The 55,450-nt window shown below is 67.4% G+C and carries 54 protein-coding genes and 1 tRNA gene (2 of these 55 cut by a window edge); 25 read left to right on the plus strand and 30 right to left on the minus strand.

The annotated features are described in order from the left end of the window. The 3 genes from ACN8ZM_RS04800 to ACN8ZM_RS04810 form a co-directional block, all read left to right on the plus strand. Window positions 1-509, plus strand: partial view of an SIR2 family NAD-dependent protein deacylase gene (locus ACN8ZM_RS04800; RefSeq protein ID WP_420210685.1) — the 3' portion only. 364 nt of this gene lie to the left of the window's left edge; only the last 509 of its 873 coding nucleotides appear in the window; its start codon lies off the left edge, out of view; it ends in the stop codon at window positions 507-509. Between the two features lie 179 nt (window positions 510-688). After that, the gene (crcB, locus tag ACN8ZM_RS04805; protein ID WP_011351225.1) at window positions 689-1,075 is read left to right on the plus strand and encodes a fluoride efflux transporter CrcB; all 387 of its coding nucleotides are present in this window, start codon (window positions 689-691) and stop codon (window positions 1,073-1,075) included. 23 nt (window positions 1,076-1,098) lie between these two features. Further along, a complete protein-coding gene (locus ACN8ZM_RS04810; RefSeq protein ID WP_043183075.1) occupies window positions 1,099-1,449 on the plus strand; it encodes a DUF190 domain-containing protein in 351 nt (116 codons plus the stop codon). A gap of 12 nt (window positions 1,450-1,461) precedes the next feature. On the opposite strand, the gene ACN8ZM_RS04815 is transcribed toward ACN8ZM_RS04810, so the two are convergent. Both ACN8ZM_RS04815 and ACN8ZM_RS04820 read right to left on the minus strand, forming a co-directional pair. Further along, on the minus strand, window positions 1,462-2,025 hold the full coding sequence (locus tag ACN8ZM_RS04815; protein WP_039371016.1) for a YggT family protein: 564 nt from the start codon (window positions 2,023-2,025) through the stop codon (window positions 1,462-1,464). 83 nt (window positions 2,026-2,108) lie between these two features. After that, on the minus strand, window positions 2,109-3,038 hold the full coding sequence (locus tag ACN8ZM_RS04820; protein ID WP_205823261.1) for a Rossmann-like and DUF2520 domain-containing protein: 930 nt from the start codon (window positions 3,036-3,038) through the stop codon (window positions 2,109-2,111). A 515-nt stretch (window positions 3,039-3,553) separates the two neighbouring features. Between ACN8ZM_RS04820 and ACN8ZM_RS04825 the strand changes: the two genes are divergently transcribed. Next, a complete protein-coding gene (locus ACN8ZM_RS04825) occupies window positions 3,554-3,859 on the plus strand; it encodes a hypothetical protein (RefSeq protein WP_043181688.1) in 306 nt (101 codons plus the stop codon). A gap of 125 nt (window positions 3,860-3,984) precedes the next feature. Here ACN8ZM_RS04825 and ACN8ZM_RS04830 read toward each other — a convergent pair whose 3' ends face one another. Together ACN8ZM_RS04830 and ACN8ZM_RS04835 are read right to left on the minus strand one after the other, a co-directional pair. Next, complete coding sequence (locus tag ACN8ZM_RS04830; protein ID WP_089450667.1) at window positions 3,985-4,653, minus strand: LysE family translocator; 669 nt, start codon at window positions 4,651-4,653, stop codon at window positions 3,985-3,987. 62 nt (window positions 4,654-4,715) lie between these two features. After that, the gene (locus tag ACN8ZM_RS04835) at window positions 4,716-6,272 is read right to left on the minus strand and encodes a UbiD family decarboxylase (protein WP_043181692.1); all 1,557 of its coding nucleotides are present in this window, start codon (window positions 6,270-6,272) and stop codon (window positions 4,716-4,718) included. Here ACN8ZM_RS04835 and ACN8ZM_RS04840 point away from each other — a divergent pair. Continuing rightward, complete coding sequence (locus ACN8ZM_RS04840; RefSeq protein ID WP_205823262.1) at window positions 6,244-6,438, plus strand: hypothetical protein; 195 nt, start codon at window positions 6,244-6,246, stop codon at window positions 6,436-6,438. The genes ACN8ZM_RS04835 and ACN8ZM_RS04840 overlap by 29 nt on opposite strands. Before the next feature lie 430 nt (window positions 6,439-6,868). Beyond that, on the plus strand, window positions 6,869-7,984 hold the full coding sequence (locus tag ACN8ZM_RS04845) for a transglycosylase SLT domain-containing protein (protein ID WP_420210686.1): 1,116 nt from the start codon (window positions 6,869-6,871) through the stop codon (window positions 7,982-7,984). 113 nt (window positions 7,985-8,097) lie between these two features. Here the strand turns inward: ACN8ZM_RS04845 and ACN8ZM_RS04850 are convergent, their stop codons facing one another. The 12 genes from ACN8ZM_RS04850 to ACN8ZM_RS04905 all read right to left on the minus strand — a co-directional run bounded on the left by ACN8ZM_RS04850 (window position 8,098) and on the right by ACN8ZM_RS04905 (window position 20,817). Then, the gene (locus ACN8ZM_RS04850) at window positions 8,098-9,294 is read right to left on the minus strand and encodes a pyridoxal phosphate-dependent aminotransferase (RefSeq protein WP_420210687.1); all 1,197 of its coding nucleotides are present in this window, start codon (window positions 9,292-9,294) and stop codon (window positions 8,098-8,100) included. A gap of 73 nt (window positions 9,295-9,367) precedes the next feature. Continuing rightward, window positions 9,368-9,805, minus strand: coding sequence for a transcription antitermination factor NusB (nusB, locus tag ACN8ZM_RS04855; protein ID WP_043181698.1), 438 nt, complete (start codon window positions 9,803-9,805; stop codon window positions 9,368-9,370). After that, window positions 9,802-10,317, minus strand: coding sequence for a 6,7-dimethyl-8-ribityllumazine synthase (gene ribH, locus ACN8ZM_RS04860; protein WP_089450082.1), 516 nt, complete (start codon window positions 10,315-10,317; stop codon window positions 9,802-9,804). Before ribH ends, nusB begins: the two co-directional genes overlap by 4 nt. A gap of 53 nt (window positions 10,318-10,370) precedes the next feature. Next, window positions 10,371-11,513, minus strand: a complete 1,143-nt coding sequence (gene ribBA / locus ACN8ZM_RS04865) for a bifunctional 3,4-dihydroxy-2-butanone-4-phosphate synthase/GTP cyclohydrolase II (RefSeq protein ID WP_043181701.1) — start codon at window positions 11,511-11,513, stop codon at window positions 10,371-10,373. Window positions 11,514-11,704: 191 nt separating this feature from the next. Next, window positions 11,705-12,223 carry a DUF1993 domain-containing protein gene (locus ACN8ZM_RS04870; RefSeq protein ID WP_043181703.1) on the minus strand — a complete coding sequence of 173 codons (519 nt, stop codon included), beginning with the start codon at window positions 12,221-12,223 and terminating at the stop codon, window positions 11,705-11,707. Between the two features lie 168 nt (window positions 12,224-12,391). Further along, window positions 12,392-14,287: a S9 family peptidase gene (locus ACN8ZM_RS04875; protein WP_420210688.1), complete on the minus strand. Its 1,896-nt coding sequence runs from the start codon at window positions 14,285-14,287 to the stop codon at window positions 12,392-12,394. Window positions 14,288-14,390: 103 nt separating this feature from the next. Next, window positions 14,391-15,530, minus strand: a complete 1,140-nt coding sequence (locus tag ACN8ZM_RS04880) for a hypothetical protein (RefSeq protein ID WP_420210689.1) — start codon at window positions 15,528-15,530, stop codon at window positions 14,391-14,393. Window positions 15,531-15,539: 9 nt separating this feature from the next. Further along, complete coding sequence (locus tag ACN8ZM_RS04885; protein ID WP_420210690.1) at window positions 15,540-16,646, minus strand: hypothetical protein; 1,107 nt, start codon at window positions 16,644-16,646, stop codon at window positions 15,540-15,542. Window positions 16,647-17,108: 462 nt separating this feature from the next. Beyond that, a complete protein-coding gene (locus ACN8ZM_RS04890; protein ID WP_420210691.1) occupies window positions 17,109-17,744 on the minus strand; it encodes a riboflavin synthase in 636 nt (211 codons plus the stop codon). A 14-nt stretch (window positions 17,745-17,758) separates the two neighbouring features. Then, window positions 17,759-18,880: a bifunctional diaminohydroxyphosphoribosylaminopyrimidine deaminase/5-amino-6-(5-phosphoribosylamino)uracil reductase RibD gene (gene ribD / locus ACN8ZM_RS04895; protein WP_043181709.1), complete on the minus strand. Its 1,122-nt coding sequence runs from the start codon at window positions 18,878-18,880 to the stop codon at window positions 17,759-17,761. Window positions 18,881-18,895: 15 nt separating this feature from the next. Beyond that, the gene (gene hemL / locus ACN8ZM_RS04900) at window positions 18,896-20,179 is read right to left on the minus strand and encodes a glutamate-1-semialdehyde 2,1-aminomutase (RefSeq protein ID WP_420210692.1); all 1,284 of its coding nucleotides are present in this window, start codon (window positions 20,177-20,179) and stop codon (window positions 18,896-18,898) included. 173 nt (window positions 20,180-20,352) lie between these two features. Beyond that, the gene (locus ACN8ZM_RS04905) at window positions 20,353-20,817 is read right to left on the minus strand and encodes a hypothetical protein (protein WP_089430736.1); all 465 of its coding nucleotides are present in this window, start codon (window positions 20,815-20,817) and stop codon (window positions 20,353-20,355) included. A gap of 248 nt (window positions 20,818-21,065) precedes the next feature. On the opposite strand from ACN8ZM_RS04905, the gene ACN8ZM_RS04910 reads away from it, so the two are divergent. After that, on the plus strand, window positions 21,066-22,283 hold the full coding sequence (locus tag ACN8ZM_RS04910) for a Bcr/CflA family multidrug efflux MFS transporter (protein ID WP_043181712.1): 1,218 nt from the start codon (window positions 21,066-21,068) through the stop codon (window positions 22,281-22,283). Window positions 22,284-22,379: 96 nt separating this feature from the next. Here ACN8ZM_RS04910 and ACN8ZM_RS04915 read toward each other — a convergent pair whose 3' ends face one another. The 3 genes from ACN8ZM_RS04915 to zwf form a co-directional block, all read right to left on the minus strand. Further along, window positions 22,380-24,308, minus strand: a complete 1,929-nt coding sequence (locus ACN8ZM_RS04915) for a bifunctional transcriptional regulator/glucokinase (RefSeq protein ID WP_043181714.1) — start codon at window positions 24,306-24,308, stop codon at window positions 22,380-22,382. Next, window positions 24,286-24,966, minus strand: coding sequence for a 6-phosphogluconolactonase (pgl, locus tag ACN8ZM_RS04920; protein WP_089450089.1), 681 nt, complete (start codon window positions 24,964-24,966; stop codon window positions 24,286-24,288). The genes ACN8ZM_RS04915 and pgl overlap by 23 nt, the downstream gene beginning before the upstream one ends. An 88-nt stretch (window positions 24,967-25,054) precedes the next feature. After that, the gene (gene zwf, locus ACN8ZM_RS04925; RefSeq protein WP_043181717.1) at window positions 25,055-26,524 is read right to left on the minus strand and encodes a glucose-6-phosphate dehydrogenase; all 1,470 of its coding nucleotides are present in this window, start codon (window positions 26,522-26,524) and stop codon (window positions 25,055-25,057) included. Between the two features lie 430 nt (window positions 26,525-26,954). Here zwf and ACN8ZM_RS04930 point away from each other — a divergent pair, with 430 nt between their 5' ends. The 4 genes from ACN8ZM_RS04930 (at window position 26,955) to ACN8ZM_RS04945 (ending at window position 31,357) form a co-directional block, all read left to right on the plus strand. Further along, the gene (locus ACN8ZM_RS04930) at window positions 26,955-28,202 is read left to right on the plus strand and encodes an ABC transporter substrate-binding protein (RefSeq protein WP_043181719.1); all 1,248 of its coding nucleotides are present in this window, start codon (window positions 26,955-26,957) and stop codon (window positions 28,200-28,202) included. Between the two features lie 138 nt (window positions 28,203-28,340). Next, window positions 28,341-29,279 carry a carbohydrate ABC transporter permease gene (locus ACN8ZM_RS04935; RefSeq protein WP_043181720.1) on the plus strand — a complete coding sequence of 313 codons (939 nt, stop codon included), beginning with the start codon at window positions 28,341-28,343 and terminating at the stop codon, window positions 29,277-29,279. Further along, on the plus strand, window positions 29,269-30,126 hold the full coding sequence (locus tag ACN8ZM_RS04940; protein WP_420210693.1) for a carbohydrate ABC transporter permease: 858 nt from the start codon (window positions 29,269-29,271) through the stop codon (window positions 30,124-30,126). Before ACN8ZM_RS04935 ends, ACN8ZM_RS04940 begins: the two co-directional genes overlap by 11 nt. A 112-nt stretch (window positions 30,127-30,238) precedes the next feature. After that, window positions 30,239-31,357 (plus strand): ABC transporter ATP-binding protein, encoded by a 1,119-nt coding sequence (locus ACN8ZM_RS04945; protein WP_043181723.1) that lies wholly within the window; start codon window positions 30,239-30,241, stop codon window positions 31,355-31,357. An 87-nt stretch (window positions 31,358-31,444) separates the two neighbouring features. Here the strand turns inward: ACN8ZM_RS04945 and ACN8ZM_RS04950 are convergent, their stop codons facing one another. The 3 genes from ACN8ZM_RS04950 to trxB form a co-directional block, all read right to left on the minus strand. Next, a complete protein-coding gene (locus ACN8ZM_RS04950; protein WP_043183085.1) occupies window positions 31,445-32,068 on the minus strand; it encodes a trimeric intracellular cation channel family protein in 624 nt (207 codons plus the stop codon). Then, complete coding sequence (locus ACN8ZM_RS04955) at window positions 32,055-32,834, minus strand: Smr/MutS family protein (protein ID WP_420210694.1); 780 nt, start codon at window positions 32,832-32,834, stop codon at window positions 32,055-32,057. Before ACN8ZM_RS04955 ends, ACN8ZM_RS04950 begins: the two co-directional genes overlap by 14 nt. Before the next feature lie 137 nt (window positions 32,835-32,971). Continuing rightward, window positions 32,972-33,934 carry a thioredoxin-disulfide reductase gene (trxB, locus tag ACN8ZM_RS04960; RefSeq protein ID WP_041492769.1) on the minus strand — a complete coding sequence of 321 codons (963 nt, stop codon included), beginning with the start codon at window positions 33,932-33,934 and terminating at the stop codon, window positions 32,972-32,974. Window positions 33,935-34,373: 439 nt separating this feature from the next. Between trxB and ACN8ZM_RS04965 the strand changes: the two genes are divergently transcribed. The 3 genes from ACN8ZM_RS04965 (at window position 34,374) to ACN8ZM_RS04975 (ending at window position 38,920) form a co-directional block, all read left to right on the plus strand. Next, window positions 34,374-36,683 (plus strand): DNA translocase FtsK, encoded by a 2,310-nt coding sequence (locus ACN8ZM_RS04965; protein WP_043181729.1) that lies wholly within the window; start codon window positions 34,374-34,376, stop codon window positions 36,681-36,683. Window positions 36,684-36,729: 46 nt separating this feature from the next. Further along, window positions 36,730-37,419 (plus strand): outer membrane lipoprotein chaperone LolA, encoded by a 690-nt coding sequence (gene lolA / locus ACN8ZM_RS04970; protein ID WP_043181732.1) that lies wholly within the window; start codon window positions 36,730-36,732, stop codon window positions 37,417-37,419. Window positions 37,420-37,609: 190 nt separating this feature from the next. Then, a complete protein-coding gene (locus tag ACN8ZM_RS04975) occupies window positions 37,610-38,920 on the plus strand; it encodes a replication-associated recombination protein A (RefSeq protein ID WP_043181735.1) in 1,311 nt (436 codons plus the stop codon). A 43-nt stretch (window positions 38,921-38,963) separates the two neighbouring features. Here ACN8ZM_RS04975 and ACN8ZM_RS04980 read toward each other — a convergent pair whose 3' ends face one another. Beyond that, window positions 38,964-39,230: a DUF2164 domain-containing protein gene (locus ACN8ZM_RS04980; protein WP_011351259.1), complete on the minus strand. Its 267-nt coding sequence runs from the start codon at window positions 39,228-39,230 to the stop codon at window positions 38,964-38,966. Between the two features lie 263 nt (window positions 39,231-39,493). Here ACN8ZM_RS04980 and serS point away from each other — a divergent pair, with 263 nt between their 5' ends. The 3 genes from serS to ACN8ZM_RS04995 all read left to right on the plus strand — a co-directional run bounded on the left by serS (window position 39,494) and on the right by ACN8ZM_RS04995 (window position 43,034). Then, window positions 39,494-40,795, plus strand: a complete 1,302-nt coding sequence (gene serS / locus ACN8ZM_RS04985; protein ID WP_043181736.1) for a serine--tRNA ligase — start codon at window positions 39,494-39,496, stop codon at window positions 40,793-40,795. Window positions 40,796-40,923: 128 nt separating this feature from the next. Then, window positions 40,924-41,014, plus strand: a tRNA-Ser gene (locus tag ACN8ZM_RS04990). Window positions 41,015-41,498: 484 nt separating this feature from the next. Further along, window positions 41,499-43,034, plus strand: a complete 1,536-nt coding sequence (locus ACN8ZM_RS04995; protein WP_043181740.1) for a methyl-accepting chemotaxis protein — start codon at window positions 41,499-41,501, stop codon at window positions 43,032-43,034. A gap of 102 nt (window positions 43,035-43,136) precedes the next feature. On the opposite strand, the gene ACN8ZM_RS05000 is transcribed toward ACN8ZM_RS04995, so the two are convergent. Beyond that, window positions 43,137-44,297, minus strand: a complete 1,161-nt coding sequence (locus ACN8ZM_RS05000) for an alkane 1-monooxygenase (RefSeq protein ID WP_420210695.1) — start codon at window positions 44,295-44,297, stop codon at window positions 43,137-43,139. A 669-nt stretch (window positions 44,298-44,966) separates the two neighbouring features. Between ACN8ZM_RS05000 and ACN8ZM_RS05005 the strand changes: the two genes are divergently transcribed. From ACN8ZM_RS05005 to ACN8ZM_RS05025, 5 genes are all read left to right on the plus strand, one after another. Beyond that, the gene (locus tag ACN8ZM_RS05005; protein WP_043181742.1) at window positions 44,967-45,479 is read left to right on the plus strand and encodes a GNAT family N-acetyltransferase; all 513 of its coding nucleotides are present in this window, start codon (window positions 44,967-44,969) and stop codon (window positions 45,477-45,479) included. A gap of 168 nt (window positions 45,480-45,647) precedes the next feature. Further along, window positions 45,648-46,421, plus strand: a complete 774-nt coding sequence (minC, locus tag ACN8ZM_RS05010; protein WP_043181744.1) for a septum site-determining protein MinC — start codon at window positions 45,648-45,650, stop codon at window positions 46,419-46,421. A 59-nt stretch (window positions 46,422-46,480) separates the two neighbouring features. Continuing rightward, on the plus strand, window positions 46,481-47,296 hold the full coding sequence (minD, locus tag ACN8ZM_RS05015) for a septum site-determining protein MinD (protein ID WP_043181745.1): 816 nt from the start codon (window positions 46,481-46,483) through the stop codon (window positions 47,294-47,296). Window positions 47,297-47,308: 12 nt separating this feature from the next. After that, window positions 47,309-47,563 (plus strand): cell division topological specificity factor MinE, encoded by a 255-nt coding sequence (gene minE, locus ACN8ZM_RS05020; RefSeq protein WP_006486661.1) that lies wholly within the window; start codon window positions 47,309-47,311, stop codon window positions 47,561-47,563. Window positions 47,564-47,723: 160 nt separating this feature from the next. After that, window positions 47,724-48,125, plus strand: coding sequence for a YXWGXW repeat-containing protein (locus ACN8ZM_RS05025; RefSeq protein WP_089450097.1), 402 nt, complete (start codon window positions 47,724-47,726; stop codon window positions 48,123-48,125). 116 nt (window positions 48,126-48,241) lie between these two features. Here ACN8ZM_RS05025 and ACN8ZM_RS05030 read toward each other — a convergent pair whose 3' ends face one another. After that, window positions 48,242-49,801, minus strand: coding sequence for a chloride channel protein (locus ACN8ZM_RS05030; RefSeq protein WP_420210696.1), 1,560 nt, complete (start codon window positions 49,799-49,801; stop codon window positions 48,242-48,244). A gap of 178 nt (window positions 49,802-49,979) precedes the next feature. Between ACN8ZM_RS05030 and waaC the strand changes: the two genes are divergently transcribed. Next, window positions 49,980-50,975 carry a lipopolysaccharide heptosyltransferase I gene (gene waaC, locus ACN8ZM_RS05035; RefSeq protein WP_043183086.1) on the plus strand — a complete coding sequence of 332 codons (996 nt, stop codon included), beginning with the start codon at window positions 49,980-49,982 and terminating at the stop codon, window positions 50,973-50,975. A 15-nt stretch (window positions 50,976-50,990) separates the two neighbouring features. Here waaC and ACN8ZM_RS05040 read toward each other — a convergent pair whose 3' ends face one another. The 5 genes from ACN8ZM_RS05040 to ACN8ZM_RS05060 form a co-directional block, all read right to left on the minus strand. Beyond that, window positions 50,991-51,170 (minus strand): hypothetical protein, encoded by a 180-nt coding sequence (locus ACN8ZM_RS05040; RefSeq protein ID WP_420210697.1) that lies wholly within the window; start codon window positions 51,168-51,170, stop codon window positions 50,991-50,993. A gap of 102 nt (window positions 51,171-51,272) precedes the next feature. Then, window positions 51,273-52,583 carry an MFS transporter gene (locus ACN8ZM_RS05045; protein ID WP_420210698.1) on the minus strand — a complete coding sequence of 437 codons (1,311 nt, stop codon included), beginning with the start codon at window positions 52,581-52,583 and terminating at the stop codon, window positions 51,273-51,275. 293 nt (window positions 52,584-52,876) lie between these two features. Then, window positions 52,877-53,368: an energy transducer TonB family protein gene (locus ACN8ZM_RS05050; RefSeq protein ID WP_089450100.1), complete on the minus strand. Its 492-nt coding sequence runs from the start codon at window positions 53,366-53,368 to the stop codon at window positions 52,877-52,879. A gap of 334 nt (window positions 53,369-53,702) precedes the next feature. Next, on the minus strand, window positions 53,703-53,996 hold the full coding sequence (locus ACN8ZM_RS05055) for a hypothetical protein (RefSeq protein ID WP_089450101.1): 294 nt from the start codon (window positions 53,994-53,996) through the stop codon (window positions 53,703-53,705). Window positions 53,997-54,228: 232 nt separating this feature from the next. Further along, complete coding sequence (locus ACN8ZM_RS05060) at window positions 54,229-54,624, minus strand: hypothetical protein (RefSeq protein ID WP_043181759.1); 396 nt, start codon at window positions 54,622-54,624, stop codon at window positions 54,229-54,231. Window positions 54,625-54,884: 260 nt separating this feature from the next. Here ACN8ZM_RS05060 and ACN8ZM_RS05065 point away from each other — a divergent pair, with 260 nt between their 5' ends. Continuing rightward, window positions 54,885-55,229 (plus strand): DUF2515 family protein, encoded by a 345-nt coding sequence (locus ACN8ZM_RS05065; RefSeq protein WP_420210699.1) that lies wholly within the window; start codon window positions 54,885-54,887, stop codon window positions 55,227-55,229. Next, window positions 55,229-55,450: the 5' end (the start) of a hypothetical protein gene (locus tag ACN8ZM_RS05070; protein WP_420210700.1), read on the plus strand. The gene runs 663 nt beyond the window's last position; the window shows 222 of its 885 coding nt (coding positions 1-222); it begins with the start codon at window positions 55,229-55,231; its stop codon lies beyond the right edge, outside the window. Before ACN8ZM_RS05065 ends, ACN8ZM_RS05070 begins: the two co-directional genes overlap by 1 nt.

Below are 55,450 nucleotides of genomic sequence, written 5' to 3' on the forward strand. Positions count from 1 at the left end.
GCGGCTTCGTGCTGACCAGCAACGTCGACGGCCAGTTTCAGAAAGCCGGCTTCGATCCGGCGCGGATCGTCGAGATCCACGGTTCGATCCACGCGATGCAGTGCCTGCGCCCCTGTTCGGACGACACGTGGGATGCGGCGCCGTTCGTGCCGGACGTCGACGAAGCGACCTGCCGCCTCGTCGGCGACCTGCCGCGCTGTCCGCACTGCGGTGGCCTCGCGCGGCCGAACATCCTGATGTTCGGCGACTCCGGCTGGCTCGGTGCGCGTTACGACGCTCAGGAGCGCGCGCTGGAAGACTGGATCGCGCAGGCCGGGCGGGTCGCGGTGGTCGAGATCGGCGCGGGCACCGCGATCCCGACCGTGCGCCTGCTGAGCGAACGGCTCGGTGCCGACGTGATCCGCATCAACGCGCGCGAAGCGCATGCGCGCCGTGCGGACGTGATCGGTTTGAAGGGCGGCGCGCTGGCGACGCTGAGCGCGCTCGACGCAGCCTGGCAACGCGCGTGAGCCTGCGAGCGGGCGAGACGGCCTGAACGGGCAGCGATCCTGCCGGCCGTCGCCGTTGCAGGTGCGCGGCGAATCCGCATACAGTTCAGCCTGTGCCGCCCGCGTGCGGGAGCGGACATCGCCCCGGGCGACCGGGGGCCGGCGGCTGAATCCAGCCGCCTCATCGACCGGGAGCGCCCTTGTTCTATTCGATCGTCGCGATCTTCGTCGGCGCCGGGCTCGGCGCGTTGCTGCGCTGGTTCCTGAGTCTCGCGCTCAACGAATTCTTTCCCGCCGTGCCGCTCGGCACGCTTGCCGCGAACCTGATCGGCGGCTACGTGATCGGCATCGCCGCCGTCGTGTTCACGACCCGCGTCGGGCTGCCGCCCGAGTGGCGGCTGTTCGTGATTACGGGCTTTCTCGGCGGCCTCACGACGTTCTCGACCTATTCGGTCGAAGTGATGACGCATGCGGTGCAGGGCGAATTCGGATGGGCGTTTGCGGTGGCTGCCCTACACTTGACTGGATCGTTCGCGCTGACGGCGCTCGGCATGTGGACCGCGCGCGCGTGGCTCGCGGCGGCCTGAACGTGCCGCCATCGGAGGGTGCGATGGACAAGATTTTCCTGCGCTTCTATGTGCACGAGAAGCACCGGCTGCACTGGAAACCGCTGTGGGAATGGCTGCTGGAGGAGGCGAACCGGATGGGCGTCGCGGGCGGTTCCGCGTTTCGCGCGATGGCCGGTTTCGGCCAGCATCGCGTGCTGCACGAGGACCGCTTCTTCGAACTGCAGGGTTCGCTCGCGATCGAGATCGAATTCATCGTCACCGAGGACGAGGCGCAGCGCTTGCTCGAGCGGTTGTCGCACGAGAAGGTGCGGGTGTGCTACGCGATGATGCCGGCGCGCTTCGGCGTGATCGACACGCTCGGCGCACCGCCGGCGCAAGCGCCGGCGGCATAGGGGACGACAGCGTCAGATACCGAACATCGTCAGCGACACGGCGGCGCGCGTGACGATCATCAGCAGCACCTGCACGATCACGAACAGCAGGATCGGCGACAGGTCGATGCCGCCGAGGTTCGGGATGATGCGGCGCAGCGGGTTCAGGAACGGCGCGGTGAGCTGGTAGAGGATCGGCATGGCCGGCGAGCGCGGGTTGAGCCACGACAGCAGCGCCATCAGGATCGTCATCCAGATCACGAGGTTGAGCGCCCACTTCACGACGGTGAGCAGCGCGACCACGACGAGCGTCGCGATCACCGAGGCCGGATCGAAGCCGGCCATCACGACCATCAGCACGACGTAGACGAGCGCGGTGAGCAGCGCGGCGACGACGCTGGCCCAGTCGATGCCGCGTACGCCCGCGATCACGCGGCGCAGCGGCAGCACGAGCCAGTTGGTTGCCTGCAGCACGGCCTGCGTGACCGGGTTGTACGGCGGCACGCGGACGGCCTGCATCCAGACGCGCAGGATCAGCGCGGCGCCGAACAGCGTGAAGACGGTATTGAGCAGAAAACGGGCGATCTCGCCGAACATCGTTGGCATCCTTTTTATACAGTCAGTAGCTCAGTAGCGTGCGGCCGCCAACGCCGGATGGCGGCGCATCGGCCGACACCTTATCACGCCTCGTCTCGCGACGGGGAGGGGGGCGCGGCGGTGCGCGCGAGCGACGTTTCGACGGCTTCGGCGAGCGCCGGCAGCGACGCCGGCGGCGTGGCGCGCTGCGCCGCGAGCGCGACCGCGCGGCGCGTCAGCAGCGCGTACAGCGTCGCGTGATCGCCGCCGCGCGTTTCAAGCAGTGCCAACTGGCGTTCGACGATGCCCGTATCGCCGCGCGACACGGGGCCGGAGAGCGCGTTCGCGAGGCCCTTGTCGCGCGCGGTCTCGATCGTGCCGGCCAGCATCGGCAGCAGCGCGCGCAGCGCGGCTTCCTCGTCGAAGCCGAGACCGCGCCACAACTCGACCGCTTCCGCCAGCCCGCACAGCGCGAAGCTCGCCGCGTAGTGCGCGGCCGCGTGATAAAGCATCCGGCCGCCGGCCGGAATCGACAGCGGATGGCAGCCGAGTGCGGCAGCAAGCCGCATCAGCGTCGCATGCAACGCGCCGTCGGCTTCGATCGTGACCGAGCAGCCGTCGATGCGGGCGAGGTCGGCGTCGGTGCCGCCGAACAGGTAGAGCGGATGGAAGCCGCCGGTGGCCGCGCCTTGCCGTTTTGCCGGATCGAGCAGCGCGACCGCCGACGCGCCGCTGCAGTGAACGACGGCCTGCTGTGCCGCGCGCGACGTGTCGAAGTGCAGCGCCGCGGCGGTCGACGCGAGATGGTCGTCGGGCACCGTCAGGAAGATCAGGTCGGCGGCGTCGGCGACCTGCTGCGGCGTGTCGACCGCCTGGCAGCCGTCGATGCGCGCGGCGAGGGCGGCGGCCGATGCCGGCGTGCGGCTCGCGATCGCGACGACCGGAAAGCCGGCCTGCGCGAAGCGCTGCGCGACGCAGCGCGCGAGACGGCCGGCGCCGATGAAGCCGAGGCGGGGTGTGTCGGGGAGGGACATGGCAGCGGGCGTAAGCGAAAACGAAGCAACCGCCAGTATCGCAGGAATGACGGCGGGGTCGCGAAAGGGCCATTTCCGCATGGACACGTGGGTGGATGACCGGTATGCGGCGCGATCGACGCGTGTATCGGCGCCCGGCGTCACGGTCGAATCACGATCGTCGAATCCGACCCCGAAACATATCGCGCCCGTATCCCGCTTGAAATGTCGGCATCTTGTCTCAAATTTGTAATCGTTCATTACGGTCGCGTGCCCGCCATGCGCGCCGTATCCGGTAAGACTGACCGGCCATGATGTGGCGACCCGACTCGTCGGACGGAATCGCGCGACCCGCAAGGGTCGCCGCAGGCGCTGCAAGCCACGCCGCACGGCGGCTCCGGCCGCGTGCGATTGCAATTTGCAACAAATGCACGATACGCGAGGGGCGGGTTTTCGCTACATTGCTTCCATGCGACGTGCATGCCCGCCGTTGCCGACAGGGGCGCATAAAATACCGCTCCAGCAGGAGAATCGAAGTGAAAAAGCTCATTCCGTTCATCGCCGCCGCCGCGCTGGGCCTGGGTGCCGCAAGCGTTGCGCAGGCTCACGTGTCGATCGGGGTCGGCATCGGTATCCCGGTTGCGCCCGCGTATCCCGTCTATGCACCGCCGCCGCCCGTGTACTACGCGCCGCCGCCTCCGCCCGTGTACTACGCACCGGCGCCGGCCTACTATGCGCCGCCGCCCGCCGTGGTCGTCGGCGGCTATGGTGGCTACTACGGTCGCCCGTACTGGCGCCATGGTTACGGCGGCTGGGGCCATCACGGCTACTGGCGTCGCTGATTCGTGCCGCGCGGCCTAGCCGCGCGTGGCAAAACGGCGCAACGTCCCGCGAGGGGTGTTGCGCCGTTTTTTCTTGGGAGCCGCCGCCCGACCGCGATGAGCGGCCCCGGGCAGGCCGGCTGCGATTACACCGCGTGCACGATCAGGTCGCGGTAACCGCCGACGATCACGCTGTACGAGAAATACGCGAACAGCAGCGCCGACGCGATGTGACACGCGCGCATCAGCCCGGCGCCCGCACGCTTGCGGCCCTGGCTCGCGAGCGTGCACATGAAGAGCGTCCACGCGAGGCCGCCGAGGAAAAAGCCCGACAGGAACACCGACGCGGTGGCCGGCGTGGTTGCGCCGGCTTTCGCGATCAGCGCGCCGCCGACCGCCGCGAACCACAGGATCGCGCTCGGCGACGACATCGCGAGCAGCATCCCGCGCAGGAAACTGCGCCGCGCGCTGGCGCGCGGCTGAGGCGTGTCCTCGGCATCGTCGCCGGACGCCTTGGCGGGCGCGAGCGCTTCGCGCGCCATCTTCCACGTGAGGAACAGCAGCACGGCGCCGCCGCCGATCCACACGATCCAGCGTACCGGCTCGAACTGCAGCAGCACGGCCATCCCTGCGAGCGCGAGCGCCGCATAGACGAGATCGCCGACGCACGAGCCGATGCCGAGCCAGAAGCCCGGCCGGAAGCCATGCGACAGCGTCAGCGACAGCATCGCGACGTTCACGAGGCCGATGTCGAGACACAGCGACAGCGACAGAAAGAAGCCGTCGGACAGCATGGAGGCGGGTGGAAAGGTCATCGTCGTTGTCTTGTACTTGTAGCGATGGCAGTCCATGGGCCGGCGGGCGCCGGCCCATGGCGTCAGAGTCCGATCTCCTGCCAGAGCCGGTCGACGCGCGCCTTCACGGCGGCATCCATCTCGATCGGGCGGCCCCATTCGCGGCTGGTCTCGCCGGGCCACTTGTTGGTCGCGTCGAGCCCCATCTTCGAACCGAGGCCGGCGACCGGCGACGCGAAGTCGAGATAGTCGATCGGCGTGCTGTCGACCATCACGGTGTCGCGCACCGGGTCGACGCGCGTCGTGATCGCCCAGATCACTTCCTTCCAGTCGCGGATGTTCACATCCTCGTCCACGACCACGATGAACTTCGTATACATGAACTGCCGCAGGAAGCTCCACACGCCGAACATCACGCGCTTCGCGTGGCCCGCGTAGCTCTTCTTCATCTGGACGATGGCCATCCGGTAGCTGCAGCCTTCGGGCGGCAGGTAGAAGTCGGTGATCTCGGTGAACTGCTTCTGCAGCAGCGGCACGAACACTTCGTTCAGCGCGACGCCGAGCACCGCGGGCTCGTCGGGCGGCTTGCCCGTGTAGGTCGAGTGGTAGATCGCGTCGCGGCGCATCGTGATGCGCTCGACGGTGAACACCGGGAACCACTCCTGCTCGTTGTAGTAGCCGGTGTGGTCGCCATACGGGCCTTCGAGCGCGTGCTCGTACTTGGCGGACGCATTGCCGGCCGGGCGCGGCGGTGCGCCGGCCGGAGCGGGGGCGGGCGTGCCGTCCTGCGGATAAATGAAGCCTTCGAGCACGATCTCCGCGCGCGCGGGCACCTGCAGCGTGTCGACGCCGGGCGTCAGGCACTTCGCGAGCTCCGTGCGGCTGCCGCGCAGCAGCCCGGCGAACTGGTACTCGGACAGCGAATCGGGTACGGGCGTCACCGCGCCGAGCGTCGTGGCCGGATCGGCGCCGAGCACGACCGCGACCGGATACGGCTTGCCGGGGTTCTGCAGCGCGAATTCGCGGAAGTCGAGCGCGCCGCCGCGATGCGCGAGCCAGCGCATGATCAGCTTGTTGCGGCCGATCAGCTGCTGGCGGTAGATCCCGAGGTTCTGCCGCGACTTGTTGGGCCCGCGCGTGACCGTCAGGCCCCACGTGACGAGCGGCCCCGCATCGCCGGGCCAGCAGGTCTGGATCGGCAGCCGGTTCAGGTCGACGTCGGCACCTTCCCAGACGATCTCCTGGCACGGCGGCGACGACACCGACTTCGGCGCCATGTCCCACACGGCCTTCGCGAGCGACAGCAGCTTGCCGGCGTCCTTCAGGCTCTTCGGTGGATCGGGTTCCTTCAGCGCGGACAGCAGGCGGCCGAGATCGCGCAGCGAGTCGAGCGCGGCGTCGTCGCCTGCATCGACACCCATCCCGAGCGCGACGCGCCGCGGCGTGCCGAACAGGTTGCCGAGCACCGGGAAGTCGTAGCCGGTCGGCGCATTGAACAGCAGCGCAGGGCCGCTGGCGCGCAGCACGCGGTCGCACAGCTCGGTCATTTCGAGCACGGGCGACACGGGCTGCGTGACGCGCCGCAGTTCGCCGAGCGCCTCGAGGCGCTGGATGAAATCGCGTAAGTCTTTGTATTTCATGAAGATGGTCCGGGCCACCCGCAAGGCGGGCAGCGATGGGCGGGCGCAGCGGCCGGCTGCGGCCCCGAATCGACCGACGATTTTACCCGCGCCGCCGCATGCCCGCCCGACGGAGAAAAAAGTCGACCGCGCGCAACCCCTCTACGGCATGGGGCTGGCGATCTGAAGAGCGACGCTAAATTACTTTTTGTTATAATTTCAAGGTTCTATAGTGTTGACGATCTATAAAACCCTGCTAGAATCCGCTCACATTGGCTGCAGGGTAAAAGGCTTCGAGCCGCCAATCACCGATCTTTGACGCAGCGCGTCACCGTCCGCCGAAACCTGCACGGCGTATCCGACGGCCTTAGTCGTAGTCTCAGCCAGCGCCACCAGACGCTGGTTTTTTGCGTGGGTGCCACCGCGTATGCCCGCCTCGCCCAGTGTGCGAAGGTGCCGGCCCTCTTACACCGTGGCCTCGAACGGTACTTATACCGTTTCCCCGATGCTTGCACGCCCCAACCAAAGCGTGCGGCGTCGTGATTCCGCGGCGCGTTACCTGTCTCGCCATCGAGCTGAGCGAGCCGCACGAGTCATGTTCATGGGAGATGATCTGAATGAACGCTTGGTTATCGTGGCGTCCTAGCGAGCAGCATGCGCAATTCGTGCGCAGCATGCTGCGTCGTGGGACGCGTGTCAGTCACCATCTATTCAGCGTTGTCGGCTGTCTCGCTGTCGCAGTTGCGCTTGCACTGTGGCTGCTGCCAACCGTCCGCGGCACGCTCGCCGCGAAGCTGATGCCGGTCGTATCCGCGGCCGTGCAAGCCGGCCCGGCCCGTCTGCTGACCGGCCATCCGCTGCCGAACTTCGCGCCTGCCGGCGCGCAGCCGCAGCAGGAAGACAGCCCCGAAACGGACGCGCTTGCGGTCGGCCTCGACGTCGCACCGGAAGCCGCCGCCGCCCAGGGCGATGCGTCCGATCCGGCCCGTAACGGCCCGTCGCCCGTCGCGCTGGCCAAACTGATCCCGACCCAGCGCGTCGCGGCCGATGCGCGCGACGACCGTGCGCTCGCATCGAATCGCGAACAGGCGCTCGTCGCGACCTACCTGTCGCGCCGTTACCGCGTCGCGCAGGAGCCGCTCGGCCAGCTCGTCAAGGCTGCGTTCCAGACCGGCCGTGACGTCGGCCTCGATCCGCTGCTGCTGCTGTCCGTGATGGCGATCGAGTCGGGCTTCAACCCGTACGCCGAAAGCGGCGTCGGCGCGAAGGGGCTGATGCAGGTCATGTCGAAGGTTCACTCCGACAAGTTCGAGTATTTCGGCGGCACCGATACCGCACTGCAGCCGCTCGCGAACCTCCAGGTCGGCGCACTCGTGCTGAAGGACTGCATCGCACGTGGCGGCTCGCTCGCGACCGGCCTGCGCATGTACAACGGCTCGACGAACCCCGAAGACAATGGCTACGGTTCGAAGGTGATGGCCGAGCGCGGTCGCCTGCGTGACGTTGCGCGTGGTCGTAGCGTGCCGGTCAATGCGCCGCAGGCGCCGGCGAAGCCGATCGTGACGGCTGCCGCCGTCACGGCAGCGGCAGGCGGTGCGAAGCGCGTGCATGCGACGCTCGAAACCACGACGTCGGCGAAGTCGACGGCATCGAAGGACGCCGCGTCGCAGGACGACGCGAGCGTCGATACCGCGAAGCAGTCGCACGCGGATCATTCGGAGCTTGGCGCGTAACGTGCAGCGGTAATTTACCGCACGGCTCTGGCCGGCAGGACATGAAAAAGGCACCCGATCCGGGTGCCTTTTCTTTTTGCGGTGCGCGGAGAAGCCGCCGCACCGGCCGCGTGTCAGTGCTGCCCGAACAACGTCGCGAGCCGTTCGACCGCTTCCTCGAGCCGCGAGTAGGCGGTCGCATAGGACAGGCGGATATAGTCGCGCGGCGCATGGACGCCGAAGTCCATGCCGGGCACCAGCACGACGCCCGCGTCGTGCAGCATCGCCGTCGTGAGCGCGGCGCTGTCGCCGGCCGCCGGGTGGGCGACGCCGCCGCAGTGCGCATACACGTAGAACGCGCCGTCCGGCATCACGGGCACCGTGAAGCCGAGCCGTTCGAGCGCCGGGGCGATGAAGTCGCGGCGGCGCTTGAATTCGAGCCGGCGCGCTTCATAGATGTCGAGTGCGGCCGGCTCGAAGCACGCGAGTGCCGCGTGCTGCGCAAGCGCGGACGGGCAGATGAACAGGTTCTGCGCCAGCTTTTCGAACGTACCGACCAGTGCGGGCGGCACGACCAGCCAGCCGAGCCGCCAGCCCGTCATGCTGAAATACTTGGAGAAGCTGTTCACGGTGACGACGTCGTCGCCGAACGACAGCGCCGACACGGGCGCCGCGTCGTAGCTGAGCCCCTGGTAGATCTCGTCGACGATCGTGAAGCCGCCGCGCGCGCGCACGGCTTCGACGATCCGCTTCAGTTCGTCCGGCTCGAGCGACGTGCCGGTCGGGTTCGACGGCGAGGCGAGCAGCACGCCGCGCGTGCGGTCGCCCCAGCGCGTGCGGACGTCGTCCTCGGTGAGCTGGAAGCGCGCGTCGGGGCCGCTCGGCACGAGCACCGCGCGGCCTTCGGCCGCGGCAACGAAGTGCCGGTTGCACGGATACGACGGGTCGGGCATCAGCACCTCGTCGTCGCGCCCGACGAGCGCGAGGCACGCGAGCAGCAGCGCGGCCGACGCGCCGGCCGTCACGACGATCCGTTCCGGGCTGATCGTGAGGCCGTAGGCGCGCGCGTAGTGCGCGGAGATCGCCTCGCGCAGCGGCGCAATGCCGAGTGCGCTCGTATATTGCGTGACGCCGCGGCGCAGCGCGGCCGCGGCGGCTTCGACGACCGGCTCCGGCGCGGTGAAATCCGGCTCGCCGATGCCCATGTGGATAACATCGCGCCCGGAAGACTCCAGACGCTGTGCCTCCTTCATCAATTCCATCACGTAGAAGGGCTGGATCGCGTCGACGCGTGCGGCGAGTTTGACGAGCGAATCGGTGGCGGTATTCATCGGGCGGGCAGGGCGAGGGAGGCGAGACAAAAGAAAAAACGGGCGCATGCGCGCCCGTTCAGGACCAACGGAATCAGCCGTTGCGGCGCGCCTGCGTTTCGGCGGGGCGCAGCTTCGCGGCGAGCTTGTCGAGCACGCCGTTCACGTACTTGTAGCCGTCGGAGCCGCCGAACGTCTTCGCGAGTTCGACAGCTTCGTTGATGATCACGCGGTACGGCGTTTCGACGTGGTGCGTGAGCTCGAACGTCGCGATCAGCAGCACGGCGCGTTCGACCGGCGACAACTGTTCGATCGGACGGTCCAGCGACGGCGTCAGCGCTTCGACGAGCGTGGCGTGCTCGCGGATCACGCCGTGCAGGATGGCTTCGAGCAGATCCTTGTCAGCCTTGTCGTAACCGAGCGCGCCGCGCAGTTGCGCGTCGATCTCACCGGAGGACGCGTTCGACAGCAGCCACTGGTACAGCCCCTGCGTCGCCAGCTCGCGCGATTGTCGGCGGGCGCTCTTCTTCATGCGCGCTCCTCTTCGTCGTCTTCGTCTTCTTCTTCCTCGTCGTCGTCGCCGAGCTGGTCGAGTGCCATCGTCAGGTTGGCCATCTCGACGGCGACGCGTGCGGCGTCACGACCCTTTTCGGTCATGCGTGCGACGGCCTGCTCGTCGTTTTCGGTCGTCAGGACCGCGTTCGCGATCGGCAGGTTGAAGTCGAGGCCGATGCGGGTGATGCCCGCGCCGCTCTCGTTCGACACGAGTTCGAAGTGGTAGGTCTCGCCGCGGATCACCGCGCCGAGCGCGATCAGCGCGTCGAACTGGCCGCTTTCCGCGAGCTTTTGCAGCGCGAGCGGGATTTCCAGCGCGCCGGGCACCGACACGAGCAGCACGTCTTCACCGGTGACGCCGAGGCGTTCCAGTTCCTCGACGCACGCGTCGGCGAGGCCGTTGCACACGGGCTCGTTGAAGCGCGATTGCACGATGCCGATACGCAGGCCGTCGCCTTCGAGATTCGGTTGGTATTGTCCGATTTCCATGATCTTGTCCGTGGTGTGGATGAACGGTTATAGGGCGAAAGCGTCGTGGCGGGTTACGCGTTGGACGCCGGGCAGGACTTGGCTTCGCCGCCGGGCATCGGAATGAAGCCCGTGACTTCCAGGCCGTAGCCGGACATGCTGCCCAGCTTGCGCGGATTCGACAGCACCTGCATCTTGCCGACGCCGACATCGCGCAGGATCTGCGCGCCGATGCCGAACGTCTTGAAATCAACCGGCCGGCGCTTGAGCGCAGCGGCCTTTTCTTCCTCGTCGAACGCCTTGAAGACGTCGATCAGGTGTTCCTTCGTGTCGCCGCAATTGAGCAGCACGATCACGCCGAGGTCGCGCTCCGCGATTTCGCGCATCGCGGCATCGAGCGTCCACGAGTGCGTCGACACGCCCGTTTCGAGCAGGTCGAGCACCGACAGCGGCTCGTGCACGCGCACCGGCGTATCGACGTCGGGCGACGGTTCGCCGCGCACCAGCGCGATGTGCGGCGAGCCGCTCGGCTGGTCGCGGTACAGGACCGCGCGGAACGTGCCGTGCGCGGTCTGCATCGTGCGCTCGGCGATGCGCTCGATGATCGATTCGGTGCGGCTGCGGTACTGGATCAGGTCGGCGATCGTGCCGATCTTCAGGTTGTGTTCCTGCGCGAACTCGATCAGGTCGGGCAGGCGCGCCATCGTGCCGTCGTCCTTGATGATCTCGCAGATCACCGCGGCCGGCGTGAGGCCCGCGAGCGCGGTGAAGTCGCAACCGGCCTCGGTGTGGCCCGCACGAACGAGCACGCCGCCCGGCTGCGCCATGATCGGGAACACGTGGCCCGGCTGCACGATGTGCTCGGGGCGCACGTCGTGCGCGACCGCCGTGGCGATCGTGTGCGCACGGTCGGCGGCCGAGATGCCGGTCGTCACGCCTTCGGCCGCTTCGATGCTGACCGTGAAGGCGGTGCCGTACTGCGTACCGTTGCGGTAGGTCATCAGCGGCAGGTGCAGCTGCTTGCAGCGTTCCTGCGTCAACGTCAGACAAACCAGGCCGCGGCCGTACTTGGCCATGAAGTTGATCGCTTCCGGCGTGACGAATTCGGCGGCGATCACGAGGTCGCCCTCGTTTTCGCGGTCTTCTTCGTCGACCAGGATCACCATCCGGCCGGCTTTCAGCTCGGCGATGATGTCGAGCGTGGAGGCGAGCGTCATAAGGGGGCGAGAAAGAGGAAAGTGCGTATTTTACGCCAGCCGGACGACCTTTCGGCTGGCATGGGCCGCGCGCGGCCGGCGAGCGCTCCGGAAAGCGCCCCGGCCGGCCTGCGCGGCAGGCCTGGCGGGGCCGCCGCGCGGTGCCTGCACGCGGGTGCGGGGCGGTGGGCCGGGCTTTGCCCGGCCGTGCGTCAGGCGTGCTGGTCGCGCCCGCCCAGGTAGTCGAGCTTGCCGAGTTCGACACCGCTGTGACGCAGGATGTCGTACGCGGTCGTCACGTGGAAGAAGAAATTGGGCAGCACGAAATTCAACAGGTACGACTGGCCGGTGAACTCGATCGGGCCGACGCGCATCTTCAGCACGATCTGGCGCGCCTCGCTGCCGTCGATCTGCGCGGCGTCGAAGCTTTTCAGGTAGTCGATCGTCTTCTGGATGCGTGCGTGCAGCTCGTCGAAGGTCTGCTCGACGTCCGGGTAGCTCGGGATCTCGGCGCCGGCGAGGCGCGCGGCGCAGCCCTTGGCCGTGTCGGTCGCGATGTAGACCTGGCGGACGAGCGGCAGCATGTCCGGGTACAGGCGGGCGCCGACGAACACCGACGGATCGATCTGCTTTTCGGCTGCATGCGCCTGCGCCTTGCCGAGGATGTGCTGCAGGTTGGTCAGGCCACGGATCAGCACGGGCAGGGAAGCCTGGTACATCGAGATGGACATGGGGACGACTCCTTGAAGAAGAGGGCGGCCGGTATGCGGCACGTCGTGCGTTGCGGCGTTGAAACCGCTGTCGACGCATCTTAGCGCGACGGCATGACCCGTGCGAGTCGTTGGCCAATCGGCCGATGGTGCCGGCGGGCCGGCCGGGGCGCCCGCTGCCGGATCCGGTCAAGCACGCTGCATCCAGTCAATCATCTGCCGATACCGATCGGCGATATTGGCGGGCGATTGCGGCACGTGGTCGTCGCCCCAGTAGCGGACGAGCCGCACGTCGCGCTTGAGCTGCGTCAGTGCCGCGAACATCCGTTCGCTTTGTTCGAGCGGCACGTAGTCGGCGTCGCCGTGGATGAGCAGCAGCGGCGTCGTGATGCGCGCCGCATGCAGGATCGGGCTGATCGCGTGGTAGGCGTCCGGGCGGAGCCACGGCGGCGCGTCGATGTTCCAGCTGTTGTCGGCCAGCAGCTTGCCGATCAGCGAGAAACGCTCGGGGCGGGTGTCGTGGCCCGTCTCGTAGCGCAGCCGGGCGTCGAGCGACGCGTAGAGCGCCGCCGCGTCGCTGATGCCGGCGCTGGACACGCCCGAGCGGAACATCGGCGTGCGGGCGAGCAGCATCATCGTCGCCCAGCCCCCCAGGCTCTGGCCATACAGATGCAGCCGGTCGCGGTCGACGTATCCGGCATCGGTCGAGGCGTCGACGGCCGCCAGGACGTCGTCGAGCATCCTGTCCGCCATCGTCGCCGGTGCTTCGCCGAGCACGTCCCGCATGTTGACGTCGATGACGGCGAAGCCATGCGCGGCGAATGGCTGGAAACTGAATGGCAACGGGCAGTCGGGTTCATGAAACAGGTGCGGATGGGGCGCGACTTTTTCGTGCGGATAGACCCAGACGACCGCGGGCACCGGCGCGCCCGCGAAATCCGGCGGCAGCAGGACGTCCACGAAGCGCTGCCGGTCCGGTTCCGCGCCGCGGCAGGCAAGCCGGTGCGTGGTACCGGTCGCGATGCCGGCCAACTGGCGATTCGTCTCGAATGCCAGCGTCGAATCGCGCGAGTCCGCCAGCCGGACCGTCAGGCGGGTCGCGTCGTGGCCGTGTTCGATGAAGGCGGCATACGGGCGCCCCGTCTCCGCCGCTACGCGTTCGCGGCGCCCGCCGCCGTGGTCCGGCGGCGCGTCGGCGTCGTGCGTGTCAGGCTCGATCAGTGGCGTGTCCGCAACCGCGCCATGTGCCAGTCCGGCCGCAGCACATGCTTCCGGCGACAGCGCGGACAGCGTGCCGGTGGCGGGATCGAACGCCCACCAGTCGCGCGCGGGCTCGACGGGTTCGTCGCCGAACGACGCACTGTCGAGCACATCGGCCGTCGGTCGCCGGCCGGCGGCATTGGCCTCCCAGGCGCGGCGTGCGTTCCCGAACAGCCGGCGGTGCAGGTTCGCCATCGTGGGCGTCGCGCGTTCGGCCAGCAGGGGCAGTGCGACACGGCCATCGGCGAGCCAGGTGAACGGCCCGTCGCGGTCGAATGGAGACAGGTCGAGGTTGCGCGAAGTCGTGATCGGCGTCACGGCCCCGGTCGCCGGGTCGATCAGCACGGCGTGTACGGCATCGTCGTCGGCCGACAGCGTGACGGCCGCGATCCGCTTCCCGTCGGGCGACCACGATGGCGAGCCGCACGCGCGGCCGGCCCGTCCGTCGCCGGCCAGCCGGCGCAGCGTGCGGCCGGCGAATTCGAACAGGTAGAGTTCGGCCCGATCGAGCCCGCCGAGGTAGGCGCGGTCGAAGCGGAGCGCGTCGGCCATCGGGCGGACGACGGCGAAGCAGATCGAGCCGCCGTCGGGCGATAGCGCGCAGGTGCGACCGTAGTCGCGCTGGAAGGTGTCGAGCGACAGCAGATCGTCGACCGTGAAGCGGCGGCGTTGCAGCGGATCGGAAGGGACGGCCGTCACGCAAGCTCCTTGTCGGGTCGGCGGAAGCGGATAGACAGGCCCGGCCGGAGATGAGTTCCGACGCTGTCTACCGCGTGCGGCAGGCGACGACGCGAAGGTCTGAGCGCGGGCGGGAATCGTCGCCACCGGCAGTGCGATTCACATGTCGACCTCGCCGCCGACGGTGCTGCCTCTTGGCGGTTTGAGCAGGCGCGCAGCGGGGAGGGTGTAGCGGGTGTCGGCTCGCCGCTCAACGCAAGACGGCCCGGCCTTTCACGAATCGTTTGGCCGAGTCGGCGGCATGCTGCCACCATGACATGCCGATGCGCCGCCGTTCGTGCCACGCATGGTCGTGCAGCGCCACCGCCGTCCACTGCTCGGCGTGCGTGCGAAAACGCGGCACGCCGAAGCGCTCGGGCGCGTCGAACAGGTCGAGATACGCGCGTCTATAGTGCTCGACGAGCGTGCGATCGTCATAGTGCGTTTCCATCCAGTGGCGCGACGCCTGCCCGACCTCGTCGCGCAGGCGCTTGTCGGCGAGTAGCGCACGCAGCACCGGCTCCGCCTCCTCGAGCCGCACGTCCACCCACGGCAGCTCCGTCGCCCCGGTCATCGCGCGTAACTGTGCCTGCACGCGCGCGTCGAGATGCCCGAGGGTGGGCTTGCCCTGCGACAGCGATTCGAGTCCGCTCAGGTGATAGTTGCCGGTCACGCATTCGTCGACGGCCAGCGCGGCGCACCGTTTCAGACGCAAGCACGCGTCGTGCGGCGTGTCGACGATCGTCCGCACGCGGCACAGGCCCTTGCGCTCGAGCCGACGCAGCAACGCCAGCGTTTGCGGTGCGCCCTTGGTTTCCCAGCGCGTCTTCCACGCGCTGCGGCTGCCGCTCGGCGAGTAGACGACCACGGGCGGCCCGTCCTCGGATTCGGGCCCGGGCAGGTAGCGTGCGTCGTGAATGGGCACCAGATTCGGCACGACGCGCGCGAACGGATAGTAGCGCTCCGGCCCCTGCGCGATCACGAGTTGCGGGATCGGCTCGTTGACGATGCGCGCGAGCCGGTCGGCATCCTGCCCTGCCCAAAGCGACGGTGCGGAGTGGTATTGGCGAATGAGCTTGCGTGCACCGAAGCGCTGCGGCAAATCGGCGCCGAAGGTCTCGTCGAACGAGAAGTGCTGGTGCAGATGAATGACGTCGGCGGCGTCGATGGCTGCGAGCGCGATGTCGCGCTGCGTGTGCCAGTCGATATCGACCGTAAACGTGCGCGCGCCGTAGGCCGACGCGTTGAACACGATATGGCGCGCCTCGATGTCGGTGTGCCGGTTAAGCGCGGCGACGATGTTGCCGGGGCTGCCCGCCACGGGCGTATTCGAGAGATGGACGACGCGCATGCTCGTTCGTCAGCGCGTGCGTGACGCTGGGGCGCACGCGGATTCGGAGGCCGGTGCGGGGGTGAAAGTCGGCATCGCTGCGGGCATCGCGTCGCCCATGCCCGCTTGCGCGAGCGTCTGCCAGCGCAGCTTCGGGAAGATGTCCTCGCCGAGCGCGCTTTCCATCGACAGATTGCGTACGTCGACGCCGCGGCGTGTCAGCAGCGCCGATGCGTGACGGAACGACGGCTCGATGAAGCCGGGGAAATTTTCGTCGAGATAGCTGGGCTGCATGGTCGACGCCGATTCCTCGTAAAAGCGGGGCGTGCGCTTCGCGTCAGTGAGGTCGACACCGTGCAGATAGAGGCGTGTGAAGCCGAGCGCGGCGAGTACTTGCAGGCCGGTATAGGCGACCGTTCGGCCGTCGAAGACACCGCACCGCAGGTCGAGGCTGAAGCCGAGCGGCTTCGGCGTGTCGAACAGTGCGAGCGCCTGTGTGTCGTACGTCGTGCGCAGCTCGCGCGCACGCGGCGCGCGGCGGCCGGCGGGAAAGAGCATGTCGTCGAGGAGAAACACACGGCAGCGGATGCGCTCGACGCCGATGCGCTCGGCGATGTGCCAGAGCACGTGGGGCGTGGCAAACAGCGTGAGCGGCTCGCCGATCACGCGCTCGACGAGATCGGGCCGATTGCGTACGAAGCCGGTATCGACGATGCAGTAGTAGTCGAAACTGACACCCTGACGCTCGGTGAGCGCGATGGCGCCGTTCACGCCCAGCACGTGCGTCATGCGCAGCGCGCGGTAATCGATGGTGTTGACGGACGGGCCGGTGGCGATGAGATGACATGCCTGCCCCGCGTGGCGCAGGGCGGGCGCGGATGCCATCTGGGTGTTGGCGCACGCGATGCGGCGTCCGCGGATGCACATGCCGACGAGTCGCCCGGCTTCGTCGCGTTCGAGCGCGACCCCGTGCGCGAGGCGCTCGTTGTGTCGCCACGCGCGCGAATGCGTGTAGCGGTAAAGCAGCTTGAAAAAAGTATTGACTGCCCGCCGGACCGACGAAGCGGATGCACGCGCACCTTGTTCCGCTTTGACGCCGGTGCGCAGCGAGCGGATCGCATTGCCTTCGGAGATCATCGCTGAGCCTTGCAACGAAACGAAGCCTGAGGCTTCGCGACATGGTAAAGCGTCAGCTTACAATTTGATCTCGTTACACAGGTTACATATCCGGCAAGACAGTATTACTGTTTATTGCGCGCGCAGCGCTCATGACAGACGCGAATAATCGCTGCCGTTAATGAAATGAGCGCGGCGCCGGCGTCTCGAAATGGGCGGTCGTCGGGCGTTCGAGCCGCTGGCCGTGACGGCAAGCCGCGGTTCCCGAGGTGAGGGCCGGCGATCAACAGGCTGGCCGTTCAAAATGCTTAAACGATTTACAACTATTCGGAAACGTTCCGGGTATTCGTTTCACATCCCGTGACTCATGTTGGGTCACGCAGAAAATGCCTGACCCACGAAAGACCATTCGGAAAACGCCAATTGGCGAGCGGTGGGGCGCGAAGGCAGGCGGTCGATTCGCGCGATTCGCGCCAAGCCGAATTACTTCGATGCTTGATGCTCGCCCCGGGCCGTGCTGAGCATCCGCTCCACATACCGCGCGATCATGTCGACTTCGAGATTGACCTTGTCACCGGTCTTCACGTGACGCAGCGTCGTGACCTCGACCGTGTGCGGAATCAGGTTGATCGAGAACTCGCAGCCGTCCACGCGATCGTCGACCGTGTTGACGGTCAGGCTCACGCCGTTGACCGTGATCGACCCCTTGTACGCGAGATAGCGACCGAGCTCGCGCGGCGCGACGATGCGCAGTTCGTGCGACTCGCCGACCGGCGCGAAGCGCGACACGGTGCCGAGGCCGTCCACATGGCCCGACACGATATGCCCGCCGAGGCGGTCATGCGCGCGCAACGCCTTCTCGAGATTCACCTCGCCGGGCTCCGCGAGGCCGACCGTGCGGTTCAGGCTTTCGCGCGATACGTCGACGTCGAACGACGCGTCGGTCTTTTCGATTACCGTCATGCACGCGCCCTGGATCGCGATGCTGTCGCCCAGTGCGACATCGGTGAGGTCGAGCCCGCCGGCCAGCACGGTCAGGCGCACGCCGGCATCGGCCGACGCGCCGAGCGGCTGGATCGATTCGATACGGCCGACGGCCGCGACAATTCCGGTGAACATGGTGGCGATTCCGTTCAGTGAGAGGCGTCGGACGGCGTGAAGCGCGCGAGGATCCGCAGATCGTCGCCGACCCGCTCGAACCCGTGGAACGACAACCGCGTGCGTGCCTCGAGGCTCGCCGGCGCCGCGAGATCGAACATGCCGGCCGCATCGGCGCCCAGCAGGCTTGGCGCGAGGTAGACGAGCAGTTCGTCGACGCACTGTTCGCGCAGCAGCGAGCCGTTCAGCTTGTGGCCCGCCTCGACGTGCAGTTCGTTGACGCCGCGCGCGCCGAGCGCCGCCAGCATCGCGGGCAGGTCGACCTTGCCGTGCGCATTCGCGAGCGGCACGATTTCCGCGCCGCGCGCCTTCAGCACGTTCGCGCGTACTTCACCGGCGGCGTCGAGCCGGCCGCAGAAGATCAGCAGCGGGGCGCCCTCGAGCAGTCGCGCGTCGAGCGGCAGGTCGAGGCGGCTGTCCACCAGGATGCGCTGCGGCTGGCGCGGCGTGTCGATGCCGCGCACGGTCAGCAGCGGGTTGTCTTCGCGCACGGTGCCGATGCCGGTGAGGATCGCACAGGCGCGCGCACGCCATGCGTGCCCGTCGAGGCGCGCGGCCTCGCCGGTGATCCACTGGCTTTCGCCGGACGGCAGCGCGGTGCGGCCGTCGAGCGAGGCGGCGGTCTTCATCCGTACCCACGGGCGGCCGCGTGTCATCCGCGACACGAAGCCGATGTTCAGCTCGCCGGCTTCGTGCGCGAGCAGCCCGCAGCGCACGTCGATGCCCGCGTCGCGCAGCATCCCGAGGCCGCGCCCCGATACCTGCGGGTTCGGGTCTTCCATTGCCGCGACGACCTTCGCGACGCGCGCGTCGATCAGCGCGTTCGCGCACGGCGGCGTGCGGCCGAAATGGCTGCACGGTTCGAGCGTGACATAGACGGTCGAGCCCGCGACGTCGTAGCCGCGCGCGCGTGCGTCCTTCAGCGCCTGCACCTCCGCGTGATCCTGGCCGGCCGGTTGCGTGAAGCCTTCGCCGATCACGTCGCCGTCCTTGACGATCACGCAACCGACACGCGGGTTCGGCGCCGTCGTATACATGCCGCGCGCGGCGAGCGCGAGCGCACGCTGCATGTGGGCGAAATCGATATCCGAGAACATGCGTGCGGACCCGGGTCAGGCAGCGAGTGCCGCGAATGCGCGGCGCGCGGCCGCGAGCGTCGCGTCGATCACCGCGTCGTCGTGCGTGCTCGACACGAAGCCGGCCTCGTACGCGGACGGCGCGAAATACACGCCTTCGTCGAGCATCAGGTGGAAGAAGCGGTTGAAGCGCTCGGTGTCGCTCTTCGTCACTTCCGCGAAGCTGGTCGGCACGCGTTCGGCGAAGTAGAGGCCGAACATCGCGCCGATCGAGTCGGCCGCGAACGGCACGCCGGCCGCGCGCGCTTCGGCCGCGAGGCCGTCGGCGAGGCGCTTCGTCTGCGCGGTGAGCGCATCGTAGAAGCCGGGCGCCTGGATCAGCTGCAGCGTCTTCAGGCCCGCGGCGACCGCGATCGGGTTGCCCGACAGCGTGCCGGCCTGGTAGACGCCGCCGAGCGGCGCGAGGTGGGCCATGATGTCGCGGCGGCCGCCGAACGCGGCAGCCGGCATCCCGCCGCCGATCACTTTGCCGAGGCAGGTGAGGTCGGCCGTGATCCCGTAGTAGGCCTGCGCGCCGCCGAGTGCGACGCGGAACCCGCACATCACTTCGTCGAAGATCAGCACGGCGCCGTGCTTCGTGCACAGCGCGCGCAGCGCGTTCAGGAATTCGGGCGTGCCACGCACGAGGTTCATGTTGCCCGCGACCGGCTCGACGATCACGGCGGCGATCTCGTCGCCGAACGCGCCGAACGCTTCTTCGAGCGCGGCGACGTTGTTGTATTCGAGGACGGTCGTGTGTTTCGCGATGTCGGCGGGCACGCCGGCCGACGTCGGGTTGCCGAACGTCAGCAGGCCGGAGCCGGCCTTCACGAGCAGGCTGTCCGCGTGGCCGTGGTAGCAGCCCTCGAACTTGACGATGCGGCTGCGGCCCGTGAAGCCGCGCGCGAGACGCAGCGCGCTCATCGTGGCCTCGGTGCCGCTCGACACCATCCGCACCTGCTCGATCGACGGCACGAGCTTGCAGATTTCCTCGGCGATCTCGATCTCGGCTTCGGTCGGCGCGCCGAACGAGAAGCCGTTGGCGAGCACGTTCTGCACGGCCGACAGGACTTCCGGATGGACGTGGCCGACGATCATCGGGCCCCAGGAGCCGATGTAGTCGATGTATTGCTTGCCGTCGGCATCCCAGAAATACGGGCCTTGCGCACGCGCGACGAAGCGCGGCGTGCCGCCGACCGAACGGAATGCGCGCACCGGCGAGTTGACGCCGCCGGGAATGGTCTTCTGGGCGCGTTCGAAGAGGATCTGATTGTTGGACATGGGCGAAACCTGCGAGAGAAGGGCGCGGGGGCCTGTGCACGGGCCGCGGCGCCTGGGCGGAACGATCGTCCGATTGTACCGGAGACGCGCGCGGCGGGCCCGCGGCGCGGTCTGCGGCCTTTCGGCGCGCGAAGGATCGCGCGGGCCGGGAAGGAAGGGGCGATTCGGCCCCGTTATCGATCCGGCAACGGCGGCGGCTTGCGCTTTCCGGTCAGCTCGGCCCAGCGCTTCTCGAGCGGGCCTTCGACCATCGGCTTGATCACCGTGCCGGAGCTCTGCGCATCCCAGGTCTGCACCGAATACGGATGGACACGCAGCGCGTCGCGTGCGATCACGACGTCCTGGTGCGCGTCGACCAGCCAGTCGTACACGAAGTCGATGCACAGCCGGTAGCCGCGTTTCGTCGCCGCATCGGGCACCTCGTACGGTGCGCGCGTCACGTAGCCGGAGCCGAACACGCCCTTGGGCTCCTTCGCGACGCGGTGCAGGAACACGCGGTCGCCCGGCAGGATGCCGCGCGCGAAGCCGCAGCCCCACACGTCATGCACGGCCTCGCCGGCCTTCACGCGCGCGGCGACGTCGGGCAGGTCGGGCCACGGCCATTTCTTGGGGCTCCAGATCAGCAGGAAAGCGGTCATCGGTTCGGTCGTGCGTCGAATTGGTCAGACGAGAGCGGCAAGGAGCTGCAAGCTTAATCGAATCCCCGTTCGCGATCCTGCGCGGCGGGCACCGCACCGCTGCTTTCAGGCCCGCCGCGCACGCGCACCGGCGGCACGTAAAAAAGTTGCGCGTACAATCATGGGCCTGAGCGCGCCGTTCGCGGCGCGGCCTCCCGTCTTCATCGCCACGCGTGCCCCGATGCGCGCGGGCTCCATTCCGGATACCCATGTCCCACGTCGTCCGGCGCCGGCCCGATGCCCGGCTGATCCTGTTGCTCGGTGCGCTCGCCGCCTGCGGGCCGATCGCTACCGACATGTACCTGCCGAGCCTGCCGTCGATCGCCGACGGCTTCTCCGTCAGCCCTGGCGCCGCGCAGCGCACGCTGACGAGCTTCATGGCCGGCTTCTCGGTCGGCATGCTGCTGTACGGCCCGCTGTCCGACACGTGGGGCCGCCGTCCCGTGCTGCTCGGCGGCATCGCGCTGTTCACGCTCGCAAGCATCGGCTGCTTCGTGTCGACGTCGATCGACATGCTGATCCTTGTGCGCTTCCTGCAGGCGCTCGGCGCCGGCGCGGCGTCGGTGCTGTCGCGCGCGATCGCGCGCGACGCGCACGAGCCGACCGACGCGGCGAAGGTGCTGTCGATGGTCGCGATCGTCACTGCGGTCGGGCCGTTGCTCGCGCCACTGATCGGCGGCCAGATCCTGCGTTTCTCGGGCTGGCGCGGCGTGTTCGTCGTGCTGGCCGTGTTCGGCGCGGTGTGCGCGGCGACCGCGTACCTGCGCGTGCCGGAAACCTGGCCGAAGGAGCGGCGCAAGAGCGCGGCCGTGCTCGCGTCGTTCGCGTCGTACGGGCGCATCCTGTCCGATCCCGTTGCATGGGGGCACATGCTGTGCGGCGGCATGGCGTTCGCGTCGATGTTCTCGTACATCACGGCGACGCCGTTCGTGTACATCGAGTATTTCCACGTGTCGCCGCAGCACTACGGGCTGCTGTTCGGCCTGAACGTCGTCGGCATCATGATCGGCAACTTCGCGAACACACGGCTCGTCGGCCGCATCGGCTCGCTGCGCATCATCGCGGCCGCGTCGCTCGTGAGCTGCATCGCATCGCTCGCGGTCGCGCTCGTCGCGCTGACGGGGTGGGGCGGGCTGTGGTCGATCGTCGTGTGCCTGTTCTTCGTCGTCGGCGTGGTCGGGATCCTGTCCGCGAACTGCACGACCGACCTCATGCATCGCTATCCGCACAACGCGGGCGCGTCGGCGGCCGTGTTCGGCGCGATGCAGCTGGCGCTCGGCGCGCTCGCGAGCGTTGCGATCGGCGCACTCGCGGACGGCACGCCGTTCGCGATGGGCGTGACGATCGGCATCTCGGGCGTGCTATGTTTCGCCGGCCGCTACCTCGTGCTGCGCTGGCACGGGCGGCCCGTCAAGGCGGGCGCCTGAGCCGCGGCCTGACGGCAGAATGAAAAACGCCACCGTGCGCGCTGCGCCGGTGGCGTTTTTGTTTCGAACGCGGGAAGCGGCGGCCGCCGCGCCGCGTCAGTCCCGCGCGACGTCCTTCGCCGCCGGCGATGCGCCGTGGCTCAGCCAGTCGAGCACGTCGGCCGTTTCGTCGTCGCTCGCGCGTGCCTTCGCCTGCGCGACGGCCTCGGGCAGTTCGCCGTTCGTCGACGCACGGCGGATCGCGACGCCGACCGCGAGGATGTCGATCATCAGCAGATGCAGGATCCGCGAGATCATCGACAGCTGCGACTCGCGCATCTCGATGTGGTCGGTTTCGAGTGCGACGGTCGCGCGCTTTGCGAGCGGCGTGTTGCTCGATGTGATCGCGATCACCTTCGCACCGGCCTGCATCGCGACGTCGAGCACGCGCAGCAGCTCGGGCGCGCGTCCCGACTTCGACACCGCGACGATCACGTCGCCCTTGCCGAGCAGCGCGGCCGACGCGGCCTGCATGTACAGGTCGCCGTACGCGATCGTCGGGATCCCGAAGCGGAAGAACTTGTAATGCGCGTCCTGCGCGACGATGTTCGAGTTGCCGAGACCGTAGAACTCGATGCGCCGTGCGCCGTTCAGGATCTCGATCGCGTTCTCGACGTGCTCGAAATTCAGGTGCTCGCGCAACTGCAGGATCGCCGACACCGTGTTGTCGAGCACCTTCGCGCCGAAGTCGGTAGCCGTGTCGCCGAGATGCACCTGGCTGTGGCTCATCGGGATCGTGCCGGTGAGGCCGGTGGCGAGCTTCAGCTTGAAGTCGGACAGCCCCTGGCAGCCGAGCGAGCGGCAGAAGCGGATCACGGTCGGCTGGCTTACGTCGGCCTTGCGCGCGATGTCGACGATCGGATCGTTGATGATCGAGCGCGGATGGTTCAGCGCGAGATCGGCCACGCGGCGCTCGGCCGGCGTCAGGGCGTCGCGCATCTGGCGGATCCGTTCGAACACGGCCGACGACGCGCCGCCCGAGCGGTTCGACAGCTGCTCCGCGAGGATCGCCGACACGCCGAGGAACGCCGGGTATTCGGCGGTGATCAGGTAGGTCGGGATGTTCTCGAGGTAGTGCGTGAAGCGGCCCTTCGCCTCGAAGCGCGCACGGAACGACGAGCGCGTGAACAGTTCGCCGAGCTTCAGCGCGACCCCGCCGCCGATGTACACGCCGCCAAGCGCGCCGAGCGTCAGCGCGACGCTGCCCGCGAACGCGCCGAGAATGCCGCAGAAGCATTCGACCGTCTCGAGCGCGAGGGCGTCGCCCGCATGCGCTCGCTCGACGATCTCGACCGTGTCGACGGTCGCGGCGACGCGCTTCTTGTCGCGCGCGGCGAGCGCGCGATAGATGATCTCCATGCCGGGGCCCGCGCACACGCGTTCAAACGACACGTGCGGAAACTTCTTGCGCGCGTACTGCAGCACCAGGTCCTCACGCTCGTCCTGCGGCGCGAACGACGCATGGCCGCCTTCGCTGCCGAGCGCGATCCAGCGGTCGTCGGCCGGAATCAGCCCCGACACGCCGAGCCCGGTGCCGGGCCCGAGCAGCCCGATCACGCTGTTCTGGCGGCGCGCGCCGCCGCCGATCTGCACGCGCTGCGCGTCGGTCAGGCCCGGCAGCGCCATGGCGAGCGCGGTGAAATCGTTGACGACGAGCAGCGTATCGAAGCCGAGCGCGCGGCGCGTCGCCTCGATCGAGAAGCTCCAGTCGTGGTTGGTCATCGTGACCTGATCGCCGTCGACCGGATTGGCGATCGCGATCGCCGCGTGATTCACGCGGCTGATCTTCACGTCCTTCAGGTATTTGCGGATCGCGTCGGTGAGCGTCGGATAGTCGGCGCCGGGATACACGCGGATCTGCGTGATGTCGCCCGGGCCGGTTTCCAGCGCGAAGCGCGCGTTGGTGCCGCCGACGTCCGCGAGCAGGCGCGGGCCGTCGGCATGCTGGCCCGCGACGGCCGCCTTACTTTGCGCACCAGTAGACATCGAGCTGGGTCCCCTTGTCGTTGGCCAGTTGGGAAATCGCGTTCTTCTGCAGCGATGCGGCTGCGGCGTCGAGCACCGCGCGCTTGGCGTTGCCCGCGATCAGCAGGAACAGCCGGTCGACGCGCTTGAGCGCATCGAGCGAGAAGCTCACGCGCGCATGCGGCGCGGCGCCGGGATGCACGGCGACGAAACGCTCGGGCGTCGTGATCGCGTGCTCCCATTCGGGCGCATCGGCGAAGATCGACGCGGTATGGCCGTCCTCGCCCATGCCGAGCACCGCGACGGTCGGCACGCGGTAATCGGCGTTCGCGTTCAGCGCGGCGACGTGCGCGTCGAGCGCGGCGCGCGTGTCGACGAGCGGCAGGAAGCGGGCCGGGGCGGCTGCATGCTGCAGCAGCGTGTCGCGCACGAGGTGCGCATTGCTGGCTGCGTCGTCCTCCGGCACCCAGCGGTCGTCGACCAGCGTCACGTCGACGCCGGCCCAGTCGAGCGCCGCGTGCGACAGCGTTTGCAGGAACGGGCGCGGGCTGGTGCCGCCGGACACCGCGAGCGTCGGGCGCGCGGGGCCGGCGAGCGCGGTGCGCAGCGCATCGCCGACGGCGCGCGCGAGCGCGTCGCTTTGCGCTTCCTGGGTGTCGAAAGCGTGGATCTCGATCACATCTCCTCCGGACTGCTTTGTCTGTTCAAATCGTACGAATCGTGGGGCACGTTGCCGCGTACGGTGGCGTGCGCGGCAACGGTTTGCATCAGTTCTCTTCTTCGAGCCAGCAGGTGTCGTGCTGCGCGAGCATCGCGCTCGCCGCGGCCGGCCCCCACGTGCCCGCCGCGTACGGCTTCGGCGGCTTCAGCGTGCGTGCCCATTCGTTCAGGATAGGCTCGACCCAGCGCCATGCGGCTTCCTGTTCGTCGCGGCGCACGAAGAGGGCGAGCCGGCCGTTGATCACGTCGAGCAGCAGGCGCTGGTACGCCTCCATCTGCCCTTCCTTGAAGAACTGGTCGAACGCAAGGTCGAGGTGCACGCTCGCGAGGTTCATCCCTTCGCCCGGCTGCTTCGCGAGGCAGTACAGGCGGATCGTCTCGTTCGGCTGCAGCCGGATCACGAGGCGGTTCGAGCCGGGACGCAGCGCGGTGGGCCCGAGCGCCGAGTGCGGCACCGGGCGGAAATTGACGACGATCTCCGCGACGCGATCGGCAAGACGCTTGCCGGTGCGCAGGAAGAACGGCACGCCGGCCCAGCGCCAGTTCTCGATCTCGACCTTCAGCGCGACGAAGGTTTCGGTCTGGCTGTCAGGCTTCACGCCCGGCTCGGTCGCGTAGGCCGGCACCTGCGCGCCCTTGATCACGCCCGCATGATACTGGCCGCGCACGGCCACCTTGCCGATGTCGCGCGGATCGACCGGCTTCAGCGCGCGCAGCACGCGCAGCTTCTCGTCGCGCACCGAATCCGAATCCATCGAGTGCGGCGGTTCCATCGCGACGATCGACAGCAGCTGCAGCAGGTGGTTCTGCACCATGTCGCGCAGCGCGCCCGTATTGTCGTAGAAATCGCCGCGCGCCTCGACGCCGAGCTCCTCGGCGATCGTGATCTGGATGCTCTCGACCCATTCGCGGCGCCACAGGGGCTCGAACAGCGCATTGCCGAAGCGCAGCGCGAGCAGGTTCTGCACGGGTTCCTTGCCGAGGTAGTGGTCGATCCGGTAGATCTGGCCTTCCGCGAAGATCTCGCCGACCGCGTCGTTGATCGCGTTCGACGACTTCAGGTCGTAGCCGAGCGGCTTCTCGAGCACGATGCGCGAGCCTTCGTTCAGGCCGACCGACGCGAGCGCCTTGCAGATCGGCACGAACAGCGACGGGCCGGTCGCAAGATAGAACACGCGGATGCCGGGCAGCGATGCCACCGCGTCGCGCAGCACGACGTAGTCTTCCGCGCGGCCGAGATCGAGGTGCACGTACTCGATGCGATCGAGGAAGGACTTCCACGCAGCTTCGTCGAACGCCTTGCCGGCGGCCTTGGCCGCGTGCGGCTTCACGTGGGTGTCGACCCAGTCGAGATAGGACGCCCGATCCGATTCATGACGCGCCACAGCGACGATCCGGCCGCTCTCCGCCAGCATGTTCGCACGGTGCGCTTCGAACAGCGCGGGCAGGATCTTGCGCATCGACAGATCGCCGGTGCCGCCGAAAAGTACGAAGGTAAAGCTGGAATCGGTATGCATGTGTCTCCGCCGGGTTGGGGTGCTGGGAAGCGATCCGTAGTGCGATAAAAATATTTTTGACACTGAATTGTAGTTTAACTACAATCCGCCGCAAGGGGTAGCACCTGGGTGAAGAAAAAAAGAAGTGCGGTCGATGAACTGCGCGAGCTTCGCCTTCGGGAACGCCTTGTGCCGAATGTTATCGGACATTGACGGCGCGCATCGTCAGCGCGACGTCGGCCCCGGGCTCGCGCCGCATCATCGCGGCGGGCCAGAAACACAAAGAGGAGACACGCCGTTGAATCTCGATTCACGCTTTCTGTAAGAGCCCGGCCGGTCATCGGCCCCGTACGCTGCATGCGTCCCGCGGCTCGATTTCCCCGTCGTTATCAAGAAGCCGGTTCCCCGTCGGGGAACCTCACGAGTTGATTCAGTCTGGAGGAGATAAGTAATGAAAGTTCGCTCGATCATGGGCGCGCTCTGCGCCGCAGGTCTGATGGCTGGCGCCGTGGCGGCGCAGGCAGCCGAGAACGTGACGGTGCTGCACTGGTGGACCTCGGGCGGCGAGTCGAAGGCCGTCGGCGTGCTGAAGGACGACGTGCAGAAGCAGGGCTACGTGTGGAAGGACTTCGCGGTCGCGGGCGGCGCGGGTGCCGCGGCGATGACCGCGCTGAAGACCAAGGTGATCAGCGGCGACGCACCGTCGGCCGCGCAGATCAAGGGCCCGCTGATCCAGGACTGGGCCGACCAGGGCGTGCTCGTCAACATCGATTCCGCTGCCGGCGACTGGAAGCAGAACCTGCCGCCGGAAATCGACAAGATCATCAAATACAAGGGCCATACCGTCGCGGCGCCGTTCTCGGTGCACCGCGTGAACTGGCTGTACATCAACAAGGCCGCGCTCGACAAGGTCGGCGCGAAGGTGCCGACCACCTGGCCTGAATTCTTCGCGGTGGCCGACAAGCTGAAGGCCGCGGGCATCCAGCCGGTCGCGATGGGCGGCCAGCCGTGGCAGGACCTGACGCTGTGGGAAGACGTCGTGCTGTCGCAGGGCCCGGCGTTCTACAAGAAGGCGCTGGTCGACCTCGACCAGGCGACGCTGACGTCGCCGCAGATGCTGTCCGTGTTCGACACGGTGCGCAAGATCCAGGGCTACTTCGATACCGGCCGTAACGGCCGCGACTGGAACCTCGCGACCGCGATGGTAATCAACGGCAAGGCCGGCATGCAGTTCATGGGCGACTGGGCGAAGGGCGAGTTCGAGAACGCCGGCAAGAAGTCGGGCAAGGACTACATCTGCGCACCGGTGCCGGGCACGGCGAATGCTTACACGTTCAACGTCGATTCGTTCGTGTTCTTCCAGCAGAAGGGCGACAAGGCGGCGACGCCGGGCCAGCTCGCGCTCGCGAAGACGATCATGACGCCGGACTTCCAGGAACAGTTCAGCCTGCTGAAGGGGTCGGTGCCGGTACGCCTCGGCGTGAAGATGGACAAGTTCGACGACTGCGCGAAGAAGTCGTATGCCGACGAGCAGACCGCGATCAAGTCGGGCGGCTTCGTGCCGTCGCTCGCGCACGGGATGGCGCAGAGCGATGCGACCGCCGGCGCGATTACGGACGTCGTGACGAAGTTCATGAACTCGCAGCAGGATTCGAAGAGCGCGGTCGCCGCGCTCGCGAAGGCCGCGAAGGTCAAGTAACGCGCGACAGGCGCCCGGCCGGAAGCGCTTCATCGGCCGGGCGTTTTTGCATGTGCAGCAAACGGGCTCGCCCGCGGGCTCGTGCCGTATCTGGCGCCGGCCCGGCCTGCGTCGCCCTCGTTCCAGGAGTCGAATCAAGTGGCTGCCCCTCTTAGCGGAAACGGATCCGGCGCTGCCGCCGCACGGCGTACGTCGCCGATGTCGGCCTTTGCCGATCGCTGGATCCCGAAGCTCGTGCTTGCGCCGAGCGTCGCGATCGCCGTGGTGTTCATCTACGGCTTCATCCTGATTACCGGCTATCTGTCGCTGACCAATTCGCGGCTGTTGCCGAACTACGAATTCGACGGCTTCGGCCGTTACTCGGACCTGTTCCAGAACGACGTGTGGTGGACCTCCGCCGCGAACCTCGGCTGGTTCGGGATTCCGTTCATCGTGGTCTGCGTCGCGCTCGGGCTGTTCCTCGCGATCCTGCTCGACCAGCGGATCCGCAACGAAGGCGCGCTGCGCGCGGTCTTCCTGTATCCGATGGCGCTGTCGTTCATCGTCACCGGCACCGCGTGGCAGTGGATCCTGAACCCGGGCCTCGGCCTCGAGAAGGTGATGCACGACTGGGGCTGGACGAGCTTCTCGTTCGGCTGGCTCGACGATCCGGACAAGGCGATCTTCTGCGTGGTGATCGCGGCCGTGTGGCAATCGACCGGCTTCGTGATGGCGCTGTTCCTCGCGGGGCTGCGCGGTGTCGATGCGGAGATCTTCAAGGCCGCGCAGGTGGACGGCGCGACGTTGCCGACCATCTACCGCAAGATCGTGATCCCGAGCATGCGCCCGGTGTTCTTCTCGGTGCTGCTGATCCTCTGCCACATCACGATCAAGACCTTCGACCTGGTCGTCGCGCTGACGGCGGGCGGCCCGGGCACGTCGTCGTCGCTGCCGGCCATGTTCATGTACACGTTTTCGTTCAACCGCGGCCAGCTCGGGCTCGGCGCGGCGTCCTCGGTGATGATGCTCGCGACCGTGGTCGCGGTGCTGGTGCCGCTGATGTATATGGAATCGAGGAGCACCCGCAATGCAGCCTAAGATGACGATCAGCCGGGCAGTGATCTATGCGGCACTGATCCTGTTCGCGCTGTATTTCATGTTCCCGATCTACGTGATGCTGTCGACGTCGTTCAAGGATCTCGACCAGTTGCGCACCGGCAACCTGCTGACGCCGCCCACCACGTGGACCATCGATCCGTGGGTGAAGGCCTGGAGCGGCGCGTGTACCGGCGTGCGTTGCGACGGCATGAAGCCGTTCTTCCTGAATTCGCTGCAGATGGTGATCCCGGCCGTGCTGATCTCGTCGCTGATCGGCGCGTTCAACGGCTACGTGCTCACGCACTGGCGCTTTCGCGGCGCCGACGCGCTGTTCACGATGATGCTGGTCGGCTGCTTCATCCCGTTCCAGGTGATCCTGCTGCCGATGGCACGCCTGCAGGGGATGCTCGGCCTCGCCAACACGATTCCGGGCCTCGTGTTCGTGCACGTTGTGTACGGCATCGCGTTCACGACGATGTTCTTCCGCAACTTCTACGTGAGCGTGCCGGCCGAACTCGTGAAGGCCGCGCGCATCGACGGCGCGGGCTTCTTCACGATCTTCACGAAGATCCTGCTGCCGGTGTCGCTGCCGATCTTCATGGTGTGCCTGATCTGGCAGTTCACGCAGATCTGGAACGACTTCCTGTTCGGGATCGTGTTCTCCGGCGTCGATTCGATGCCGATCACGGTTGCGCTGAACAACCTCGTCAACACGTCGACGGGCGTGAAGGAATACAACGTCGACATGGCCGGCGCGATCATCGCCGCGCTGCCGACGCTGCTCGTCTACATCGTCGCCGGCCGCTACTTCGTGCGCGGGCTGACGGCGGGCGCGGTGAAGGGGTAAGCGCGGCTTCATCCGATACGACGAACCGGCCGCGCCTCGCGCGCGGCGCATCGAAACGAACCCGACGCGGCGCCCGAGTGCGCCGCGCGAGACGAGACAGAGGATTCACAGCATGGCAAGCCTTTCCATCCGTGACGTGTACAAGACCTACCCGAACGGGGTGCCGGTCCTGAAGGGTGTCGACATCGAGATCGAGGACGGACAGTTCCTGATCCTGGTCGGCGGGTCGGGCTGCGGGAAGTCGACGCTGCTCAACATGATCGCCGGGCTCGAGACCGTGACGAGCGGCGAGATCTGCATCGACGGCAAGGTCGTCAACGACCTGTCGCCGAAGGATCGCGACATCGCGATGGTGTTCCAGTCGTACGCGCTGTATCCGTCGATGACGGTGCGCGAGAACATCTCGTTCGGCCTGAACATCCGCAAGGTGCCGAAGAGCGAGCAGCAGCAGATCGTCGACCGCGTGTCGCAGATGCTGCAGATCCAGCACCTGCTCGACCGCAAGCCGGGCCAGCTGTCGGGCGGCCAGCGCCAGCGCGTCGCGATGGGCCGTGCGCTCGCGCGCGATCCGTCGCTGTTCCTGTTCGACGAGCCGCTGTCGAACCTCGACGCGAAGCTGCGCATCGAGATGCGCGCGGAAATCAAGCTGCTGCACCAGCGCCTCGGCACGACGATCGTCTACGTGACGCACGACCAGATCGAGGCGATGACGCTCGGCGACCGGATCGCGGTGATGAAGGACGGCGTGGTCCAGCAGTTCGGCGCGCCGCAGGAGATCTACGATTCGCCGTCGAACCTGTTCGTCGCGGGTTTCATCGGCGCGCCGCCGATGAACTTCATCAACGGCAAGCTGGTCGAGCAGGGCAGCGGGATCGCGCTCGAGATCGACACGGGCGTCAAGCGCGGCGCGCTGAACCTGCCGTTCGACGCGGCGAAGCTGAAGTCGCACGTCGGCCGCGAGGTGATCCTCGGCCTGCGGCCGGAACGCATCACCGACGTGCGTCACGCGCACAACGGCGACGCGTCGCACCTGCAGCCGTTCGACGTGCGCGTCGACGTGACCGAGCCGACCGGGCCGGATACGCACGTGTTCGCGCAGGTCAACGGCAAGCGCATCGTGAGCCGCGTGCATCCGGCCGCGGACCCGCAGCCCGCCCAGACGCTGTCGCTGCTGTTCGACGTGTCGAAGGCCGTGCTGTTCGATCCGGCGTCGGAAGAGCGGATCGCGTAATGTTGCGTGAGCGCTGAATGAAGCAAAAAGGGGCCGTCTTCGGACGGCCCCTTTGTTTTGGCGCGACGGTCGATGCCGAAGCGGCAGTCAGTGCGGCAGCCGCACGTCGAACTTGAACGTCGCGAGTCGCGCGACGAGGATGAAGCCGGTCGCGAGCAGCACGCTGTAGACGGAATCGAACTGCAGCCACACGAGCAGCAGGTAGAACCAGCAGCCGACGAACGCGCAGGTCGCATACGGCCGCGAATCGCGCAGGATCAGCGGGATGTCGTTGCACAGCACGTCGCGGATGATCCCGCCGACCACGCCCGTGATCACGCCCATCATCACCGCGATGAAACGCGGCATCTCGGCGTCGAGCGCGATCGCCGTGCCCGAAATGCTGAAGATCCCGAGCCCGATCGCATCGGCGACGAGCAGCAATCGCTCGGCCGACAGCCGCGACAGCATCCGCAGCACGAACGGCGCGAACAATGCGAGCACGAAGATCACGATCACGTAGTCGTCGTGCACGACCCAGTAGAACGGCCGGCGCTCGAGCAGGATGTCGCGCAGCGTGCCGCCGCCGAACGCGGTGGCGAGCGCCACCACGAACGTGCCGACCGAGTCGAGACGGTTCTTGCGCGCCTCGATGAAACCCGAGATCGCAAAGGCCAGCGTGGCGATCGCCTCCAGTATCGCGATCGCGAGCGTCAGCCTAGGATGCGGCACGCGGCCCCCGGTCGCCCGGCGCCGCGAACGGCTGCAGCAGCACCAGCACCGCGCCGGCGCCGCCGTCGTTGCCGCGCGCCTCGCAGAACGCGATCACTTCTTCCTTCTGCACGAGCCACGCGCGCACCTTGCCTTTCAGCACGGGTTCCTTGCCGATCGAGCCGAGCCCCTTGCCGTGGATCACGCGCAGGCAGCGCAGCCCCTTCTTGCCGGCTTCGCGGATGAATTCGGCGAGTGCATCGCGCGCCTCGTCCCGCCGCATCCCGTGCAGGTCGATCTGCGCCTGCACGATCCACGCGCCGCTGCGCAGCTTGCGCACCACGTCGCGGCTGATGCCGGGGCGGTGGTAGTACAGCGAGTCGTCGCTGTCGAGCAGCGTCTCGGGATCGAATTCGTCGGACAACGTCGCGTTTAGCACGGCTTCCTCGTCGCGCTGCGTCTGCTTCGGCACCGGGTCCGGTGGCGTGCGGCCGGCCGCCGCGCGCGGCGGCGCATTGAGCGGCTGGATCGTGCCGATCTCGTTGCGGAACAGGTTCGCGTCCGCTTCCGCCTTGCGCTCGGCCTTGGCGGTTTCGACGCGGTTGCGCTCGCGGCGCTCGGTTTCGCCCTTCAGGTTCGCGCGTAGCGCGCCGAGGCCGGCGAGCCCCTGGCCGCGCAACGCGGCGGGATCGGGCGCGGGCGCCGGCGCGACGGGCGCGGGGTTCGCGGGACGGGCGGCGATCTGCCGCTTCGCGGGATCGCTCGGATGGGGCTGGTTCTTCGCCATGATTCGGTACGCAGGGCAGGCGCGTTCGGGCGCGCGGGCAAAAAAAAGCCGCTGCACGGCGGCAGCGGCTTGTCCGGCCAGACCCGCTTCGCGGCAGCGGACGCCATTGTAGCGCCCGGCGCGGCAGGTCTCGCGGCTTACTTCTTGTCGTGCAGGCTTTCGAGGTAGCGCTGCGCGTCGAGCGCGGCCATGCAGCCCGTGCCGGCGCTGGTGATCGCCTGGCGGTACACGTTGTCCTGCACGTCGCCCGCGGCGAACACGCCCGCGACGCTCGTCGACGTGGCGTTGCCGTGCAGGCCGCTCTTCGTCAGGATGTAGCCGTCCTTCATCTCGAGCTGGCCCTGGAACAGGTCCGTGTTCGGCTTGTGGCCGATCGCGACGAACACGCCCTGCACGGCGAGATCTTCCGTCGCGCCGGTCTTCACGTTCTTGATGCGCAGGCCCGTGACGCCCGAATCTTCGCCCGTCACTTCGTCGAGCACGTGATCCCACTTGATCACGACGGCGCCTTCCTTTTCCTTCTCCAGCAGGCGGTCGATCAGGATCGGTTCCGCGCGGAACTTGTCGCGGCGGTGGATCACCGTGACCTTCTTCGCGATGCCCGTCAGGTAGAGCGCTTCCTCGACGGCCGTGTTGCCGCCGCCGATCACGGCGACTTCCTGGCCGCGATAGAAGAAGCCGTCGCAGGTCGCGCAGGCCGACACGCCCTTGCCCATGAACAATTCTTCGGACGGCAGGCCGAGATACTGCGCGGACGCGCCGGTCGCGATGATCAGCGAGTCGCACGTGTATTCACCCGAGTCGCCGATCAGGCGGATCGGCTGCTCGTGCAGCTTCGCGGTGTGGATGTGATCGAAGATGATTTCGGTGTTGAAGCGCTCGGCGTGCTCGAGGAAGCGCGCCATCAGCTCCGGACCCTGCACGCCTTTCGCGTCAGCCGGCCAGTTTTCGACATCGGTCGTGGTCATCAGCTGGCCGCCCTGCGCGATGCCGGTGATCAGCACCGGGGACAGGTTGGCGCGTGCTGCGTAGACGGCAGCCGTGTAGCCGGCGGGGCCGGAACCGAGAATCAGGACTTTGGCGTGTTTGGGCGTGGACATGTGCGAATCCGTAAAAGGCGGCCGCGGCGGGCGGGGTGGGGCTCGCCGTACGATCCGGGTTGACCGGGATGCCGTCATAGATGGGTATCAGACGCGCATTATAAAGGCCCCGTTGCTGCGCTGCCGAACGAGAGTTTCAATCGAGGCGATAGTGTCGGGCGGCGCAACGGCCGCGCACGCGGGGCGGGCGGGGCGCGCGGCGACGCGTTGCCGCACGGGTGCGGCAGGGCGGGGCGCCGGCTCGGGGCGGCGCAGCAGCGGTGCCCGACGGCCGGCCGGACCAGGGTGAAAGGGCCGCTGCGGAGCGCGTCCGCGGGGCCGGCCGTACCCCGGCCCTCTTATGTAACCGTCATTTACACTTGGCGGCCCGGTGCAGCGTTTACAATAAGCGGGATCGAACGACAGGCGGGCGCACGGCCCGTCCTCTTTATACGGATTCATGGCAAAAGCTCCTTATTCCGCCCAGGCACAGGCGTTGCCGCACCGGATGTCGAAGCTCCTCACGGAGATCCGCTGGATTCTCCAGGTCGCGCTCTGCGCATTTCTGGTGATGGCCCTGCTGAGCTACAGCCGGCGCGATCCGAGCTGGACGCACGCCGCCCAGGTGGACCACATCTCGAACTGGGCCGGCCGCGTCGGCGCGTGGACGGCCGACATCATCCTGCTGCTGTTCGGCCTGTCGGCCTACTGGCTGATCGTGCCGCTCGCGCGGCGCATCGCCGTCAACTATCGCCGCATCACGCGCCACGAGGCGGTCACGGACGAACCCGAGCGGCCGATCGGCTGGCTCACCGAAATCCTCGCGTTCGTGCTCGTCGTGCTGGCCTGCGACGGCATCGAGGCGCTGCGCATGTGGTCGCTGAAGGTGCAGCTGCCGCGTGCGCCGGGCGGCGTCGTCGGCGAGGCCGTCGCGGGTGCGATGTCGCACGCGTTCGGCTTCACGGGCGGCACGCTGCTGCTGCTGATCGCGCTGGCGATCGGCCTGTCGCTGTATTTCCGCTTCTCGTGGCTGTCGGTCGCCGAGCGCGTCGGCGGCGCGATCCTGTCCGCCGTCAACGTCGCGAAGCTGCGCCGCGAGGCCGAGCGCGACCGCAAGCTCGGCGAGGCCGCGGCCGTGCGCCGCGAGGGCAAGGTCGAGGAGGAGCGCGTGCGCATCGAGGATCACGAGCCCGTGACGATCGTGCCGCCGGTCGTCACGCCGGTGAAGTCCGAGCGCGTCGAGCGCGAGCGCCAGGTGCCGCTCTTCACCGACCTGCCGGGCGATTCGACGCTGCCGGCGGTGTCGTTGCTCGATCCCGCGCCGAAGGCGCAGGAGGCGATTTCCGCCGATACGCTCGAATTCACGTCGCGCCTGATCGAGAAGAAGCTGAAGGACTTCGGCGTCGAGGCGAGCGTCGTCGCCGCGTATCCGGGCCCGGTCGTCACGCGCTACGAGATCGAACCGGCCACCGGCGTGAAGGGCAGCCAGATCGTCAACCTCGCGAAGGATCTCGCGCGTTCGCTGTCGCTCGTGTCGATCCGCGTCGTCGAGACGATCCCCGGCAAGAACTACATGGCGCTCGAACTGCCGAACCAGCGCCGCCAGACGGTGCACCTGTCCGAGATCATCGGCTCCGAAGTCTATGCGGCCGCATCGTCGGCGCTGACGCTGAGCCTCGGCAAGGACATCGGCGGCAAGCCGGTGTGCGCCGATCTCGGGAAGATGCCGCACCTGCTGGTCGCCGGCACGACCGGTTCGGGCAAGTCGGTCGGGATCAACGCGATGATCCTGTCGCTGCTGTATAAAGCGACCGCCGACCAGGTACGCCTGATCCTGATCGATCCGAAGATGCTCGAAATGAGCGTCTACGAAGGCATTCCGCACCTGCTGTGCCCGGTCGTCACCGACATGCGCCAGGCCGGCCACGCGCTGAACTGGACGGTCGCGGAGATGGAGCGCCGCTACAAGCTGATGAGCAAGCTCGGCGTGCGCAACCTGGCCGGCTACAACAACAAGATCGACGAGGCCGCGAAGCGCGAAGAGAAGCTGCCGAATCCGTTCAGCCTGACGCCGGAAGATCCGGAGCCGCTTGGCCGCCTGCCGAACATCGTCGTCGTGATCGACGAGCTGGCCGACCTGATGATGGTCGTCGGCAAGAAGGTCGAGGAACTGATCGCGCGGATTGCGCAGAAGGCGCGCGCGGCCGGCATCCACCTGATCCTTGCCACGCAGCGTCCGTCGGTCGACGTGATCACCGGCCTCATCAAGGCCAACGTGCCGACCCGGATCGCGTTCCAGGTGTCGTCGAAGATCGACTCGCGCACGATTCTCGACCAGATGGGCGCCGAATCGCTGCTCGGGATGGGCGACATGCTGTACCTGGCGCCGGGCACCGGGCTGCCGGTGCGGGTGCACGGCGCGTTCGTCGCGGATGACGAAGTGCATCGCGTCGTCGAGAAGCTCAAGGAGCAGGGCGAGCCGAACTACGTCGAGGGCCTGCTCGAAGGCGGCACCGCCGACGGCGACGAGGGCTCGGCCGGCGCGGGAACCGGCGAAGGCGGCGACGAGTCTGATCCGCTGTACGACCAGGCGGTCGAGATCGTCATCAAGAACCGCCGCGCGTCGATCTCGCTCGTGCAGCGCCACCTGCGGATCGGCTATAACCGCGCGGCGCGGCTGCTCGAGCAGATGGAGCAGTCGGGGCTCGTGTCGGCGATGTCGTCGAGTGGCAACCGCGAAATTCTTGTGCCGGCGCGCGACGCGGAATGAGTCCGCGGCGCTCGCAGCGCCGGCCACCCAGGGAGAAAACCGCAATATGCAGCAACATTCGTTCGCAATGTCCCTTCGTTCGACGCGGCGCTGGCTCGGCGCGGCGCTCGCCGGCGCATCGCTGATGCTCGCGGCGACGCACGCGTTCGCGGGCGGCACCGAGCAACTGAAGGCGTTCGTGTCGCAGGTGCGTTCGGCGAAGGGCGACTTCACGCAACAGATCGTCAAGGCACCGTCGAAGGGCGCGAGCGCCGTGCAGGCCGTGCCGAAGCCCACCGACAATTCGAGCGGCACGTTCGTGTTCGCGCGCCCGGGCAAGTTCATCTGGACGTACCAGAAGCCGTACCAGCAGGTGCTGCAGGCCGACGGCGAGAAGCTCTACGTGTACGACCGCGACCTGAACCAGGTCACCGAGCGCAAGCTGAACGGCGCGCTGGGCGCGAGCCCGGCCGCGATCCTGTTCGGCAGCAACGATCTCGAGAAGAACTACACGCTGCGCGATGCCGGCGAGAAGGGCGGCATCGAGTGGCTCGAGATGCTGCCGAAGGCGCAGGACACGCAGTTCCAGCGGATCGGCATCGGCTTCAAGAACGGCACGCTCGCCGCGATGGAGCTGCACGACGTGTTCGGCAACGTCACGCTGCTGACGTTTACGAACATCCAGACCAATCCGCCGCTGAAGGGCGATACGTTCAAGTTCGTCGTGCCGAAGGGCGCGGACGTGATTACCGGCTGACCGGCGCCGCGCGCCGCGCTCCCGCAACGGGCCTGCCGGCGACGGCAGGCCCGTTTTGTTTCCGGGCGCGGGCACCAGGCGCGGGCACCGGATACGGGCACCAGGCGCGGCGGGGCTTTCGCGCGGCTGTCATAATGTCGGGTCCGGCGGCCGCGTTCGGCCGCTACCGTTTGAAGTGGAGCGAGGGTTCATGTCCGACCTGTTTCAAGTCGAGCCGCGCCGGCCGCTCGCCGAGTCGCTGCGGCCGAAGACGCTCGCCGAGGTGATCGGCCAGACGCATTTGCTGGGCGAAGGCAAGCCGCTGCGGCTCGCGTTCGAATCGGGCAAGCCGCATTCGATGATCCTGTGGGGGCCGCCCGGCGTCGGCAAGACGACGCTCGCGCGGCTCACCGCGCTCGCGTTCGACTGCGAGTTCATCGCGCTGTCGGCGGTGCTCGGCGGCGTGAAGGACATCCGCGAGTCGATGGAGCAGGCGAAGGACACGCTGAACCGCACCGGCCGCCACACGATCCTGTTCGTCGACGAAATCCACCGCTTCAACAAGGGCCAGCAGGACGCGTTGCTGCCGTTCGTCGAGTCGGGGCTCGTGACCTTCATCGGCGCGACGACCGAGAACCCGAGCTTCGAGGTCAATTCGGCACTGCTGTCGCGTGCGCAGGTGTACGTGCTGAAGTCGCTGAACGACGACGAGATGCGCCAGTTGCTGAAGCGCGCACAGGAAATCGCGCTCGACGGCCTTGCGTTCGACGACAAGGCGATCGATACGCTGGTCGGCTATGCGGACGGCGATGCGCGGCGCTTCCTGAACCTGCTCGAGCAGGCGCAGACGGCCGCCACGTCGGCCGGCGTTGCGACGATCGATGCCGAGTTCGTCAGCAGCGCGATGACGCTGAACGCGCGGCGCTTCGACAAGGGCGGCGACAACTTCTACGACCAGATCTCGGCGCTGCACAAGTCGGTGCGCGGTTCGAGCCCGGACGGCGCGCTGTACTGGTTCTGCCGGATGATCGATGGCGGCGCGGATCCGAAGTATCTCGCGCGGCGGATCGTGCGGATGGCGTGGGAAGACATCGGCCTCGCCGATCCGCGCGCGCTGCAGATGGCGAACGACGCGGCCGAAACCTACGAGCGGCTCGGCTCGCCGGAAGGCGAACTCGCGCTCGGGCAGGCGGTGATCTATCTCGCGTGCGCAGCGAAGAGCAACGCGGGCTACAACGCGTTCAACCAGGCGATGGCGTTCGTGAAGCAGGACAAGTCGCGCGAGGTGCCCGTGCATCTGCGCAACGCGCCGACCAAGCTGATGAAGGAACTCGGCTACGGTCATGCCTACCGTTACGCGCACGACGAGCCGAATGCGTATGCGGCCGGCGAGACGTACCTGCCGGACGGGATACGCGAACCGCGCTGGTACAAGCCGGTGCCGCGCGGGCTCGAATCGAAGATCGCCGACAAGCTCGCGTGGCTGCGCGAACTCGACCGCGAGGCCGGCAAGAAGGACTGAGGGGCGCGTGCGGCCCGGTGAGGCCGGCGCCGCCGAGAGTGTGTCAGCGCTTGCGAGCCGGTTGTTTCTTCCAGTAGCCGAACGGCTCCTGATGGCACTCGATGTCGAGTTCGGTGACGCGGGCGTGCAGGCTCTGCTGCGCATCGGCGATCGCGAGGTTGTAGATCGCGGGCGCGATTTCCTCGACGAAGAAGTGCAGCAGTGCGCCGGCCTGGATATTGCCGATCGGCTCGTCCATGTTTTCCGTGAAATAGCGTTGCAGCGACGCGATCGCGCGGTCGCGTACGTCCTTGTCCAGTTCGATGGCCATCGGGTTCCTTGAGTAGCTGTGACGGGTGGCGGGTGCCTCGCTCGATGCACTGCGGCAGGCGCACACGGATGTTTCGCGATCCGCCGCGCGTCGATGCCGCGCGATTCGGCGGGTGCCGACGGGCGGACCGGCAATGCGATACTGCCATGGCCGCCGCACCCCGGTCATCGCCCGTTTGCAGCATTGTCCGTCCGGCCAGTGCCGTGGCGGCCCCGCGGTGCGTTAGAATTCCCGTCTTACACAACGATTCTCCAAGTCCTCCCATGCTCGACATCCAGTTGCTGCGCAAAGACCTCGACGGCGTCGCCCAGCGCCTCGCCGATCGCGGCTACACCCTCGACATCGCCGCGTTCTCCGCCCTCGAAGCGGAACGCCGCGCGATCCAGACCCGCACCGAAGAGCTCCAGGCGCGCCGTAACAGCCTGTCGAAGCAGATCGGCGCGATGAAGGGGAAGGGCGAGGACACGTCGGCCGTGATGGCCGAGGTCGGCGGGATCGGCGACGAAATGAAGGCGGGAGAAGCCAAGCTCGGCGAAATCCAGGCGCGGCTGTCCGACCTGATGCTGGGCATGCCGAACATCGCGCACGAAAGCGTGCCGGTCGGCAAGGACGAAGCCGACAACGTCGAAGTGCGCCGCTGGGGCACGCCGCGCCAGTTCGATTTCGAGGTGAAGGATCACGTGGACGTCGGCACGCCGCTCGGCCTCGATTTCGAGACCGGCGCGAAGCTCGCCGGCGCGCGCTTCACGATGCTGCGCGGCTCGATCGCGCGCCTGCACCGCGCGCTTGCGCAGTTCATGATCGATACGCACACGCTGCAGCACGGCTATACCGAAACGTATACGCCGTACATCGTGAACCCCGAGATCCTGTACGGCACGGGCCAGCTGCCGAAGTTCGCGGACGACATGTTCCGCGTCGAGAAGGGCGGCGAGGAGAACAAGGTCACGCAATACCTGATCTCCACGTCGGAAATCTCGTTGACGAACACCGTGCGCGAGTCGATCGTCGATGCATCCGCACTGCCGATCAAGCTGACCGCGCATTCCCCGTGCTTCCGCTCGGAAGCCGGTTCGTACGGCCGCGACACGCGCGGGATGATCCGCCAGCACCAGTTCGACAAGGTCGAGATGGTGCAGGTCGTCGCGCCGGAAGCGTCGTACGCGGCGCTCGACGAGATGGTCGGCCATGCGGAAGCGATCCTGCAGAAGCTCGGCCTGCCGTACCGCGTGATCACGCTGTGCACGGGCGACATGGGCTTCTCGGCCGCGAAGACGTTCGACCTCGAGGTGTGGCTGCCTGCGCAGAACACCTACCGCGAGATCTCGAGCTGCTCGAACACCGAAGCGTTCCAGGCGCGCCGGATGCAGGCGCGTTTCCGCAACGCGCAGGGCAAGCCCGAGCTCGTGCATACGCTGAACGGTTCGGGTCTCGCCGTCGGCCGTACGCTCGTCGCGGTGCTGGAGAACTACCAGAACGCGGACGGCTCGGTCACGGTGCCGGACGTGCTGCGTCCGTACATGGGTGGCATCGAGCGCATCGACGCGCCCGTGAAGGCGTCGTAAGATCGCGCGCCTGCAAGCCCTTGATGCTCTCGTAAAAATATTTGCAAAAAGGGCTTGTGGGTTTCGAAGAGATCGTTCTATAATCTTTTCTTTCGCGGAAACGACCAACCGCGAAATGCAGTAAGGAAGGAGAGGTGGCAGAGTGGTCGAATGTACCTGACTCGAAATCAGGCGTACGGTTTCCCCGTACCGTGGGTTCGAATCCCACCCTCTCCGCCAAAATACGAAGCCCCTTGATCCGGAAGGATCAAGGGGTTTTTCGTTTTGGGCCCGCGACGCGTGTGTCGTATCGCAAGCCGTTGCAGTGGCAACAGCTTGACCGTCGGCAATCCGGATCGTGCTGATGCCGCAGCACCCACCGCGTGCATGATCGTGCCGCGTCCTCGATACAGCGGCGCTGAATGGCACGCACCGCGTCTCCCTGACGAACAACCGAGTCTCGAAAGTCCTGACGGGCATGGCGCTGTTCGTACTCGCATCCGCGTCGTTCGTCGTCGTGCGCCGCTGAGTGGCGTGCCCGCGCAGGGCCGCGACCGCCGGGCCGCGCGACGCATCCGACCTGATCGGACTGGCCGGTCTTGTCGCGCGTATCCAGTCTCCCCCGCTTTCTTCAGCTTTAAGCCCGCGCTTCCTGCGCCGTTAACACGAGGCGGCGGCCGGCGCCCGTGCCGGACCGCATCGTTCCCCGTCGATTCAAGGTTCCATGAAGCTGAGCTACAAGATTCCCCTCGCATTCGCTATCGCGCTGCTGCTGATGTTCGGTGGCGCGCTGTACGGTATCCACATTCTCAATCGGTCGATCGATACGTTTGCCGAAGACGTGCAGACGAACGTCGGCGACGAACGGCTCGTGTCGGCCACGCTCGTGCAATTCAAGCTGCAGGTGCAGGAATGGAAGGACACGCTGCTGCGCGGCAAGCAGCCCGACAAGCTCGACCGGTACTGGCAGGCGTTCCAGACGCGCGAGCGGACGGTCGATACGCTCGCCGCGCAGCTCGTTCACCAGTTGCCGCCCGGCGAGAGTCGCTCGCTCGTCGAGCAGTTCATGCGCGCGCACACGGCGATGGGCGAGGGCTACCGGCGCGGGTTCGACGCGTTCAAGGCTGCCGGATTCGAACCGTCGGCCGGCGATGCCGCCGTGGCGGGTGTCGACCGCGAACCCGCGGCGCTGCTGGAGCGGGCCGCGAAGTCGATCGCCGACGAGAGTGCCGCCGTATCGGCGCAGGCGAGCCGCGACGCGCAGCACGCCACCACCGCAAGCCTCGTGCTGATGCTGGTCGTGCTCGGCGTCGCGATGGTGGGCGCGTTCCTGTTCAGCCGCGCGATCCTGCGTCCGCTCGACCGCGCGGTGGCGTGCGCGCAGGCCGTCGCCGCAGGCGACCTGACGCGCGACGTCGACGCGGCCGGCCGCGACGAGATCGCGGACCTGCTGCGCGCGTTGCAGACGATGCAGGCGAGCCTGTCGGGGGTCGTGCTCGAAGTGCGTACGCACGCCGAAGCCGTCGCGACGGCGAGCGCCCAGATCGCGTCGGGCAATCATGACCTGTCGGCGCGTACCGAGGCGCAGGCCGCGTCGCTCGAGGAGACGGCCGCCAGCATGACCGAACTCACGGGCATCGTCCGCCAGTCGGCCGAGCACGCGCAGCACGCGGCGCAACTGGCACGTGACGCGTCGAACATCGCGGCGGCAGGCGGCGGCGTGATGACGGATGCCGTCGGCACGATGAACGGTATCGCCGACAGCTCGGCGAAGGTCGGCGAAATCATCGCGGTGATCGACGGCATCGCGTTCCAGACCAACATCCTCGCGCTGAACGCAGCGGTCGAGGCCGCGCGTGCGGGCGAACAGGGGCGCGGCTTCGCGGTTGTCGCGGCGGAAGTGCGGACGCTTGCGCAGCGCAGCGCCGCCGCCGCGAAGGAGATCAAGGGGCTCATCGAGCAGTCGACGCGGCGGGTCGACGAGGGCGCGGTGCTGATCGGCCGTGCGGGCGAATCGATTCACGAGATCGTCGGCGCGGTGCAGCGCGTCACGACGATCGTCGGCGAGATCTCGTCCGCGTCGCAGGAGCAGAGCGGCGGCATCCAGCAGGTGAACATCGCGGTGACGCAGATGGACGAAGCGACGCAGCGCAACGCGGCGCTCGTCGAGCAGGCGTCGGCCGCGACGCAGGCGCTGGCCGAGCAGGCGAGCGCGCTGCGGCACGCGGTGGCCGTGTTCAGGCTGCCTGAAATGGCCTGACGGCGGCGCCGTCGCGCCGGGCTGAAACGGAACCGGGGGGCGGCGTGGCGTTGGCCTTGGGCCGCGCGCCGGCGCCGGCTAACACCGGCCCGTCCCCCACGATCACGCCGCGGCCGGATATTGCGCGAGCACCCGGGCGCGGATCGACGGCTTGATGTTCGATTGCGCCATGTCGCCGCCGTAGTGCGCGACGACACGCGGATTCATCACGCGATACCAGAGCGGCGGCACGTACGCGAACAGGATCATCGTCGCGTAGCCGGCCGGCAGTTGCGGCGAATCGTCGAAGTGGCGCAGCGCCTGGTACGAGCGTGTCGGATTCGCGTGATGGTCGGCGTGCCGCTGCAACTGGTACAGGAACAGGTTGGTGACGACGTGATTGCTGTTCCACGAATGCTGCGGCGTGCAGCGTTCGTAGCGGCCGCTCGGCAGCTTGCGGCGGCCGAGCCCGTAGTGTTCGACGTAGTTCACGACTTCGAGCAGCGACGCCCCGTAGACGGCCTGGATCACGAGGAACGGGATCACGACCTTGCCGGCCATCGCGATCGCGATGCTCCACACGACGACGGTCATCGCCCATGCGTGCAGCACCTCGTTGCGCCAGGTCCACGGCGAATGCCCGAGCCGCTCGAGGCGGGCCTTCTCGAGCCGCCACGCCGAGCGGATGCTGCCGGTCACGGTGCGCGGCAGGAACGCCCAGAACGATTCGCCGTAGCGCGCGCTCGCCGGATCCTCGGCCGTCGCGACACGCACGTGGTGGCCGCGGTTGTGCTCGACGTAGAAGTGGCCGTAGGCGACCGGCGCGAGCGTGATCTTCGCGAGCCAGCGCTCGAAGCGGTTGGTCTTGTGCCCGAGCTCGTGCGCGGTATTGATCGAGATGCCCGTCGCGGCGCCGAGCGACAGCGCGAAGCCGACGTAGTCGTACCATGCGAGCGCGTGGGTGCCGACGATCCAGACGCACACGAAGAACGCGACGTATTCGACGAAGGTCGCGAGATAGACGATCAGCCGGTAGTAGCGCTCCCGTTCGAGATGCGGCACGACGGCCTCGGGCGGGTTGTCGCGATCGTCGCCGATCAGCGTGTCGAGGATCGGGATCACGCCGAACGCGAACAGCGGGCCGAACCACCAGAACACGTGCAGGCCCGTCGACAGCGCGAGCTGGGCGGCGAGAATCGGCAGCGTGATCGTCAGCGCGCCGAGCAGCCACAGGTAACGCTTGCCATCCGACCAGCCCGAAGCCGATCCGTCGGTCATTGCCATTGTCTCCCTCCTGCCGGCCGGCCCGAGGGCGGCCGCCTGTCCGGTTGTTCGAATTCTCGTTGGTCCGCGACGCACGCGCGGTTCTACCGGATCGTCACCCGGTTCTGCCTGTTATACGACCCATGCGCACGCTTGCCAAACTCCAGCGCTAGGCGCGTGGCTCCAAACGGAGGGGGGCGCACGGCGCAGGCAGGGAAGGGGCCGCGCACGCTGATTGAAACATGCGGGGAACGCCGGATCGACCCGCGCGGGCGGCAGATTTGTCAGACGGATCGGGTACCGTGACGCGTTCGGGTGTCGACGCTGCAGGCTCACAACAAATGTTGCGATGCAATATGCGGAACGCGGCGAGTCCCCGCGACGCCTGCTTTTGGGGTTACAAGTATTACGGATCATTACGGCTTCCGCGATGAAGTCCGCAAGCTCCGGCAGGCGATTGCCTCATGCCATAAGGCGACTGGCGACATGCGTCGAACGAAGCGGTCATGGCCGTCGTCCTGACGCACGCATCGACGTGGCGATGCTGCACCTGCACATTGGCCGCTCGCAAGACAGCTGGCGGCCCCCGCCGCCTTTCAATTCGCGCTGCCATTTGAAAATAACGATTTGACTCATGCCCCGCTTTCGGTTGAAGCTAATAGCTTGCTGTCCGAAGGGGGCTGTGCCTGCATGAGTTCGACCTTGACCGTTCGTCGTATCGTTGCCGACCAGGGCGGCGTGTATCGCGAACTCCGCGCCGCATCGCTGCGCGAGCCCTACGCGCCCGGCGAAGCGCCGGAGGCCGAATTGCTGAACGTCGAAGCGGACGCAGCGTCGGCGATTGCCGCGCAGCGCGCCGTGTCCGACGAATCGACGACTTTCCTGCTGTATACCGAAGGCCATCCGGCCGGCATGATCGGCGCGTATTTCGACAATACGCCCGATCGGCGCGCGTTCGTCAGCGAGCTGTGGGTCGCGCACGCGGTGCGTCATCTGCGCGGCGGCGTGCTGCTGCTGGAGACGGCCACCGACTGGCTCGCCGAGCGCGGCGCCCAGGATGTCTACGCATGGATTGCCGATGCGAACCGCAATGCGATCCGCTTCTACGAGCGTGCCGGTTTCGGCAACACCGGCGAACACGCGCCGATTGCGCGGATGCCGGGCGCGATGAAATCGCTGTACGTGTCGCAGGTGAAGCACTGACGCGACGTCAGAACGCGGGCCGCACGGCGCGATGAAGGTCCGGTCGCCCGCTGCCTGCCCGCCTGCCGGTTGTGCGCCCGCCCGGGCCACCACCACCCGGCTCCCCAAAAATAATGGCCGCGCGCGTGGACGCCTGTAAAATACGCAAAAAATTTTTGCAGAGTGTCCATGTCGCTTAAAAAATCGCCATTCTTCGAGCTGCGCAGCGGATCGGTCGATACGTTGCTGTTCACCGTGAAGACGACCGATCTCGACGCGTTGCGTACCGAACTGGTCAAGCGCTTCGAAGCGACTCCCGAGTTTTTCGCCGACGATGTCGTCGCGATCGACGTCCGCCGCCTGGCTGACGGCGAACGCGTCGCGCTGGCGGACATCCGCCAGATGCTGAACGACGTGCGGATGCGCCCGGTGGGTGTCGTCGCGCTGGCAACGCAGGGCTGGGCGGGGGAAGCCGGCCTGCCGTTGCTCGAAGCGCGCGATCGCCGTGCGCCGGCCGCAAAGCACGCCGACGAAGCGGAGCCGGCGCCGGCGCCCGTCGTCGAAGCCGCCGCCGCTCGGGCAGTCGAACTGGCGCAGGAGCCCGCGCCGACGTTGTTGCACGCGGGGGGCCAGACGCTCGTGATCGACCGGCCGTTGCGTTCGGGGCAGCAGATTTACGCGAAAGGAGACCTCGTGGTGCTCGCGCCGGTCAGTCACGGTGCGGAGATCATCGCGGAAGGCAATATCCACATCTACGCGCCGTTGCGTGGCCGCGCACTCGCGGGCGTGCACGGCAATCACGACGCGCGCATTTTCTGCACGTGTCTGGAGCCGGAACTGATTTCGATCGCGGGTATCTATCGAACAACCGAGAACCCGCTGCCCGCCGAAGTACTGGGCAAATCGGTGCAGATCCGGCTCGAAGAGGAAAAACTGATGATCGAACCGCTGCGCCTGACGTAATCCACGCGGTGCGCTCCGGATCGATCGGCTCTCATTGACGAACACAGGGTATTGGGTAAATGGCAAAAATCATCGTGGTGACCTCGGGCAAGGGCGGCGTGGGTAAGACGACGACGAGCGCGAGCTTTGCGTCCGGTCTCGCGCTGCGCGGCCACAAGACGGCCGTGATCGACTTCGACGTCGGCCTGCGCAACCTCGATCTCATCATGGGCTGCGAGCGCCGCGTCGTGTACGACCTCGTGAACGTGATCCAGGGCGAAGCGAACCTGAACCAGGCGCTGATCAAGGACAAGAAGTGCGAGAACCTGTTCATCCTGCCGGCGTCGCAAACCCGCGACAAGGATGCGCTGACGCGTGACGGCGTCGAGAAGGTGCTGAACGACCTCGTCGCGATGGACTTCGACTACATCGTCTGCGATTCGCCGGCCGGTATCGAGGCAGGCGCGCTGCACGCGATGTACTTCGCGGACGAAGCGCTGATCGTCACGAACCCGGAAGTGTCGTCGGTGCGCGACTCGGACCGCATTCTCGGCATCCTGTCGTCGAAGACGAAGCGCGCGACCGAAGGCAAGGATCCGATCAAGGAACACCTGCTGATCACGCGTTACAGCCCGAAGCGCGTCAGCGAAGGCGAGATGCTGTCGCTCGAGGACATCAGCGAGATCCTGCGCATCAAGCTGATCGGCGTGGTGCCCGAGTCGGAAGCCGTGCTGCATGCATCGAACCAGGGCCTGCCGGCCGTGCATATCGATGGCACCGACGTGGCGGAAGCGTACAAGGACGTCGTCGCGCGCTTCCTCGGCGAAGACAAGCCGCTGCGTTTCACCGACTACCAGAAGCCGGGCCTGCTGCAGCGCCTCTTCGGCAGCAAGTAACGGAGGCCGACCATGTCCATCCTTTCGTTTCTCCTCGGCGAGAAGAAGAAGTCCGCATCGGTCGCGAAGGAGCGCCTGCAGCTCATCATCGCGCACGAGCGCGTCGGCGGCCGGCCGCCGGCCGATTACCTGCCGGCGCTGCAGAAAGAGCTGGTCGCGGTCATCTCGAAGTACGTCCATATTTCGAACGATGACATCCGCGTGAGCCTCGAGCGCCAGGACGATCTCGAAGTCCTCGAAGTGAAGATCGAGATCCCGCAAGCCTGACCGTTGCCGGTATCCCTCCGCACGGCGGCACTCGCCGCCGTGCGCGTCTTACGCCCTGTTGCACTTTCGGGCACGCCGTAACAAGGCGTCTGTCGGCCGTAACCGCACCTCCCGCATTGAACGAATACGCTCGCGTAACTTGTTCAACCAGGAGGTTGTGATGGCTGTCTCTATCGTTCAACGTCGTATCGTTTCGCTCGCACTGCTTGCCGCGAGCCTGTCAGCCGTCGTCGCGCCGCTTGCCGCACGTGCGGACGAGATTCTCGTCGGCACGCCCGTGATCGCGCCGCAGGGCCGCGTGGTCGTCGCCGAACCGGTCGCCGTGCGCACCGAGGAAATCGTCGTGGTCGCGCCGAATGCGCCGCCGCCGGTGCGCTACGAGGTCGTGCCGGCCACGCGCGTGGGCTACGTATGGGATCGCGGGCACTGGCACTGGGATCATGGCCGCTACGTGTGGATCGGCGGCCACTGGGAAGCCGAGCGTGTCGGCATGCAATGGGTGCCGGGCCATTGGGACCAGCGCGGTCCGAACTGGTTCTGGACCCGTGGCCACTGGGCATGATGGAGGCGAGCGATGAAACGAACCGCAATCGCCATCGCGCTCGTCGCGATCACGCTGGCCGGGTGCATCGTCGTGCCGGCACGGCCCGTGTACTACCGGCCGGCACCCGTCGTGATCTACTGAGCGTCGCGCGGGCCAGGCTGCGCCGGGCCGTTCGTCCCGGCCGCAGCCGGCTCGTCTTCGGGCGGCGCCGGCGCATGTGCTGCACGTTCGGCCGGTGCGGCGGCGGACGGCTCGTCGCCGCCTTCGTCGCGCAGCGTGTCGAGCGGATCGGCGGGCGCGGCGGTCGCGTCCTGCGGCTCGGTGACGCCGGTTGCCACCGTCGCGCTCGCCGCGGTGGCAGCGGCTGCCGCAGCCGGTTCCGCGGCCGCGACGGGCGGCGCGAGATAGCGCTGGGCGAGCGTTTCGTAGAGCGGCGGCGCGAAAAAGCGCGATACGCGGCTCGACACCAACGCAGTGGCCATCAGCGAAATCACGAGTGCATGACCGTTGATCATCTCCATCACGATCACGAACGACGTGATCGGCGACTGCGTGACGGCCGCCATGTAGCCGACCATCGCGAGCGCGATCAGCATCGGCAGGCTCATGTTGCTGAACACGACGTGCAGCAGGTTGCCGAACCCGGCGCCGATCGACAGCGACGGCGCGAAGATCCCGCCCGGGATGCCCGGCAGGTACGACGCGACCATCGATATCATCTTCAGGAACGGGTAGAACACCGACAGATGCTGGCTGCCGTCGAGCAGGCCGCGCGCCTCGGCATAGCCGCTGCCGAAGGTCGTGCCGCCCGATACGAGGCCGACGACGGCGATCGCGAAGCCGCACAGCGCGGCGAACGCGATCGGCCGCTCGCGATACAGGCCCAGCAACTGCGCGGGCAGCCAGCGTCCCGTGTTGAGCAGCAGCCAGCAGAACAGGCCGCCTGCGATCCCCGTCACGATCGCGGTGACCAGCACGGCGAGCGCCAGCAGTTTCGGGAAATGGGGGCCGGCATCGATCGTGCCGAAATACGTGTAGTTGCCGTTCAGGCCGAGTGCGACGACGCCGGCGAGGATGATCGCGGTGATCAGCACGCCGCTGGCGCGCGCGGAGAAGCTGCGCGTCAGTTCCTCGATCGCGAACACGATCCCGGCGAGCGGCGTATTGAACGCGGCCGACAGCCCGGCCGCCGCGCCGGCCAGTACCAGCTGGCGTTCGATCTGCGCGTTCGAGCGCGGATAGAAGCGCCGCAGGTTGAACATCAGCGCCGCGCCGACCTGCACGGTCGGCCCTTCGCGGCCGATCGTGAAGCCGCCCAGGATGCCGAGGAACGAGACCAGCACCTTGCCGAACAGGATGCGCAGCGTCAGCAGCCGGGAGCCGAACGCGCTCGGGCGCGCATGCAGCGTCGCGATCACCTGCGGGATGCCGCTGCCCTCGGCGCCGCGGAAGAAGCGGCGCGTGATCCATACCGACAGCGCCGCGATGGCCGGCGTCAGCAGCAGCGGCAGCCACGCGGCGTGATCGCGCATCGTGCGGAAGCTCTCGTAGCCCCAGTCGATCAGGCGCGCGTAAAGCACGGCCGCGAGACCGACGACGATCGCGCCGAGCCAGAAAACGCCGTACTGGCGCCAGATTCTCACCGAGCGTCGGGTGAGGGCGGGAAACAGGGCGGGAAGGGCAGGGCGTGGCATTGGCGCGGGCCGGAAGGCAAAGACACGATTATAAAAAAAGAACCCGGGCGACAATAAGCTCTACAATTCTCGACATATCCAAACGCTTTGTTACAAATGTAATTCAGCGGTAATTCTAAAGCGTCCCCGATCTTATTAGCATGCCGAAATGCACCGCTCCATGTACTCCCCCGCAAACGTGAAACGCATTCTGATCGTGAAAGTGACGTCGCTCGGCGATGTCATCCAGACGCTACCCGTCGTTGCGGATCTCCACCGTGCCTTTCCGGGCGTCGAGGTCGACTGGGCGGTGGACGAGTCGTGTGCCGAGATCGTGCGCTGGCATCCGGGCGTCAGCGCCGTGCTGTGCGCGCCGCTGCGCCGTTTCAAGAAGATGAGAAATACCGGCGACCTGAAGGCGATCTCGGCGTCGATCGGCGCGTTGCGCCGGCATCGCTACGATGCGGTGATCGACCTGCACGGCGTCTACAAGAGCGCGATCATTGCGGCGCTGGCACGTGCCCGGCGTCGAGTCGGTTACCGTACGCCGGATCTCGGCGAAACAGGTGCCCGCTTTGCGTATTCGCATCGCTTCGGCCCGAAGCCGGCCTGCGACGCGTGGCACGGCATGCGTGTCAGCGCGGGCGAGGCGCTTGGCTACACGCCCGAAGGCATTGCGTCGTACGGGATCGTTGCGCCAGACGTATCGTTGCCGCCGATCGTTGCCGAAGGCGCGCCGTTCGTGCTGTTGTTCCACGCCACGTCGAATGCCGACAAGAAATGGCCGGCCGATCATTGGGCCGAACTCGCGACCCGAATGATGGCGCGTGGCTTGCGCGTGCTGCTGCCGTGGGGCTCGCCCGCCGAGCATGGCGATGCGCAGGACATCGCCGCGCGCGCGCCTGGTGCGGTCGTGCTGCCGGCCATGTCGCTGGGCGAACTCGCCGCGGCGATCAGCCGGGCTGCGCTGGTCGTCGGGGTCGACACGGGGCTGGTGCACCTGGCGCACGCGCTGCAGCGCCCGACGGTGATGATGTTCGTGGCCACGTCGCGTGACCACTTCGGTATCGGCGGCGCGCCGCATTCGCTGTCGATCGGCGCCGCCGGCGCGCCGCCGAGCCTGGCCGATGCACTCGCTGCCATCGATGCCGTGGCGCCGGTCTGCGACGTGTTGCCGGTGCACGCCGCCGCCTGACGGTTGTCGGCGGGCTTACGCCAGCATCGCTTCGATGGTGAGCACAGCGGCGATGGCCGCCAGATTCGCGAGCAGTGCCTCGAACACGAGGCCGCGCCACGTCTTCGGCCGGAAGCGCAGCGCGAGCAGCAGCGCGCCACCCAGCGCGAGCGCGAGGATCAGGACGAGATCGGCATTACCGAGGCGAATGTTCATGGCGGCTCCTTCGGGGCGGGATCCCGGGGGGCGCGCAGCGGCGCACCCAGGATCGAGTATAGGCAGCGCCGGTCACGGCACAACCCGGGTCGCCCCGGAGTCTCAGACGAGCGATGCGTCGCGCGTTTCGCGCATCAGCAGCACGCCGATCAGGCTGATTGCCGCCGCAACCGATACATAACCGCCGACCCACGACAGCCCGCCGCGCGCCGCCAGCAGTTGCGCGATGTACGGCGCGATCGACGCGCCGAGAATCCCGCCGAGGTTGTACGCGACGCCCGCGCCCGTATAGCGGACGTTGGTCGGGAACAGTTCCGGCAGCAGCGCACCCATCGGCGCGAACGTCACGCCCATCAGGAACAGCTCGATCGTCAGGAACAGCGCGACGAGCGGCATCGAGCCGCTGCCGAGCAGCGGCTCCATCGCGAAACCCGACAGCAGCGCGGCGATCGCGCCCACGACGAGCACCGGCTTGCGGCCGAAGTGGTCCGACGCCCATGCGGACAGCGGTGTCGCGAGCCCCATGAACACGACCGCGAAGCACAGCAGGCCGAGGAAGCTCTGGCGCGGAATATGCAGCGCCGACACGCCGTACGACAGCGAGAACACCGTCGAGATGTAGAACAGCGTGTAGCAGACGACCATCGCGAGCGCGCCGAGCAGCGTCGGCTGCCAGTGTTGCGTGATCAGCGTCGCGACCGGCACGCGCACGCGCTCGTTGCGATCGAGCGCGGCCTGGAACGCGGGCGTTTCGGTGATCTTGAGCCGCACGTACAGGCCGAGCGCGACGAGCACCGCGCTGACCAGGAACGGGATGCGCCAGCCCCAGCTGCGGAACTGCTCGTCCGACAGCGACAGCGCGAGCGCGAAGAACAGGCCGTTCGACATCAGGAAGCCGACCGAGGGCCCGAGCTGCGGGAACATCCCGAACCAGCCGCGCTTGCCCTGCGGCGCGTGCTCGGTCGCGAGCAGCGCGGCGCCGCCCCATTCGCCGCCGAGGCCGATCCCCTGGCCGAAGCGCAGCACGCACAGCAGCACCGGCGCGAGCGCGCCGATTGAGTCGTAGCCCGGCACGAAGCCGATGGCGGTGGTCGACACGCCCATCACGAGCAGCGACGCGACGAGCGTCGACTTGCGGCCGATGCGGTCGCCGAAGTGCCCGAACAGGAACGAGCCGATCGGGCGTGCGATGAACGCGATGCCGAACGTCACGAACGCGGACAGCGCCTGTGCGGTTGCGGAGCCGTGCGGGAAGAAGACGGGGCCGATGACGAGCGCGGCGGCCGTTGCGTACACGTAGAAATCGTAGAACTCGATCGCGGTGCCGATGAAGCTCGCGAACACGATGCGCCGGTGGCTGACGGCGCCGGCCGAACCGGTTGCGTGTGCAACGGTCGGGGGGGGTGCGGACATGGATGTCTCCGTTTTGTCGTTGGGGCGGTCGGCTGAGCGTGCGGTCGGGCAGGCGGACGCCTGCCGGCGGCAGCCGAGCGGATGATGCGGTGGCGGCGTGGACGCGCGCCGTGGCGCGGACGTCACCCGCCGGTCGACGATGGAGACGGGTATGTCGCCGCCGCCCGGTGCCGGCGTGGTCGGCTCGCATGCCGGGTGGGGCGCGCGAACGCGCGCACGGCGTGATGGCCGCGCGATTGCGGAAAATTATAGCCAGCGCCGCCGCGTACCGGCAATCGCGGGGCGGCGGCCGATCAGTCGATCGATTGCGCCTGCGCCGACGCGGTGCTTTGCAACTGGAAGTGGCCGTCGTCGTTGAAGAGCCAGCCTTCCATCAATTCGAGCCGGCCGTTGCCGTCGAGCAGCCGCGACGGTGGCGGCGGCAGCGGTGCCGCGCGGCGCAGCGACGCGAGCGCGAGCGCTTCCGCTTCGCTGTCGCCGTTGCTGCGATAGACGGACGCGTTGACGAGCCGGCCGCTGCCATCGACGGTGAAGGCCACGACGACGAGCGAGCGGAGCATCGCCTGCGGCGTGCCGCGCAGCATGCCGGACGGATTGCGTTCGGCGACACGCTGCGCGACTTCGACGCGGTACTGGTCGAGGCTGCCGCTGCGGGTGATCGACGGAATCGTCAGGATCGAGTGCAGCGACGGCGGCGGCGTGATCGTGCACGCCGCGAGCATGGCGACGACGGCCAGCGCAACTGCACGCAGCCGGTCGACGCGCGGACGGGGAAGGGGGCGCATGGGGGGCTAGCCAGAAGTGACTATAAAAAAATGATAGGCGCACGGACGCGAGCCGATATCGGGAGAAACGCATAACGGGCGATGCCGGATGATGCGATCGCTGATGACGAGGGAGCGGGCGCCCGTGCATCGCGATATGACGTGACATGTGACAGCACGCTCGCGCGGCTGCCGCACGTGTGCATCCCGGCGTGCGTGTTGCAAGGTTGAAAGAAAGGCGAGCAACGCGAGTGGTACGCAGGCACATGGCGATGATCCGCCAGGGCGCAGCGGCTACCGCAGGCAGCACTGCTGCCGATGCGCGCGCATTCCCCGTCGACGCGTGCCGCCCGGCTCAGAAGCCGTGCGTGACGAGTGACAGGATCGACAGGTCGGGGTGCGTGCCGTCGATGATGCTCTTGCCGATGTGCACGGCTTCGTGGACGGCTTCGTCGAGGCTCGCGAAGCTTTCCTCGCCGTCCGCGTGGAACGGCACCGCGTGGCCGGGCAATGCAGGATTCGCACCCGGATGGCATACGTAGCCGGTGTAGGTGTAGCGCGTGTCGCTGCCGGGCACGGCGGCCGGCACGACATGGATCTCGAAGCCTTCGTAATCGACGGGTTCCGTCGGTATCGACAGTTCGGTCATGGCGATCTCCGTGTACCGCACGCAGGGGTGGCGCGCGCGGTATCGAGTACGCGGCGGCGGTCGTGTCGCCGTGTTGATCGAATTCTAGGTGATCGAGCAGCCGGCCGGGAGGCTGCCGGCGCGGTGCCACATGACGACGGGCGACTGCCCGTGCCCGCGGCTCAGTGGGCGCGCGAGGCCCGGCGCGAACGCCCGTGCCGTTTCGACGGACGGCGTCGCGTGCGGCGCTGCATCATTGCTTGCAGCGTGCGTCCTTGCGCTGCACGACGATGATCACCGGATATTTCTGGCCGTGGTCGAGTTCCACGCGTGCCACGACGGTCAGCGTCGCCGGATCGGAATCGTCGTACACGCTGACCTGTTCGTTCCGGAGGTACGTCACGCCGGTGCAGTTCGACGTGCGTCCGTCGTCGCCCACCTTGCACTGGAGGTCGTTGTCCTTCAGGTAGTTGTACGGCGACGGGCTCGCGAGGTATTCGCTCAGGCCGCGCGGCGAGCCGCCGACGCCGGTCACGTAGGCGATCGCGCACGACGCTTGCGCGTCGCTGCCGGAGGCGGTGTCGGCCGTCGCCTGCGTGCTGACGGCAACCAGCAGCGCGGCGAGCGACGAGACGATGAAGGGCTTCATGACGTGGGTTTCCCGTTTCGCGAATCGGAGCGCCGGATTGTAACGGCATCCGGCGAGGCGCGTCCGGAAGTGAGGGCACGGCCACGAGAGTGGTCGACGAGTTGACTATAGAATCGCGGCCTGAGAGCGTCAGCCACCAGCTGGTGAAAAAACGACGGCAAAAGAAGCAATAAAGGGATTGGAACGAGTGCGCAGGATATCGTGCGGGCGCTTCAAGGGGGCTGATCTACGCAAACAAGAAGTTCAAGCGATGGCTTGGCGTGCAGCGCGGCGCACTGGCGTCTTCGGACGATACGGCGATCAACAACTCGGTCCAGTCGATGCAGCACGGCCTGTCGGACGGTTCCGAGATTGCGCTGGCACCGGTCATTCGCGCGCTGGTTCCCCGCCTTCAACTCGTGCTCACGTCCGATGACAAGACGGACAGCATCGAATTCAGGTCGGATGCGCCGGACCGCCTGGTTCTGGCGGACTATCAGAAGCGCATGGACTGGATCCAGACGGCAGCAACGAAGTACGACGGGTTGATGCAGGGGCCCAGGAAGCAAGTCATGCTCGATTATCTCGGAACGATCAAAAGCTGGGGCGACAGACCCGATACCTGATGAAAAAGACTCATTTCCTTGTACTGATCCTCGGGGCGCTCCTGCTTGGCGTCGTACTCGCATCGCACGACGGGAATGCCCGCTCAACCCTCGACAACCGCAACGGCATGAATTCATCACTTACCGTTATCCGGCTCGGCGATCCCAAGGACTCCGATCTCAACGGTCCGGGCGCGTCCGTCGACAATCATCCGTCAGGTACAAGCTTTTATCAGCATGAC

The organism is Burkholderia aenigmatica, from assembly GCF_048627025.1.
GTDB lineage: Bacteria > Pseudomonadota > Gammaproteobacteria > Burkholderiales > Burkholderiaceae > Burkholderia > Burkholderia aenigmatica.

Excerpts from the sequence above, each read along its gene's own strand:
- ACN8ZM_RS04810 (WP_043183075.1), top strand. The coding sequence starts at position 1,099 with ATGGACAAGATTTTCCTGCGCTTCTATGTGCACGAGAAGCACCGGCTG.
- ACN8ZM_RS04815 (WP_039371016.1), bottom strand. The coding sequence starts at position 2,025 with ATGTTCGGCGAGATCGCCCGTTTTCTGCTCAATACCGTCTTCACGCTG.
- ACN8ZM_RS04820 (WP_205823261.1), bottom strand. The coding sequence starts at position 3,038 with ATGTCCCTCCCCGACACACCCCGCCTCGGCTTCATCGGCGCCGGCCGT.
- ACN8ZM_RS04830 (WP_089450667.1), bottom strand. The coding sequence starts at position 4,653 with ATGACCTTTCCACCCGCCTCCATGCTGTCCGACGGCTTCTTTCTGTCG.
- ACN8ZM_RS04840 (WP_205823262.1), top strand. The coding sequence starts at position 6,244 with ATGAAATCGCGTAAGTCTTTGTATTTCATGAAGATGGTCCGGGCCACC.
- ACN8ZM_RS04835 (WP_043181692.1), bottom strand. The coding sequence starts at position 6,272 with ATGAAATACAAAGACTTACGCGATTTCATCCAGCGCCTCGAGGCGCTC.
- ACN8ZM_RS04845 (WP_420210686.1), top strand. The coding sequence starts at position 6,869 with ATGAACGCTTGGTTATCGTGGCGTCCTAGCGAGCAGCATGCGCAATTC.
- ACN8ZM_RS04850 (WP_420210687.1), bottom strand. The coding sequence starts at position 9,294 with ATGAATACCGCCACCGATTCGCTCGTCAAACTCGCCGCACGCGTCGAC.
- nusB (WP_043181698.1), bottom strand. The coding sequence starts at position 9,805 with ATGAAGAAGAGCGCCCGCCGACAATCGCGCGAGCTGGCGACGCAGGGG.
- ribH (WP_089450082.1), bottom strand. The coding sequence starts at position 10,317 with ATGGAAATCGGACAATACCAACCGAATCTCGAAGGCGACGGCCTGCGT.
- ribBA (WP_043181701.1), bottom strand. The coding sequence starts at position 11,513 with ATGACGCTCGCCTCCACGCTCGACATCATCGCCGAGCTGAAAGCCGGC.
- ACN8ZM_RS04870 (WP_043181703.1), bottom strand. The coding sequence starts at position 12,223 with ATGTCCATCTCGATGTACCAGGCTTCCCTGCCCGTGCTGATCCGTGGC.
- ACN8ZM_RS04880 (WP_420210689.1), bottom strand. The coding sequence starts at position 15,530 with ATGCGCGTCGTCCATCTCTCGAATACGCCCGTGGCGGGCAGCCCCGGC.
- ACN8ZM_RS04885 (WP_420210690.1), bottom strand. The coding sequence starts at position 16,646 with ATGATCTCCGAAGGCAATGCGATCCGCTCGCTGCGCACCGGCGTCAAA.
- ACN8ZM_RS04890 (WP_420210691.1), bottom strand. The coding sequence starts at position 17,744 with ATGTTCACCGGAATTGTCGCGGCCGTCGGCCGTATCGAATCGATCCAG.
- ribD (WP_043181709.1), bottom strand. The coding sequence starts at position 18,880 with ATGTTCTCGGATATCGATTTCGCCCACATGCAGCGTGCGCTCGCGCTC.
- hemL (WP_420210692.1), bottom strand. The coding sequence starts at position 20,179 with ATGTCCAACAATCAGATCCTCTTCGAACGCGCCCAGAAGACCATTCCC.
- ACN8ZM_RS04905 (WP_089430736.1), bottom strand. The coding sequence starts at position 20,817 with ATGACCGCTTTCCTGCTGATCTGGAGCCCCAAGAAATGGCCGTGGCCC.
- ACN8ZM_RS04910 (WP_043181712.1), top strand. The coding sequence starts at position 21,066 with ATGTCCCACGTCGTCCGGCGCCGGCCCGATGCCCGGCTGATCCTGTTG.
- ACN8ZM_RS04915 (WP_043181714.1), bottom strand. The coding sequence starts at position 24,308 with ATGTCTACTGGTGCGCAAAGTAAGGCGGCCGTCGCGGGCCAGCATGCC.
- zwf (WP_043181717.1), bottom strand. The coding sequence starts at position 26,524 with ATGCATACCGATTCCAGCTTTACCTTCGTACTTTTCGGCGGCACCGGC.
- ACN8ZM_RS04930 (WP_043181719.1), top strand. The coding sequence starts at position 26,955 with ATGAAAGTTCGCTCGATCATGGGCGCGCTCTGCGCCGCAGGTCTGATG.
- ACN8ZM_RS04940 (WP_420210693.1), top strand. The coding sequence starts at position 29,269 with ATGCAGCCTAAGATGACGATCAGCCGGGCAGTGATCTATGCGGCACTG.
- ACN8ZM_RS04945 (WP_043181723.1), top strand. The coding sequence starts at position 30,239 with ATGGCAAGCCTTTCCATCCGTGACGTGTACAAGACCTACCCGAACGGG.
- ACN8ZM_RS04955 (WP_420210694.1), bottom strand. The coding sequence starts at position 32,834 with ATGGCGAAGAACCAGCCCCATCCGAGCGATCCCGCGAAGCGGCAGATC.
- trxB (WP_041492769.1), bottom strand. The coding sequence starts at position 33,934 with ATGTCCACGCCCAAACACGCCAAAGTCCTGATTCTCGGTTCCGGCCCC.
- ACN8ZM_RS04965 (WP_043181729.1), top strand. The coding sequence starts at position 34,374 with ATGGCAAAAGCTCCTTATTCCGCCCAGGCACAGGCGTTGCCGCACCGG.
- lolA (WP_043181732.1), top strand. The coding sequence starts at position 36,730 with ATGCAGCAACATTCGTTCGCAATGTCCCTTCGTTCGACGCGGCGCTGG.
- ACN8ZM_RS04975 (WP_043181735.1), top strand. The coding sequence starts at position 37,610 with ATGTCCGACCTGTTTCAAGTCGAGCCGCGCCGGCCGCTCGCCGAGTCG.
- ACN8ZM_RS04980 (WP_011351259.1), bottom strand. The coding sequence starts at position 39,230 with ATGGCCATCGAACTGGACAAGGACGTACGCGACCGCGCGATCGCGTCG.
- serS (WP_043181736.1), top strand. The coding sequence starts at position 39,494 with ATGCTCGACATCCAGTTGCTGCGCAAAGACCTCGACGGCGTCGCCCAG.
- ACN8ZM_RS04995 (WP_043181740.1), top strand. The coding sequence starts at position 41,499 with ATGAAGCTGAGCTACAAGATTCCCCTCGCATTCGCTATCGCGCTGCTG.
- ACN8ZM_RS05000 (WP_420210695.1), bottom strand. The coding sequence starts at position 44,297 with ATGGCAATGACCGACGGATCGGCTTCGGGCTGGTCGGATGGCAAGCGT.
- ACN8ZM_RS05005 (WP_043181742.1), top strand. The coding sequence starts at position 44,967 with ATGAGTTCGACCTTGACCGTTCGTCGTATCGTTGCCGACCAGGGCGGC.
- minC (WP_043181744.1), top strand. The coding sequence starts at position 45,648 with ATGTCGCTTAAAAAATCGCCATTCTTCGAGCTGCGCAGCGGATCGGTC.
- minD (WP_043181745.1), top strand. The coding sequence starts at position 46,481 with ATGGCAAAAATCATCGTGGTGACCTCGGGCAAGGGCGGCGTGGGTAAG.
- minE (WP_006486661.1), top strand. The coding sequence starts at position 47,309 with ATGTCCATCCTTTCGTTTCTCCTCGGCGAGAAGAAGAAGTCCGCATCG.
- ACN8ZM_RS05025 (WP_089450097.1), top strand. The coding sequence starts at position 47,724 with ATGGCTGTCTCTATCGTTCAACGTCGTATCGTTTCGCTCGCACTGCTT.
- ACN8ZM_RS05030 (WP_420210696.1), bottom strand. The coding sequence starts at position 49,801 with ATGCCACGCCCTGCCCTTCCCGCCCTGTTTCCCGCCCTCACCCGACGC.
- ACN8ZM_RS05040 (WP_420210697.1), bottom strand. The coding sequence starts at position 51,170 with ATGAACATTCGCCTCGGTAATGCCGATCTCGTCCTGATCCTCGCGCTC.
- ACN8ZM_RS05045 (WP_420210698.1), bottom strand. The coding sequence starts at position 52,583 with ATGTCCGCACCCCCCCCGACCGTTGCACACGCAACCGGTTCGGCCGGC.
- ACN8ZM_RS05050 (WP_089450100.1), bottom strand. The coding sequence starts at position 53,368 with ATGCGCCCCCTTCCCCGTCCGCGCGTCGACCGGCTGCGTGCAGTTGCG.
- ACN8ZM_RS05055 (WP_089450101.1), bottom strand. The coding sequence starts at position 53,996 with ATGACCGAACTGTCGATACCGACGGAACCCGTCGATTACGAAGGCTTC.
- ACN8ZM_RS05060 (WP_043181759.1), bottom strand. The coding sequence starts at position 54,624 with ATGAAGCCCTTCATCGTCTCGTCGCTCGCCGCGCTGCTGGTTGCCGTC.